56 protein-coding genes and 1 pseudogene (1 of these 57 only partly in view) are annotated in these 55,293 nt (G+C 67.9%); 33 read left to right on the forward strand and 24 right to left on the reverse strand.

Annotation, left to right across the window (positions count from 1 at the left end; translation table 11 throughout):
* Both P5W99_RS19290 and P5W99_RS19295 read right to left on the reverse strand, forming a co-directional pair.
* A protein-coding gene (locus P5W99_RS19290; RefSeq protein ID WP_421026734.1) for a universal stress protein crosses the window boundary here: on the reverse strand, positions 1-107 show its 5' portion. The gene continues 703 nt to the left of window position 1, outside the view; the window shows 107 of its 810 coding nt (coding positions 1-107); the start codon lies at positions 105-107; the stop codon falls past the left edge of the window.
* 36 nt (positions 108-143) lie between these two features.
* Entirely contained in the window at positions 144-974 is an 831-nt protein-coding gene (locus P5W99_RS19295; protein WP_421026735.1) for a universal stress protein, read from the reverse strand.
* Positions 975-1,155: 181 nt separating this feature from the next.
* Between P5W99_RS19295 and phbB the strand changes: the two genes are divergently transcribed.
* On the forward strand, positions 1,156-1,902 hold the full coding sequence (gene phbB / locus P5W99_RS19300) for an acetoacetyl-CoA reductase (RefSeq protein ID WP_421026736.1): 747 nt from the start codon (positions 1,156-1,158) through the stop codon (positions 1,900-1,902).
* Positions 1,903-2,128: 226 nt separating this feature from the next.
* Entirely contained in the window at positions 2,129-2,779 is a 651-nt protein-coding gene (locus P5W99_RS19305; RefSeq protein ID WP_421026737.1) for a BON domain-containing protein, read from the forward strand.
* A gap of 31 nt (positions 2,780-2,810) precedes the next feature.
* Here the strand turns inward: P5W99_RS19305 and P5W99_RS19310 are convergent, their stop codons facing one another.
* On the reverse strand, positions 2,811-3,038 hold the full coding sequence (locus P5W99_RS19310) for a hypothetical protein (RefSeq protein WP_421026738.1): 228 nt from the start codon (positions 3,036-3,038) through the stop codon (positions 2,811-2,813).
* Between the two features lie 166 nt (positions 3,039-3,204).
* On the opposite strand from P5W99_RS19310, the gene P5W99_RS19315 reads away from it, so the two are divergent.
* The gene (locus tag P5W99_RS19315; protein ID WP_421026739.1) at positions 3,205-4,149 is read left to right on the forward strand and encodes a 1-phosphofructokinase family hexose kinase; all 945 of its coding nucleotides are present in this window, start codon (positions 3,205-3,207) and stop codon (positions 4,147-4,149) included.
* A gap of 62 nt (positions 4,150-4,211) precedes the next feature.
* Here P5W99_RS19315 and P5W99_RS19320 read toward each other — a convergent pair whose 3' ends face one another.
* A complete protein-coding gene (locus P5W99_RS19320; protein WP_421026740.1) occupies positions 4,212-4,379 on the reverse strand; it encodes a hypothetical protein in 168 nt (55 codons plus the stop codon).
* Between the two features lie 103 nt (positions 4,380-4,482).
* Positions 4,483-5,325, reverse strand: coding sequence for a universal stress protein (locus tag P5W99_RS19325; protein WP_421026741.1), 843 nt, complete (start codon positions 5,323-5,325; stop codon positions 4,483-4,485).
* A gap of 242 nt (positions 5,326-5,567) precedes the next feature.
* Here P5W99_RS19325 and P5W99_RS19330 point away from each other — a divergent pair, with 242 nt between their 5' ends.
* The 6 genes from P5W99_RS19330 to ppsA all read left to right on the forward strand — a co-directional run bounded on the left by P5W99_RS19330 (position 5,568) and on the right by ppsA (position 13,001).
* Positions 5,568-6,704: an ABC transporter permease gene (locus tag P5W99_RS19330; RefSeq protein ID WP_421026742.1), complete on the forward strand. Its 1,137-nt coding sequence runs from the start codon at positions 5,568-5,570 to the stop codon at positions 6,702-6,704.
* Between the two features lie 4 nt (positions 6,705-6,708).
* The gene (locus P5W99_RS19335) at positions 6,709-7,410 is read left to right on the forward strand and encodes an ABC transporter ATP-binding protein (protein ID WP_421026743.1); all 702 of its coding nucleotides are present in this window, start codon (positions 6,709-6,711) and stop codon (positions 7,408-7,410) included.
* Entirely contained in the window at positions 7,407-8,492 is a 1,086-nt protein-coding gene (locus P5W99_RS19340; protein ID WP_434664318.1) for an HlyD family secretion protein, read from the forward strand. The genes P5W99_RS19335 and P5W99_RS19340 overlap by 4 nt, the downstream gene beginning before the upstream one ends.
* A complete protein-coding gene (locus P5W99_RS19345) occupies positions 8,470-9,990 on the forward strand; it encodes an efflux transporter outer membrane subunit (protein ID WP_421026745.1) in 1,521 nt (506 codons plus the stop codon). The genes P5W99_RS19340 and P5W99_RS19345 overlap by 23 nt, the downstream gene beginning before the upstream one ends.
* 129 nt (positions 9,991-10,119) lie before the next feature.
* Complete coding sequence (locus tag P5W99_RS19350) at positions 10,120-10,569, forward strand: universal stress protein (protein ID WP_421026746.1); 450 nt, start codon at positions 10,120-10,122, stop codon at positions 10,567-10,569.
* The gene (gene ppsA / locus P5W99_RS19355) at positions 10,566-13,001 is read left to right on the forward strand and encodes a phosphoenolpyruvate synthase (RefSeq protein ID WP_434664320.1); all 2,436 of its coding nucleotides are present in this window, start codon (positions 10,566-10,568) and stop codon (positions 12,999-13,001) included. Before P5W99_RS19350 ends, ppsA begins: the two co-directional genes overlap by 4 nt.
* Here the strand turns inward: ppsA and P5W99_RS19360 are convergent.
* The 3 genes and pseudogenes from P5W99_RS19360 to P5W99_RS19370 all read right to left on the reverse strand — a co-directional run bounded on the left by P5W99_RS19360 (position 12,916) and on the right by P5W99_RS19370 (position 16,201).
* Positions 12,916-15,402 (reverse strand): AMP-binding protein, encoded by a 2,487-nt coding sequence (locus P5W99_RS19360; protein WP_434664322.1) that lies wholly within the window; start codon positions 15,400-15,402, stop codon positions 12,916-12,918. The two genes, ppsA and P5W99_RS19360, sit on opposite strands and share 86 nt — an antisense overlap.
* A gap of 337 nt (positions 15,403-15,739) precedes the next feature.
* Positions 15,740-15,946, reverse strand: a pseudogene (locus tag P5W99_RS19365) (acyl carrier protein); the annotation flags it as partial.
* Between the two features lie 36 nt (positions 15,947-15,982).
* Positions 15,983-16,201 (reverse strand): ChaB family protein, encoded by a 219-nt coding sequence (locus P5W99_RS19370; RefSeq protein ID WP_421026749.1) that lies wholly within the window; start codon positions 16,199-16,201, stop codon positions 15,983-15,985.
* Positions 16,202-16,459: 258 nt separating this feature from the next.
* Between P5W99_RS19370 and P5W99_RS19375 the strand changes: the two genes are divergently transcribed.
* Complete coding sequence (locus tag P5W99_RS19375) at positions 16,460-16,951, forward strand: hypothetical protein (RefSeq protein WP_434664324.1); 492 nt, start codon at positions 16,460-16,462, stop codon at positions 16,949-16,951.
* Between the two features lie 90 nt (positions 16,952-17,041).
* On the opposite strand, the gene P5W99_RS19380 is transcribed toward P5W99_RS19375, so the two are convergent.
* A complete protein-coding gene (locus tag P5W99_RS19380; protein ID WP_421026751.1) occupies positions 17,042-17,389 on the reverse strand; it encodes a hypothetical protein in 348 nt (115 codons plus the stop codon).
* A gap of 189 nt (positions 17,390-17,578) precedes the next feature.
* Here P5W99_RS19380 and P5W99_RS19385 point away from each other — a divergent pair, with 189 nt between their 5' ends.
* Complete coding sequence (locus tag P5W99_RS19385; RefSeq protein WP_421026752.1) at positions 17,579-18,073, forward strand: BON domain-containing protein; 495 nt, start codon at positions 17,579-17,581, stop codon at positions 18,071-18,073.
* Between the two features lie 66 nt (positions 18,074-18,139).
* Positions 18,140-20,056 carry an ATP-dependent zinc metalloprotease FtsH gene (gene ftsH, locus P5W99_RS19390; protein WP_421026753.1) on the forward strand — a complete coding sequence of 639 codons (1,917 nt, stop codon included), beginning with the start codon at positions 18,140-18,142 and terminating at the stop codon, positions 20,054-20,056.
* 121 nt (positions 20,057-20,177) lie between these two features.
* Here ftsH and P5W99_RS19395 read toward each other — a convergent pair whose 3' ends face one another.
* Both P5W99_RS19395 and P5W99_RS19400 read right to left on the reverse strand, forming a co-directional pair.
* Positions 20,178-20,618 carry a hypothetical protein gene (locus tag P5W99_RS19395; RefSeq protein WP_421026754.1) on the reverse strand — a complete coding sequence of 147 codons (441 nt, stop codon included), beginning with the start codon at positions 20,616-20,618 and terminating at the stop codon, positions 20,178-20,180.
* Positions 20,619-20,665: 47 nt separating this feature from the next.
* Positions 20,666-21,316, reverse strand: a complete 651-nt coding sequence (locus P5W99_RS19400) for a nitroreductase family protein (protein ID WP_434664328.1) — start codon at positions 21,314-21,316, stop codon at positions 20,666-20,668.
* A 217-nt stretch (positions 21,317-21,533) separates the two neighbouring features.
* On the opposite strand from P5W99_RS19400, the gene P5W99_RS19405 reads away from it, so the two are divergent.
* From P5W99_RS19405 to P5W99_RS19460, 12 genes are all read left to right on the forward strand, one after another.
* The gene (locus P5W99_RS19405) at positions 21,534-22,184 is read left to right on the forward strand and encodes a BON domain-containing protein (RefSeq protein ID WP_421026756.1); all 651 of its coding nucleotides are present in this window, start codon (positions 21,534-21,536) and stop codon (positions 22,182-22,184) included.
* Positions 22,185-22,343: 159 nt separating this feature from the next.
* Positions 22,344-22,952, forward strand: a complete 609-nt coding sequence (locus tag P5W99_RS19410; RefSeq protein WP_434664331.1) for an NAD(P)H-dependent oxidoreductase — start codon at positions 22,344-22,346, stop codon at positions 22,950-22,952.
* A complete protein-coding gene (locus P5W99_RS19415; protein ID WP_434664334.1) occupies positions 22,949-23,833 on the forward strand; it encodes a TIGR00730 family Rossman fold protein in 885 nt (294 codons plus the stop codon). The genes P5W99_RS19410 and P5W99_RS19415 overlap by 4 nt, the downstream gene beginning before the upstream one ends.
* A gap of 49 nt (positions 23,834-23,882) precedes the next feature.
* Positions 23,883-24,347, forward strand: a complete 465-nt coding sequence (locus P5W99_RS19420) for a hypothetical protein (RefSeq protein WP_421026759.1) — start codon at positions 23,883-23,885, stop codon at positions 24,345-24,347.
* Positions 24,348-24,364: 17 nt separating this feature from the next.
* A complete protein-coding gene (locus tag P5W99_RS19425) occupies positions 24,365-25,015 on the forward strand; it encodes a BON domain-containing protein (protein WP_421026760.1) in 651 nt (216 codons plus the stop codon).
* Between the two features lie 23 nt (positions 25,016-25,038).
* The gene (locus P5W99_RS19430) at positions 25,039-25,269 is read left to right on the forward strand and encodes a hypothetical protein (protein ID WP_421026761.1); all 231 of its coding nucleotides are present in this window, start codon (positions 25,039-25,041) and stop codon (positions 25,267-25,269) included.
* Positions 25,266-25,733, forward strand: a complete 468-nt coding sequence (locus P5W99_RS19435) for a CBS domain-containing protein (RefSeq protein ID WP_421026762.1) — start codon at positions 25,266-25,268, stop codon at positions 25,731-25,733. Before P5W99_RS19430 ends, P5W99_RS19435 begins: the two co-directional genes overlap by 4 nt.
* Positions 25,734-25,757: 24 nt before the next feature.
* Positions 25,758-26,282, forward strand: coding sequence for a flavodoxin family protein (locus P5W99_RS19440; RefSeq protein WP_421026763.1), 525 nt, complete (start codon positions 25,758-25,760; stop codon positions 26,280-26,282).
* A 236-nt stretch (positions 26,283-26,518) separates the two neighbouring features.
* Positions 26,519-26,686 (forward strand): hypothetical protein, encoded by a 168-nt coding sequence (locus P5W99_RS19445; RefSeq protein ID WP_421073367.1) that lies wholly within the window; start codon positions 26,519-26,521, stop codon positions 26,684-26,686.
* Positions 26,687-26,842: 156 nt separating this feature from the next.
* Complete coding sequence (locus tag P5W99_RS19450; protein WP_434664338.1) at positions 26,843-28,858, forward strand: PAS domain S-box protein; 2,016 nt, start codon at positions 26,843-26,845, stop codon at positions 28,856-28,858.
* A gap of 26 nt (positions 28,859-28,884) precedes the next feature.
* The gene (locus P5W99_RS19455) at positions 28,885-29,337 is read left to right on the forward strand and encodes a response regulator (RefSeq protein WP_421026765.1); all 453 of its coding nucleotides are present in this window, start codon (positions 28,885-28,887) and stop codon (positions 29,335-29,337) included.
* Positions 29,334-30,812, forward strand: a complete 1,479-nt coding sequence (locus P5W99_RS19460) for a PAS domain-containing protein (protein ID WP_421045776.1) — start codon at positions 29,334-29,336, stop codon at positions 30,810-30,812. Before P5W99_RS19455 ends, P5W99_RS19460 begins: the two co-directional genes overlap by 4 nt.
* A 33-nt stretch (positions 30,813-30,845) precedes the next feature.
* On the opposite strand, the gene P5W99_RS19465 is transcribed toward P5W99_RS19460, so the two are convergent.
* Positions 30,846-32,060: an acetate/propionate family kinase gene (locus P5W99_RS19465; protein ID WP_434664341.1), complete on the reverse strand. Its 1,215-nt coding sequence runs from the start codon at positions 32,058-32,060 to the stop codon at positions 30,846-30,848.
* A 233-nt stretch (positions 32,061-32,293) separates the two neighbouring features.
* Here P5W99_RS19465 and P5W99_RS19470 point away from each other — a divergent pair, with 233 nt between their 5' ends.
* Complete coding sequence (locus tag P5W99_RS19470) at positions 32,294-34,183, forward strand: PHA/PHB synthase family protein (RefSeq protein ID WP_434664342.1); 1,890 nt, start codon at positions 32,294-32,296, stop codon at positions 34,181-34,183.
* Between the two features lie 56 nt (positions 34,184-34,239).
* On the opposite strand, the gene phaZ is transcribed toward P5W99_RS19470, so the two are convergent.
* From phaZ to P5W99_RS19490, 4 genes are read right to left on the reverse strand one after another with little or no spacing between them, the layout of a single operon-like run.
* Positions 34,240-35,565 carry a polyhydroxyalkanoate depolymerase gene (gene phaZ / locus P5W99_RS19475; protein WP_434664343.1) on the reverse strand — a complete coding sequence of 442 codons (1,326 nt, stop codon included), beginning with the start codon at positions 35,563-35,565 and terminating at the stop codon, positions 34,240-34,242.
* An 8-nt stretch (positions 35,566-35,573) separates the two neighbouring features.
* On the reverse strand, positions 35,574-37,403 hold the full coding sequence (polX, locus tag P5W99_RS19480) for a DNA polymerase/3'-5' exonuclease PolX (RefSeq protein WP_421026770.1): 1,830 nt from the start codon (positions 37,401-37,403) through the stop codon (positions 35,574-35,576).
* Positions 37,404-37,426: 23 nt separating this feature from the next.
* Positions 37,427-39,058, reverse strand: coding sequence for an AAA family ATPase (locus tag P5W99_RS19485; RefSeq protein ID WP_421026771.1), 1,632 nt, complete (start codon positions 39,056-39,058; stop codon positions 37,427-37,429).
* Positions 39,025-39,195: a hypothetical protein gene (locus P5W99_RS19490; protein ID WP_421026772.1), complete on the reverse strand. Its 171-nt coding sequence runs from the start codon at positions 39,193-39,195 to the stop codon at positions 39,025-39,027. Before P5W99_RS19490 ends, P5W99_RS19485 begins: the two co-directional genes overlap by 34 nt.
* A gap of 178 nt (positions 39,196-39,373) precedes the next feature.
* Between P5W99_RS19490 and P5W99_RS19495 the strand changes: the two genes are divergently transcribed.
* From P5W99_RS19495 to P5W99_RS19515, 5 genes are all read left to right on the forward strand, one after another.
* The gene (locus tag P5W99_RS19495) at positions 39,374-40,045 is read left to right on the forward strand and encodes a dienelactone hydrolase family protein (RefSeq protein ID WP_421026773.1); all 672 of its coding nucleotides are present in this window, start codon (positions 39,374-39,376) and stop codon (positions 40,043-40,045) included.
* Between the two features lie 15 nt (positions 40,046-40,060).
* Positions 40,061-40,786 (forward strand): phosphoribosyltransferase, encoded by a 726-nt coding sequence (locus tag P5W99_RS19500; RefSeq protein ID WP_421026774.1) that lies wholly within the window; start codon positions 40,061-40,063, stop codon positions 40,784-40,786.
* A 39-nt stretch (positions 40,787-40,825) separates the two neighbouring features.
* On the forward strand, positions 40,826-42,148 hold the full coding sequence (locus P5W99_RS19505; protein WP_421026775.1) for an erythromycin esterase family protein: 1,323 nt from the start codon (positions 40,826-40,828) through the stop codon (positions 42,146-42,148).
* Positions 42,149-42,337: 189 nt separating this feature from the next.
* A complete protein-coding gene (locus tag P5W99_RS19510) occupies positions 42,338-43,375 on the forward strand; it encodes a zinc-dependent alcohol dehydrogenase family protein (RefSeq protein WP_421026776.1) in 1,038 nt (345 codons plus the stop codon).
* A 52-nt stretch (positions 43,376-43,427) separates the two neighbouring features.
* On the forward strand, positions 43,428-43,862 hold the full coding sequence (locus P5W99_RS19515) for a hypothetical protein (protein ID WP_421026777.1): 435 nt from the start codon (positions 43,428-43,430) through the stop codon (positions 43,860-43,862).
* Between the two features lie 117 nt (positions 43,863-43,979).
* Here the strand turns inward: P5W99_RS19515 and P5W99_RS19520 are convergent, their stop codons facing one another.
* From P5W99_RS19520 to P5W99_RS19545, 6 genes are all read right to left on the reverse strand, one after another.
* On the reverse strand, positions 43,980-44,522 hold the full coding sequence (locus P5W99_RS19520; RefSeq protein ID WP_421026778.1) for an Hsp20/alpha crystallin family protein: 543 nt from the start codon (positions 44,520-44,522) through the stop codon (positions 43,980-43,982).
* An 84-nt stretch (positions 44,523-44,606) separates the two neighbouring features.
* The gene (locus P5W99_RS19525) at positions 44,607-45,209 is read right to left on the reverse strand and encodes a hypothetical protein (RefSeq protein WP_421026779.1); all 603 of its coding nucleotides are present in this window, start codon (positions 45,207-45,209) and stop codon (positions 44,607-44,609) included.
* A gap of 320 nt (positions 45,210-45,529) precedes the next feature.
* Positions 45,530-46,090 (reverse strand): cytochrome b, encoded by a 561-nt coding sequence (locus P5W99_RS19530; RefSeq protein WP_421026780.1) that lies wholly within the window; start codon positions 46,088-46,090, stop codon positions 45,530-45,532.
* Positions 46,091-46,127: 37 nt separating this feature from the next.
* The gene (locus tag P5W99_RS19535; protein ID WP_421026781.1) at positions 46,128-46,502 is read right to left on the reverse strand and encodes a cytochrome b562; all 375 of its coding nucleotides are present in this window, start codon (positions 46,500-46,502) and stop codon (positions 46,128-46,130) included.
* Between the two features lie 121 nt (positions 46,503-46,623).
* Entirely contained in the window at positions 46,624-47,265 is a 642-nt protein-coding gene (locus P5W99_RS19540; RefSeq protein WP_421026782.1) for a hypothetical protein, read from the reverse strand.
* A gap of 42 nt (positions 47,266-47,307) precedes the next feature.
* Complete coding sequence (locus P5W99_RS19545) at positions 47,308-47,886, reverse strand: Spy/CpxP family protein refolding chaperone (protein ID WP_421026783.1); 579 nt, start codon at positions 47,884-47,886, stop codon at positions 47,308-47,310.
* A 187-nt stretch (positions 47,887-48,073) separates the two neighbouring features.
* Here P5W99_RS19545 and P5W99_RS19550 point away from each other — a divergent pair, with 187 nt between their 5' ends.
* Positions 48,074-48,532: a carboxypeptidase regulatory-like domain-containing protein gene (locus P5W99_RS19550; protein WP_421026784.1), complete on the forward strand. Its 459-nt coding sequence runs from the start codon at positions 48,074-48,076 to the stop codon at positions 48,530-48,532.
* Positions 48,533-48,597: 65 nt separating this feature from the next.
* Entirely contained in the window at positions 48,598-49,512 is a 915-nt protein-coding gene (locus P5W99_RS19555; RefSeq protein WP_421027088.1) for a universal stress protein, read from the forward strand.
* A gap of 130 nt (positions 49,513-49,642) precedes the next feature.
* Here P5W99_RS19555 and P5W99_RS19560 read toward each other — a convergent pair whose 3' ends face one another.
* Positions 49,643-50,644, reverse strand: a complete 1,002-nt coding sequence (locus P5W99_RS19560) for a universal stress protein (protein ID WP_421026785.1) — start codon at positions 50,642-50,644, stop codon at positions 49,643-49,645.
* Positions 50,645-50,780: 136 nt separating this feature from the next.
* Between P5W99_RS19560 and P5W99_RS19565 the strand changes: the two genes are divergently transcribed.
* Positions 50,781-53,072, forward strand: a complete 2,292-nt coding sequence (locus tag P5W99_RS19565) for a heavy metal translocating P-type ATPase (protein ID WP_434664349.1) — start codon at positions 50,781-50,783, stop codon at positions 53,070-53,072.
* 8 nt (positions 53,073-53,080) lie between these two features.
* Here P5W99_RS19565 and P5W99_RS19570 read toward each other — a convergent pair whose 3' ends face one another.
* Positions 53,081-55,252: a D-(-)-3-hydroxybutyrate oligomer hydrolase gene (locus P5W99_RS19570; RefSeq protein ID WP_434664351.1), complete on the reverse strand. Its 2,172-nt coding sequence runs from the start codon at positions 55,250-55,252 to the stop codon at positions 53,081-53,083.
* Between the last annotated feature and the right edge of the window lie 41 nt (positions 55,253-55,293).

Consider the following 55,293-nt stretch of genomic DNA (forward strand, 5'->3'; position numbering starts at 1 on the left):
CCGATGAGGTGCGCGTCGAAGCGCACGGCAAGATCGAGCGCGAGTGCCAGACGCGTTTCGCGCCGCGCCGAATCGTCGAGATGGACGAGCAGAGTCTTGTAGCCCATGGCGGTTTCCCTGAATGTCAATGGCGAGCGGTCCGCTCAATGCGACATCAGCACCGGCACCGGCATCGAGCCGAGCACCGTCTGCGTCACGCCGCCGAGCAGAAGCTCTTTCCAGCGCGCGTGGCCATAGGCGCCCATCACGATCAGATCGCAGCCGGTCTTGGCGGCGTGCGCGAGCAGCGCGTCGCCCACCGTGATGGTTGGCGGCGGATGTAACTCCGTGACCCGCACCTCGAGTCCGTGACGCGCGAGAACGAGGCCGATGTCGGCGCCCGGAATGCGATCGCGGTCCTTGCGCGAGGGCGTGAAGGTCACGATCTCGGTGCGCTCGGCCAGGCGCATGAACGGCAGCGCGTCATACAGCGCGCGCGTGGCCGACTGGCCCGCGTCCCACGCGACCATGATGCGCTCGCCCACCGTGGGGCCTCCCCCCGCATAGGGCACCCACAGGACCGGCCGTCCCGCGCTCAGCGTCACGCGCGCCTGCAGCCGGTTGGCGAGCGACGCGTCGGGATCATCGGGGGCGCTCTGGCCCAGAACGATCAGGTCTGCGAAACGGGCGCGCATCAGCAGCTCGTGCTGCGCGTGATTCGCGGTGCGCCAATGGCCTTTCAACTCTTCCTCGGCGAGCCGCGCGAAGAAGTGATGCTCGAGCGAGCGGCGACATGCTTCGTGCTCTTCGCGGCATCGAGACCAATACTCGGCGTCCAGAATGAACGCGTAGGCCACCTCGTGCTCCGGCACGGCAGGCGCGAACAGCGCGCTGAGCTGGGCGCCGTGCCGCTTCGCAACGCGCAGCGCGACCTCGAGGCGCGTGCGCGCGCTATCGCTTTCGTCCAGATGAACGAGGATGTTGCGGTACTCCATGATCGGCGCTCCATGGTGGAATGCAACACCGAAGCGGTGTCTCGTGCGGCTCAGTCTAGGCGCGGAAGCCCGCCCGCAATTGATTTGAGTCAATCGTGAGCCGAAGGCGGAACCTACAGTGGGGCCTTGTTCCGGCCGCGCCGAATCGCGGCCGGTCGCCAATCTGCGAGGAGGATGGATCATGCGTAGCGAACGCGTTGCTTTTGTGAGCGGCGGGATGGGCGGTCTGGGCGAGGCGATCAGCCGGAGGCTGCACGATGCGGGCCTGACGGTCGCGGTTTCGCATTCGGAGCACAACGATCACGTGATCCGCTGGCTGGATCGCGAGCGCGCGGCGGGCCGCACGTTCCACGCTTTCGGGATCGACGTGGCGAGCTACGACTCATGCGTCGAGTGCGCGCAGCGGGTCCTGTCGCAACTGGGCGCGGTCGACGTCCTGATCAACAACGCCGGCATCACGCGCGACGCGAGCTTCATGAAGCTCACGAAGCGCGAGTGGGACGAAGTGATGCATACGAATCTCGACAGCGTCTTCAACCTCACCCGGCAGTTCCTTCCCGGCATGGTGGAGCGGCGCTTTGGCCGCGTCGTGAACATCAGCTCGGTGAACGGTTCGCGCGGCGCGTTTGGTCAGACCAATTACGCGGCGTCGAAGGCCGGCATGCACGGCTTCACGATGTCGCTGGCGCTCGAAGTCGCGAAGCACGGCGTCACGGTGAACACCGTCTCGCCCGGCTATCTCGCGACCGCGATGGTGGAGGCCGTGCCGCAGGACATCATGGAAAAGCGCATCCTCCCGCAGATTCCGGTGGGCCGGCTCGGGCGTCCGGAAGAAGTGGCGTCGCTGATCGCCTACCTCTGCTCCGACGACGGCGCATTCGCGACGGGCGCCAACTTCGCCCTCAACGGCGGCATGCACATGCATTGATCATGCATGACCCGAAACGCCGGACGGCAAGTGACGGCAAGCCGAAGTCCGATTTAGCGTCCGATTCGAAGCCCGATCCGGCGCCCGATCCGGCGCCCAATCCGGCGTCCAATCCGGCGTCCAATCCGGCGTCCCCCGCCAGTTGATGCAGATCAGCCGCGCGGCTGCGCCCCATGCGAAGCTCGCAGCGACGGTCCGTTCGGGACCGGCTTCGATGGAGACGGCGATGAAAACCGATTTGCAGCTCAAGCACGACGTGGAAGCGGAACTGGAGTGGGAGCCGGCGGTCACGGCTTCGAATATCGGCGTGGAGGTGAAGGACGGCGTCGTGACGCTTGCAGGCCATCTCGCGAGCCTGAGAGAAAAGATCGCGGCGGAGCAGGCGGCGCAGCGCGTGGGCGGCGTGCGCGCGCTGGTGGTCGAGCTGGATGTGCGCTTGCCGGGCGACGACATGCGCAGCGATGCGGACATCGCACGCATCGCGGGCTCGGTGCTGAACTGGACCGCCGGGCTGAGCGAGGGCGCGGTGCAGGTGCAGGTCGAGCGCGGCCACGTCGTGCTCAACGGCGCGGTGGACTGGACATGGCAGAGCCAGGCAGCCGCGCGCGCCGTCGCACAGTTGCGCGGGGTCGCGGGCGTGGTGAATCACATCGAAGTCCGGCATGCGGTGGCGCCGGACAAGATCAGCAAGGACATTCTCGAAGCGATGCGCCGTCATGCGGACCGCGAGGCGCGGCATATTCAGGTCACGGTCGACGAAGGCACGGTGAGGCTGTCCGGCAAGGTGCATTCGTTCGCCGAGCGCGCCGTGGCGCGAGGCGCGGCCTGGGCCGCGCCGGGCGTGCGCGCCGTGGTGGACGATCTGAGCGTGGAGTGAAGCAATGGCGGCCGCGCTGCGCGGCCGCTTCTCAGCGTGCGGTGCCGGCGCTGAGCGCGTCGCGCAGCGCGGCGGCAAAACATTGGAACGCCCGCAGCGAACCCGCGACGCTCTGGTATTTTTCGCGGCCGATCTGGCCGTCGAGCGTGACGAGCATGCCGGAGGAGCGCGCGAGCGCGAGCAGCGCATCGGCGTCGTCGATCGCAATCGCGCCGGCAAGCGGAACGGGAGATGGCGTACGGTTTTCGGCGGTGTGCATGACGGCGCTCCAGGGGCGATAAACGTTCGAGCGGATTTCGCTACGTCTTCAGTATGGACGGCATGGCCAGGCGTCCCAATGAGCCGGCGCTGAAACTGATGTAGGTGGTTTTTGGAGCCTGTAGGCGTCGGCCTACAGCGCCTGGCACCGGATCGGAGTCGATAACGTGATCGAAATCTTGACGCTGACGGCCAATCCCGCCGTCGATGTGTCGACGGCGGTGGAGCGCGTGATCGATACGCACAAGCTGCGCTGCGAGGCGGCAAGCCGCTATCCGGGCGGCGGGGGCATCAATGTCGCGCGCGTGATCCAGCGTCTCGACGGCGCGCAGGCCCGCTGCCTCGCGCTGTATCTCGCGGGCGGCGTGACGGGCGACTTGCTGGAGCAACTGCTTGCAGCCGAGTGCGTGGACAGCCGAAGGCTGCCTGTCGCGGGCGAAACGCGGGAAAACTTCTCGGTGATAGAACGCTCGACCGGGCGCGAGTTCCGTTTCGTGCTGCCCGGCGCGCCGGTGGAGGCTGGCGAATGGGCGAGCGCCATGGCGGCGTGCGAGGCGCTCGTGCCCGCGCCGCGCTACCTCGTGATGAGCGGCAGCCTGCCGCCGGGACTGCCGGCGCGGGCCTATGCGGATCTCGCGCAGCGGGCCCGTGCGCGCGGCACGCGTGTGGTGCTCGACACCTCGGGCGCGCCGCTCGCGCTGGCGCTGGAGGCGGGCGTCTATCTCGTGAAGCCGAGCCTGGGCGAACTGGCCGGGCTGGCGGGGCGGCCGCTCGCCGACGAGGCCGCGCAACTGGCCGCCGCGCGCGAGATCGTGACGCGGCGGCGCGCGGAAATCGTTGCGCTCACACTCGGCGAACACGGCGCGCTGCTGGTATCGGCTCAAGAAACGCTGCGGGTGAAGGCCCTGCCGGTATCGGTATCGAGTGCGACCGGCGCGGGCGATAGCTTTCTTGCGGGACTGGTCGTGGCGTTGCGCCGGGGCGAGGGGCTGGCGGCGGCGGCGCGTCTTGCGCAGGCGGCGGCATCGGCAACCCTGCTGACGAGCGGCACGGCGCTTTGCGACGCTGCGCAGGTGCAACGGTTCTATGAGGCCGCGAGCCCCGTGTGCTGAATGCGTGAATTGCGCAGCAGCAGTGCAGCCGCGGCAAACGTGCTTCGTGGGGTTTCCGGGTCTCAGCGCGCCGCGCCGTCGCGGGAGGGCGCGTATCTGGCATGCGGCACGGAGAAACCCGTTACGTCCGCGAGCAGCGCGCGGCCGCGAGGATGGAAGGCGAACGCCGCGATGATGAGGAACGAGCCGGGCAGCGCAAGGGCGGCAAGGAAGAGCAGGCGCTTGTACATGGTTGAATCTCGCGGGGAAGGCAGGAGTATGGATTTAGCTTAAATCCCGTCGACCTCGCTCGATTGACCTGCATCAGCCGATCGCGCGCCGCGCGCGTCGCTGTCAATGCGATAGCAGAACCGGCACGGTGGCCGATTCGAGCAGCGCGCGCGTGACGCCGCCGAGCAGGTGCTCGCGCCATTGCGGATGACTGTAGGCGCCCGCCACGACGCAGTCGCAGCCGCTCGTCGCGACCCACGAAATCAGGGTGTCGCCCGCCGTCTCGTCCGCGTCGCTGAAGCTTTGCGCAAAGTCGACATTGACCCCGTGCCTTGCCAGCATCAGGTCGATGTTCGCGATTCCGTCGTCCGCCGCCGCGGCGCGCGGCGAAGCGGGCGTGCCGATATGCAGCACCGTGACGCGCTTCGCGGCTTGCAGCAGGGGCATCGCGTCGTGCACCGCGCGCGCGGCTTCGCGGCTGCCGTCCCACCCGATCACGATCGACTCGCACGCGGCGCGCAGCGCGCCCGCGTAAGGCAGTACCAGCACCGGCCTGCCGGACGTCATGACCACGCTTTCCAGAAAGCGCGCGCGCAGCGCATGGGCATCATCGTCGGGACTCGCCTGGCCGGCGACCAGCAGATCGGCGTGGCGGCTGCGGCGGATGATCGGCTCGTCGGCGTAGTCGTCGAATGCGATCCACTCGCCTTCCATGCCGACGCGCCGCAAGTCGTGGCGAAACGATTCCTCCGCCATGGCCTGCTGGCTGCGCCGCGCGTCGCAGTATTCGCTGTAGTAGGGCGCGCAACCGGCGACGGTGAAGTACGAGCGCGCTTCGGGCGCGAACGGCGAGTAAAGGCCGATGAGATGCGCGTCGAAGCGGCCCGCGAGCGTCAGCGCGAAGTCGAGCCGCGCTTGCGCGCGCTCGCCCGGGTCGAGATAAGCGAGCAGGGTCTTGTAGTGCATGGCTGCGTCTCCTGGAGCCGTGCGTCTCGTTTTGCCGCAGGACGCGTGCGGACGGGCAATCACCCTGGCGTCGAGTGTTATCGCCGGGCTCGTGTCGATTCTTGATGCAAGTCAAACATGGGCGCTTGTTTGATACACGTCAACTGGAACAGGGCCGCGCGCCGCAGAATCGCCTCAACCGGCCCGGACCCTGCACGCGCCTCGTGCACGGCGAGCGAGGCTGGCCAAACCGGAGGGCGTCCATGCGGTGCATCCTGCGCCTCGCGTTCAAGCTGCTTGTCAACGACAGCGCCAAGTTCACGGCGCTGCTGATCGGCATCACGTTCGCGGTGTTTCTGATGGTCGAGATGACGTCCATGTTCGCGGGCATCCTCAACCGCTCGTCGTCCACCGTCATCAACGTGGGCGCGAAGGTCTGGGTGATGGACCCGGCGGTGCAGACGATCGCGAGCAGCATCGGTATGCCCGATTACGTGCTCGACGCCGTGCGCAGCATCGACGGCGTGAAGTACGCCGTGCCGCTCTACTCGGGCATGGCGCTCGTGAAGCTGCGCAACGGCACTTACCAGGCGGCCACCGTGATCGGGCTGGACGACACCACGCTCTATGGCTGGCCGAAGATGAAGACCGGGCGCATCGAAGACATTTTTGCGGAGGACGGCTTCATTGCCGTGCAGGACGCCGAGTTCTACAAGCTCGGCAGCCCCGCGCCCGGCACCGACTTCGAGCTGAACGACCACCGCGCCGTGGTGGTCGGCATTGCCGCGGTGGCGAGCAGCAGCCTGTTTGGCACCCCTACGCTTTACACGACGTACCGCCGCGCCATCCAGGACGTTCCGTCGACGCGCTACACGACCTCGTACATTCTCGTCGAGCCTAAGTCGGCAGCCGACATTGCGCACATCAAGGCGCAGGTTGCCGCGCTCGGCTATGTCGCCTACACCAAAGACGAGTTCATGCAGCACATCGCCGACTTCTACAAGTACCAGACCGGCCTCGGCACCAACATTCTCCTGATGACCGTGATCAGCTTCGTGGTCGGCCTGTCGATCTCGGGGCAGACTTTCTATACGTTCATTCTCGAAAATCTCGAAAAATTCGGCGCGCTCAAGGCCATCGGCGCGAAGCGGCGCGAGCTGGTCGCGATGATCCTGTTCCAGGCGGCCTTCACGGCGCTCACGGGCTACGGCCTCGGCGTCGGATTGTGCGCGGCGTTGATCAGCCTCGCGCGGCTGCGCATCCGCGACTACGCGGCCATGATCACCTTCGGCAACCTCGCGATCGCGTTCGCGATGGTGGTGGTGATCGCCGCGCTCTCCAGCTATCTCGGCGTGCGCCGCGTGCTGCGCATCGAGCCGTTCGACATCTTCCGGGGCTGAGGCAATGGTCGATTCGATTGCCATCGAGGCACATGCGCTCGACAAGTGGTTCGGCGAGGGCGCGGCGCGCACCCAGGCGCTGCAAGGCGTCTCCATGCAGGCGCACTACGGTGAGATGGTGCTGATCGTCGGGCCGTCGGGCAGCGGCAAGACCACGCTGCTGAGCGTCATCTCCGGGATTCTGCGGCCCGATGGCGGAACCGTGTCGGTGGACGGCGTCGATCTGTGGGCCCAGCCCGACGACCGGCTCGCGGAGTTCCGGCTCAACCGCATCGGCTTCGTCTTTCAGGACTACCATCTGTTTCCGCGCCTCACCACGGCCGAGAACGTGGCCATTCCGCTGATCCTCAAGCGCCGGCCCTGGGACGACGCGCTCGCCGAGGCGCGGCGCTATCTGGCAGTCGTGGGCCTCGAAAACCGGGCCGCCTTGCCGCCCGTGAAGCTCTCGGGCGGCGAGCAGCAGCGCGTGGCGATCGCCCGCGCGATCGTGAGCCAGCCCGACATTCTCGTGCTCGACGAGCCCACCGCCTCGCTCGACGGCGACACCGGGCGCACCATCATCGAGTTCGTCAAGCATCAGGTGCTCAACGAGCGGCGCTGCATCGTCATCGTCACCCACGACGCTCGCATCTTCGAGTACGCGGACCGCATCCTGCATATGGAGGACGGCAAGCTCAAGGACATCGTCCCAGGAGGCGCGCGATGAAGCATCGGCTGGTCTTTGCCGCGTCGCTGATCGGTTTCCTCGCGGCCGTTGCCGCGGCCTGGGTGTTCGGCATCCAGCAGCCGCCGCAGCCGCCGGTGTTCCAGCCGGCGGCCAATCCTTACGCGCACGGCGTCTATGCCACGGGAATCGTCGAAAGCGACCAGAGCGCCGGAGCGAACGTCAATCTCTACCCCGAAGTGAGCGGGACGGTCACGCGGCTGCTCGTGCACGACGGCGACCGCGTGAAGGCGGGCGACGTGCTGCTCACGATCGACGATTCAGTGCAGCGCGCGAACGCCGGGCAGCTCGCGGCCCAGGCGCTTGCCGCGCAGGCGCTGCTCGACGAGCTCGAGGCCCAGCCCAGGCCGGAAACGCGCGACGTTGCCGACGCCCAGGTGCGGGCGGCCCGGGCCAGCCTGAAGATGGCGCAGGACACCTATGCGAAGCAAAAGCAGGCATGGGACATCGACCCCAAAGCCGTGAGCCGCGACGTGCTCGACAGCGCGGAGAACGCCATGCACGTCGCGCGCGCCAACCTCGAGGTCGTCACGCGCCAGGATCGCCTCACGCGCGCGGGCGCGTGGGTCTACGAAGTGCGCAACCAGCAGGGGCAGGTGGAGGCGCTGCGCAAGGCGGCCGCGTCGGCCGAGGCGCTGCTCGCGCACTACACGCTACGCGCGCCGTCCGACGGCATCGTGCTTGCGGTGAACACGGCGCAGGGCTCGTACCTTTCGCAGCAGGGCGTCTATGACACCTACACGCGGGGCATGGCGCCCGTGATCGTGCTGGGCAGCGCGCCCGAGCGTCTCGCGGTGCGCTGTTACGTGGACGAGATCCTGATCTCGCGGCTGCCGCAGCCGGACCATCTCAAGGGGCGCATGACGGTGCGCGGCGCGAACATCGCGGCCAATCTCACCTTCGAGCGCATCCAGCCCTATGTGACGCCGAAGATCGAGCTTTCCGACCAGCGTACCGAGCGCGTGGACCTGCGCGTGCTGCCGGTGATTTTCCGCATCGAGCCGCAGGCGGGCCTGCGCCTCTATCCAGGGCAGATCGTCGATGTGTACATTGCCGCGCGCTAGGCGACCTGCTTCGAGCAGGACGCGGGGGGGACGCCATCGCGCGCGCGCGCGCAGTGCGCTGCGCGTATTCGCATGGCTCGCTGCAACCGGGCTGGCGGGCTGCGCGGTCGGGCCGGATTTCACGCGGCCGGCGCCGCCGCAGGTCGATGCGTATGTGCGCGCCGGCACGCCGGCGGCCTTCGCGGCGGCCGGCGTCTCGCAGACCCTGCGGGCCGGCGTCGCCGTGCGAGACGACTGGTGGACCCAGTTCGGCTGCCGCGCGATCGATGCGGCCGTGGACGACGCCCTCACCGGCAACGCCACGCTCGATGCGGCCGAGGCATCGCTTCGGCGTGCCGATCATCAGCTGCGCGCCGGAGCGGGCGTGTTCTATCCGCAGGCGAGCGCCGCGGCCGGCGCCTCCCGGCAGCGCTATGCCCCGCTGCACGTCGGCTCCGGCATGGCGCCCTCGATTTTCAACCTGTTCACGCTGTCGGCGTCGATCAGCTACGCCGTCGATCTCTGGGGCGGCAACCGGCGTTTCGTCGAGGCGCTCGCGGCGCAGCGCGATGCGCAGCGCTACGCGCTGGCGGCGGCCTACCTGACCATCGAATCGAACGTCGTCAACACGATGATCGCGCGCGCCGGCTGGCGCGACGAGATCGACGCCACGCGCGAGATGATCGGGCTCTTGCGCGAGCAGGTCCACATTGCCGAGGTGCGCGCGCGCGCCGGCACCGCCGCCTACGCGGCGGTGCTCACGCTGCAGAACGAGCAGGCCGCGCTCGAAGCCACCTTGCCGGTGCTGGAGCAAAAGCGCGCCCAGGCGGCGGATCTGCTGGCCACGTTGAGCGGCCTGCTGCCGGTGCAGTGGTCCGCGCCCGAGCTTTCGCTGAACGAGATCACGCTGCCGGCGGATTTGCCCGCGACCGTGCCGTCGCAGCTCGTGCGCCAACGGCCCGACGTGCTGCAGGCCGAGGCGCTGCTGCACGCGGCGAGCGCGCAGGTCGGCGTGGCCACGGCGGCGATGCTGCCGAACTTCACGCTTTCGGCCGGCGGCGGGCTTGCGGGTACATCGCTCGCGTCGATGGGCGCGCGTGCCGGCCAGTCGTGGGTGCTGGCCGCGGACGTGGCCGCGCCGCTCTTCGAGGGCGGCACGCTCTGGTACGGGCGCAAGGCCGCGCAGGACGCCTACGATGCCTCGCGCGCGCAGTACCGGCAGACCGTGCTGAGCGCCTTTGCGCAGGTCGCGGACGTGCTCTATGCGCTCGAGCACGACGCCGGCGCACTGGAGGCGCAGACGCGCGCGCTCGCGGCGGCGCGCGAGGCGCTGCGCTTGCTGCGCGCCGACTATCGCGCGGGAACGGTGGACTACGTCCAGATCCTCGTCGCCGATGCCCAACTGCATCAGGCGCAGATCGCCTGGCTCGAAGCCGACGCCCAGCGGCTGCAGGACACCGTCGCGCTCTATGCGGCGTTGGGCGGCGGCTGGGGCGACGCGGGAGGCGGCCAGCGCTGAGCGGCGGCCCGATGCGGCCACGGCGGTGTTCCGGCCGCGTTTGTCTCTTGATGCAAATCAATGGCGTGACGCTGGCCACACCGAAGATGTGGCATCAGGCAAGGGATATCCCGAGTGAGGAGGCCGACCATGTACGACAAGATTCTGGTGGCGTTCGACGGCAGCGAGACGTCGAAGCGGGCGCTCGCCGAGGCGCTGCGCGTTGCGCGGCTGACCGGCGCGCAACTCTATGTAGCGCATGTGATCGACATTCTGGCGCCGTTCGGCATGGGCCTGTCGTACGTGCCGGCGGACCTGATCGCGATGTATCGGGAAGACGCCAGAAAGCTGCTGGATGCTGCGCACGCCGAGGCAAAGGCGGCCGACGTGCACTGCGAAACGGAACTGCTGCAGCTGCAAAGCGTGACCGACAGCGTGGCGGATTGCCTGAACCGCTGCGTCGCGCGCGTGGGCGCGCAGCTCGTCGTGCTCGGCACGCATGGCCGGCGCGGCGTGAGGCGCGCGCTGCTCGGCAGCGTGGCGGAGGAATTCGTGCGCGAGACGGACTGTCCGGTGCTGCTCGTGCGGGGCCATTCATGAGCGCCGCGTCCGCTGCGGTCGTCTGGCTTTCGCAGGTCACGCGCGCCGATCTCGCGCGCGTCGGCGGCAAGAACGCCTCGCTCGGCGAGCTGATCGCGAACCTCGCGCCGCACGGCATCAAGGTGCCGCCGGGCTTCGCGACCACGGCGCAGGCCTATCGCGACTTCATCGAAGCAAACCGCCTCGATGAAACGATCGCCGCCGCGCTGGACGAACTGCACGCGAAGCGGCGCACGCTCGCCGAAACCGGCGCGTTGATCCGCGCGGCAATCCTGCGCGGCGAATGGCCCGCCGCGATTGCGGACGCCATCCACGCCGCTTACGCGGACCTGTGCCGCCAGAGCGGTCAGGAGAAGCTGAGCGTCGCCGTGCGCTCCAGCGCGACCGCCGAAGATCTGCCCGAGGCGAGCTTCGCGGGGCAGTTCGAGACCTTCCTGAACATCTCCGGCGGCCCGGCGGTGCTCGACGCCTGCCGGCGCTGCTACGCGTCGCTCTATACCGACCGCGCGATCAGCTACCGCCAGGCCAAAGGCTTCGACGCGCTGAAGGTCGCGGTGTCGGTAGGCGTGCAGCAGATGGTGCGCGCCGACCTGGGCGGCGCGGGCGTGATGTTCTCGATCGATACCGAGACCGGCTTCGAGCGCGTCGTCCTGATCGACGCGGCTTGGGGGCTCGGCGAGAACGTGGTGCAGGGCGCCGTCGACCCGGACGAATACGAGGTCTTCAAGCCGCTGCTGGACGACCCGTCGCTTGCGCCCATCGTCGGCAAGCAGCGCGGCGCCAAGACCCTCAAGATGATCTGCGTGCGCAGCCGCATGCAGCCGACCCGAAACGTGCGGACCTCGCTGGCCGAGCGCCGCGCTTACGTGCTGCAAGACGACGAAATCCTGAAGCTCGCGCGCTGGGCCTGCCGGATCGAGGCGCACTACGGCTGCGCGATGGACATGGAGTGGGCGAAGGACGGCGCGACCGGCGAGATCTTCATCGTGCAGGCGCGCCCGGAAACGGTCCAGTCGCGCCGCGATGCGGGCGCGCTCAAAACCTGGCACCTCGACAAAGCCGGGCCGAAGCTGCTCTCGGGCGTGAGCGTCGGCGAGGCGATCGGCGCGGGACCGGTCTGCGTGATCGAGCAGCCCCGCGACATGGCGCGCTTCGTGGACGGCGCCGTGCTGGTCGCGCAGACCACCGATCCGGACTGGGTGCCGGTCATGCGGCGCGCTGCGGCGATCGTCACGGATCACGGCGGCCGCACCTCGCACGCGGCGATCGTGAGCCGCGAGCTGGGCCTGCCGGCCATCGTCGGGACCGGCAATGCCACGCGCGTGCTGCGCAACCGCCAGAAGGTCACGGTGAGCTGTGCGCAGGGCGAGCAAGGCGCGGTGTACGAAGGCATCGCGGACTTTCACGCGCAGGAGATCGACTTCTCGCATCTGCCGCCCACCCGCACCGCCATCATGCTCAATCTCGCCAACCCCGCAGCCGCGTTTCGCTGGTGGCGCATGCCTGCCGACGGGGTGGGGCTCGCGCGCATGGAGTTCGTGATCGGCAGCCAGATTCGCGTGCATCCCATGGCGCTGGTCCACTACGACCAGCTGAAGGACGAGCGGGCGAAGCGCATCATTCGCGACCTGAGCGCCGGATACGCCGACAAAACCGTTTATTTCGTGGACCAGCTCTCGCGTGCGCTCGGGCGCATCGCGGCCGCGCACTTTCCGCATCCGGTGATCGTGCGCATGAGCGACTTCAAGACCAACGAGTACGCGAACCTCGTGGGCGGCGCGCAGTTCGAGCCGCACGAAGCCAATCCGATGCTCGGCTTTCGCGGGGCGTCGCGCTACTACTCGCCGCTGTACCGCGAAGGCTTCGCGCTCGAATGCCGCGCGATCCGCCGGCTGCGCGAAGAGATGGGCTTCACCAACGTCGTCGTGATGATCCCGTTCTGCCGCACGCCCGAGGAGGCCGACCGCGTGCTCGCGGTCATGCGCGAGAACGGTCTCGAGCGCGGGCGCAACGGGCTCGAAATCTACGTGATGTGCGAGATTCCCTCCAATGTCGTGCTGGCGCGCGAGTTCGCGCGGCGCTTCGACGGCTTTTCGATCGGCAGCAACGATCTCACGCAGCTCACGCTCGGCGTGGATCGCGACTCGGCGCAGCTCGCCGGGCTCTTCGACGAGCAAAGCGACGCGCTCAAGTGGATGGTGCGCACGGTGATCGCCGAGGCCCACCGCGCCGGCGCGAAGGTCGGCCTGTGCGGCGAGGCGCCCGCGCATCATCCCGAGTTTGCCGAGTTCCTGGTCGAGTGCGGCATCGACTCGATTTCGGTGAACCCCGATAGCTTCGTTGCGCTCAAGCAGCGCGTCGCGGCCAGCGAGTCGGCGCGCGAAACGCATGCCGGCATGCCGGTGACGCTTGCCGGGCGGGTGCCGTTGTGAGGGGCTGCGGTCTTTGAGCAGCGTTTTTTGAGCAGCGCAGTGCGGCGTCATGTCGAGATGGGCGCCTCCTCCGGCGCGCCCGGGACGGGTTCGGCTGGCGCGGGCTGGGCCGCCGCGTCCGGTTCGCCGCATTTCGCGAGCAGCGCCGCACGCGTGCGCTCGCGCAGGTTCGCCATGGCGCGCAAATCGCTGCCTTGCGCGTCGACCGGCGCCAGAATCTCGACCTCGATCTCGCCGCGCTCCGCAATCCAGTGCCCGTCGCGCAATGCCCCGCGCGCGCGCCGCGCAGCGCCACGGGCAACACCGGACGGCCTGCCAGCACTGCGGCGCGAAACGCGCCCAGCTTGAACGCGCGCAGCCCGGCGGCAGCCACGAAGGTTCCTTCGGGGAAGAACAGCAAGGTTTCGCCGGCGCGGGCGCACTCGACGAGCTGCGCTTCGTCGACGAGGCTCTGGCCATAGTCGTCGCGCGCGACCAAGCGCGTGCCGAGCGCGCGCAGCAGCGTGCCGACGAACGGCCGGCGCGCGAGCTCGCGCTTGGCGACGAAATGGACCGGCGCGGGCAGCGCGGCGAGCAGCGCGATCACGTCGAGATAGCTTGTGTGATTGACGGCCAGCACCGGATGCGCCGTGCGGCTGAAGTGCTGCGCTCCATGCAGCGTCGTGTGCAGGCCCGCGGCGCGCAGCACGAAGCGGCACGCGCGAGCGGCCGAGCGCCAGCGGCGCGCGGGGTTGCGATCGAGCGTGACCTGGATCCAGACGGCCGCAAATGCCAGTGCGACGAGCGACCCGCACCACAGACCGCGAGCGATGTGCCGCAGCGAGTGGCCGGCGGCCCGCGCGAGCGGGACCGCGCTGGCGGCGGCGAGCGCGAAGCTTTGGCGCCATGGCGCGAACGCACCCGAAGGTGGGGCGGCGGGCGCGCCGTGGCGCAGACGCTCGAGCGTCGCGGCGCGGCGGATCTTGCCGCCAGGCGTCTTGAGGATGCCATGCGGCGCGACCAGCACGATGCGCTCCGCGGGCGCGCCGCACAGCCGCAGCACGATGGCGTTGACGCGCGCCTGAAGATCGGCGCGTTCGGCGGCTTCGCCCAGTGCGGTCTCGACGATCATGACGAGGCGCTCGGTGCCCGCGAGCGGATCGGGCTCGCCGCAGGCGGCCACGCCGCCCGGCTCCACGCCGCCCAGTTGCCCGATCGCGTGCTCCAGTTCGTCGGGGAAGAGGTGGCGGCCCGCACGGATGATGAGGTCCTTCGCGCGCCCCGTGACGAAAAGCTCGCCGTCCGCGAGATAGCCGAGGTCGCCGCTGTCGAGCCAGCCGTCGCGCACGAGGCGCGCGGTTTGCTCAGGATTGCGAAAATAGCCTGCCGTGGCGCTCGCGCCGCGAAACTCGATATGGCCGATGTGGCGTTCGGCGAGCGCCTGGCGCTGGTCGTCGACGATGCGCAGGCGCGTATCCGCAAGCGCATAGCCGCAGGCGACGAGCGCGAGGGCGTCGTCGCCCGCGTAGGCGGGCACCGCCTCGCTGCGCGTGGCGAGCGCTTCGCGCTGCACGAGATCGACGCGCAGGCCGCGCGACGGCGCGGGGAAGGTGACGGCAAGCGTATTTTCCGCGAGGCCGTAGACCGGTGTGATGGCGCGCGCGTCGAACCCGAGCGGCGCGAAGCGCGCGGCGAAGGCTCGCAGCGTGTCCGGATTCACGGGCTCGGAGCCGCAGAACGCGAAGCGCAGCGAGGCGAGATCGAGCCCAGCGAGCGCACGCTCGGGCACGCGCCGCGCGCACCAGTCGTACGCGAAATTGGGCGCGGCCGTGATCGTCGCACGGCGTTGCGAGATCGTTTCGAGCCAGACCGCCGGGCGGGCCAGAAACGCGAGCGGCGACATGGCGACGAGCCCAAAGCCGAAATAGAGCGGAGCGAGCCACGCGCCGATGAGCCCCATGTCGTGATAGAGCGGCAGCCAGCTCACGAGCGCGTCGCCGGGCTGCACGCCCATGCGCTCGCCCATCGCGCGGATGTTCGAAAGCAGGTTCGCGTGGCTCAGCATGACGCCTTTGGGTTCGCCGGTGCTGCCGGAGGTGTACTGGAGCAAGGCGAGATCGTCCGGGCCGGCCTGGATCAGCGGCGCCTCGTCCTCGCTATGCGGCTGGGCCGCTTCGAGGGCCGTGCAGGTGAACACCTGACGCAGCGTCGGGACTTTCAGCCGGAGCAATTGCGCCACCGGGCCGAGCGGCCCTGCGGCGATCAACGCCGAGACTCCCGCATTCGCGAGGATTGGCGCGTGGCGCGCGATGTGCTCCTCGACCTGCGCGAGGCTCGTCGGCGGATAGATCGGCACCGGAACCGCGCCGCACAGCACGAGCGCCGCGAAGCCGACGAAATAATCGATGCTGGTGGGCAGCATCAGCGCCACTCGCGCGCCCGGATCGACGCCGCGCGCGCAGCGCGTTGGCCGTGCGCGAGGCGCGCTCGAACAGTGCGCCGTAACTGAGTTCCGTCGCGGCGCCTGGCTCGATGAGCGTGAGATGAAGCCGGTCCGGATGCCGGTGCGCGTGCCACTGGAGCACTTCGGCGAGTGTGCGCGCTTGTTCCGGCGCCGCCGATGCGGACACGCTGCGCGCTGCCAATGCGGCTGGCGTACCCGCCGTGCCGGCGCGGGGCGCGGCCTCCGCGCCCCGCTCGATGGCCGCGAGCAGGTCCCCCGGCGTGATGGCCGCGAACGCATCGGGCGGCAGCCGCACGCCAAAGGCTTGCTCGATCCGCTCGGCCAGTTCGGCGCGCGCGAGGCTGTCGAAGCCGAGATCGCGTTCGAGATGCGTCGTCATCGAAACGCGCCCGGGCCGGTGTCCTTCGCCGTGCAGCTCTCCGGCAAGCGTGTCGACGAGGCGCACGATGCGTGCGGCGCGGCTGTCCTCGATATCGCGGTCGTCGTGCGGCTGCGGATTCATGGCAATGCCCTCAGCAAGGAACGCACCGGAAATCGTTCAGCGCGGCACCCAATACGTGTGCCCGCGCGGGCCCTCGCGGGCGTAGAGCCGCTTGACGGCCGCCCAAGCGATCCGGCGCGCCGCTTCTTCATGACGCGGGTCCCAGGCGTGGTCGGCCCAGGCGCGATTGAATGCGGCGCGGAAAATGTCCTGCGCGTGCGGCGGCAAGTGATTGCGCACGCTCGCGGGCAAATCGTCGTTCGTTGCGTAAGGCATGGCTGCAAGGCGCGCGTCGCGCAGGAAGTCAGTCGGAATAGTCAGAAGACTCGCGCGCGCGGAGGCGGCGGCTGATACAGGTCAAGAAAAAGCCGGTGCGCGCCTCGTCCGGCCATCGGGTCTCCGGATGACGGCGATAACTGATGCAAGTCAATCATGCGAAGAACACGGCCGCTAGATTGGACGAGGAATGCGACTCCCCGCATGGACTCGTGTGCTGCGGATCTCGGCCCACAATCGAATGATCAGGAGAATGAAATGAGCGATATCCCCTTGAGCATGCCGCTTCAGCCTGTTTCCCCGTCGAGCATTGGCACGCGCATGGCGCAGATCGGCTTCGATCAACTCGCGGCCGCGCTGGCGCTGCAAGCGAAGTGCATTGAACGCGATCGTGCCGCCGCGCAGCGCGTGGGCGATGCGCTTATGCGCGCGCGCGCCGGCGATGCGGGGGCTATCGCGCAGGCCTGGCAAGCGATGACGCGCGAGTACCTTGCGGCGAGCATTGCCTTGTGGGAGCAAGGCCTGGTTTCGGCTGTGAAAAATCAGGCGGCATACGGAGCGCTGCTTCGCGACGCGGGCTTCAATGCCGGAAACGCCTGGTGGCGGGCGGCGCCGGCCCAGATGGCGCGGCGGGCCGGAACCGCGCCGCAGGCGGCGGACTGGATGTCCTGTCTTGGGCCGTTCATGGGCATGCGTCCGGACGGCGAGGCGAAACCCGCGAGTGCGCAACATCACGCGACATCCGCGTGATCGTCGCGGCGCGGGGACGCGCATCGAGTGCGCGGCTGCCGCTGCCGCCGCGCATGATGCCTCCACGGGCTGCCCGCGGCGCGCCAGCGCTCAGGATCGTGCTTGCAGCAGGAGATCGAACATCAGGACGGCTGCCGAGCAGAGCAGCCCCAAGCCGATATTCGCCAGCCTGTGACCCAGGTCGGGACGCGGCCCGGCCGCAGACGCCATCAGGAATATCGTCTGAGTAACGATCTGGATGGCGAATAAAACCAGCATGATCAAAAACTCGAATCCCGCCTGGTTGAACCCAAAGAGGTTCCAGCCATGCTGGGAGATCCACCAGGCCACACGGTAAATCTCGTAGATCGCGAGAATCGCGGGAAAGCCGTAACTCGCCAGATAGGTGGGGACGGTTGCGTGACGCAACTCCGGATGAAAGTGATGGATGTGTGCCATGGCGACCTCCTCGCATCATGAGATTTCATCGTGGTCGTCCGAACCCTATTCAGACTGATCTGCATCAAACGAATCGCCGCCTGCGGGCCGATAGTGGTCGCAGCCGCACGCGAAGCGGAAAGAAGCGCCGCCTCGGCTCGCGACCGGCTGCTTCGCGGTGTATCTGGAAAGCTGAACGGGATGTACGCCATGAAAAGCAACCCACAACCGGGGCAGGACGTACCGGACCAGCTGGCGCTCGAGCGGCCGGCTGCCAACCAGCACAGCGACGACGAGATCGCGACGATGGCGCGCGCGGTCCTGCACTGGACAGCCGGAGTGCCGCAAAACGCCGTTGAGGTCGAGGCGGTGCGCGGACATCTCTTCTTGCAGGGAACCGTCGAATGGGAATGGCAGCGCGAGCTAGCGGTCCGGACACTGACGCAGTTGCGCAGCGTGTCCGGCGTGACGAGCCGCGTGACCGCCCGCCGGCGCACCGATCCGGGCAGGATTGCCGAGCGCATCCGCAAGGCGCTGCACTACCACGTTGAAGATGAGGCGGTCCGAATCCATGCCGAGATCTGCGAGGGGGTGGTGACGCTCCGGGGCAAAGTGGGCTCGGAGGCCGAGCGCGCCGTTGTGCGCGGCGTGGCGTGGTCGCAGCCGGGCGTGCGCGCGGTCGTCGACGAACTCGTGCTCGCGTGACGCGGCACGGGTGAGCCGGGCCGCTGGGCCGCCGGCCGTCGAAATGCAACGAGGAGCGAATTCAGCATGGAGAAGAAGTTCGATTCCGGCGGCGTCGTGTTTTTTATCGGGCTCCTGTTGCTGCTGGCGCTACAGCTCTTCTGGGGCACGCCGAACGTGCCGCCGCTCGCGTACAGCGATTTTCTGCGCCTCGTCGACGCGCACGCGGTCGACAACCTCGTGATCAGCCCCACCCGCATTACCGGAGAGCTGCGCACGGAACAGGCCAAAACGATGCTGCCGGCTTCCGAGGCCGCCGCGTTCGGCACGGGGCCGGCGCCTTATTTCTTTGCGACCACGCGTGTTGCCGACGACGCGCTGCCGTCCCGTCTCGCCGCCGCCGGCGTGCGCTATAGCGGCGCGCTCGACAGCAACTGGGGCAGCACGCTGCTCGGCTGGCTCGCTCCGCTCGTGCTGCTAGTGATGGTGTGGCAGTTCATGATGCGCCGGGGCGGCGGCGCGCGCGATTTCATGGGCATCGGCAGAAGCCGTGCGCAAGTCTACGTGCAACGCGAGACGAGCGCGACGTTCAACGATATCGCCGGCATCGACGAGGCCAAAAAAGAGCTTCAGCAAATCGTCTCGTTCCTGTGCAATCCGGACCGATACCGCCGGCTCGGCGGAAAGATACCCAAAGGCATCCTGATCGTCGGCGCGCCCGGCACCGGCAAGACCCTGCTCGCGAAGGCGCTCGCGGGCGAGGCAGGGGTGCCGTTTTTCTCCATCAGCGGCTCCTCGTTCGTGGAAATGTTCGTCGGCGTGGGGGCGGCGCGCGTGCGCGACCTCTTCGATCAGGCGCAGCGCCAGGCTCCGTGCATCGTGTTCATCGACGAACTCGACGCGCTCGGCAAGGTGCGCGGCGCAAGTCCCATTTCGGGCAACGACGAACGCGAGCAGACGCTCAATCAACTGCTCGTCGAGATGGACGGCTTCGAACCCAATGCGGGCGTCATCCTGCTCGCGGCGACGAACCGGCCCGAAACGCTCGACCCGGCGCTGCTGCGTCCCGGCCGCTTCGACCGCCACATCGCGATCGACCGCCCCGACCTGGTCGGGCGCCGGCAGATTCTCGCCGTGCATACGCGCAAGGTGCCGCTCGCGCCCGATGTCGATCTGGAGGAACTGGCGGCACGCACGCCCGGCTGCGTGGGCGCGGACCTCGCGAACATCGTGAACGAGGCCGCGCTGCATGCGGCGGAAGCCGACCGCTCGAGCGTCGCCATGGCGGATTTCGACGAGGCCATCGACCGCTCGCTCGCGGGCTCCGAGCGCAAGAGCCGCGTGATGAACGCGCAGGAGAAGCAGACCATCGCCTGGCATGAGGCGGGCCATGCGCTCGTGGCGCAAAGCCGCGAGCACTGCGATCCGGTCAAGAAGGTGTCGATCATCCCGCGAGGCGTTGCCGCGCTTGGCTATACGCAGCAGGTGCCCACCGAGGACCGCTATGTGCTCAGGCGCAGCGAGCTGCTCGACCGGCTCGATGCCTTGCTCGGCGGACGGGTCGCGGAAGAGCTGGTATTCGGCGACGTCTCCACCGGCGCGCAGAACGATCTGGAGCGCGCGACCGCGATGGCGTGGCACATGGTGGCGCGATACGGCATGAGCGAGCGCATCGGTCTCGCGAACTGCGCCGACCACGACGGCATGGCGCGCGCGCTCGGCGGTGCGGATGGCCCGCGCTGCGGCGAGCACACGGCGCAGCGCATCGACGACGAAGTGCGCCGGCTGCTCAATGAGGCGCACGAACGTGTCGCGCACACGCTCGCCGAACGGCGCGAGACGCTCGACAGGATTGCCAGGCGTTTGCTCGAGCGGGAAGTGCTCGAGCATGACGAACTGGTCGCGCTGATTGCGGGCGAGTCGGTCCCGGGCGCCAGCGCCGGGCAGAGCGCGGAAAATGCTTCGGATGCCAAAGAGAACCGGAGTGTCGAACCCGCAGCGTGAGGATGAAGCGCACGGGTGCGCGCGCTTTTCTCCGTGTTTTTCTGATTCACTCCTCGCGGATCACGGATTCCTGCCCGTTCGACGCACCCGCACCGGGCGGACAGATGCAGAAGCTCCGGGTTCAGCAGGCCGCCGCCCGCTTTGACCCCCGCGCCGGCAACTGCCCCCAGCCGACCGGCGCATAGACGGTTCCGCCCGCGAGTTCGACCCGTTCGGTGAAGTGCTGGAGCGTCGCGCCCGCCATGATGTGCACGGGCGGGCCGCCGAAATAGCTGTCGGTGCGCAGCCAGGGCGCGCGTCGGTCGTTGATCTCCTGCACGCTGTAGGGGTGCGCGTGCTCGCCAGTTTCCGGCGTGAGCAGCGGCCCGTCGAAGGCGACCTTGAGGATCTGGTCGGGTTCGCCGCCATAGGGCAAGCCGGCCTCGGATGTATACGGCGAGCGCTCCCAATTGTCGCCCCATTGCTGATCGAGCGGCACGCGCGTGAAGTACGCCCACGGCGCGTGCACATAGCAGAGACGGTAGGTCTCCTGAACGGCGGTCAAGTCGACGCGCGTCGTCATCGCCAGCTTCCTGTTTCGCGGTGTTTCGCGGGCGCGGCGTGAGCCGCTTACGCTGCCGCCGGGCTGCCGACGGTCTGCGCGAGCACCGGCGTTTCGTCCTCGTTCAGGCGCAGCGCGTCGGCGAGCAAGCGATGGTTGATCCAGCCGCGCACCACGGTGGCGAGGCCCTCGGAGGCGCAGTAGAGCGAGACGTTCTGGCTGATCGCGCCGGTGGCGATAGCCGCGAACAGCTCGCGCTGCTGGCGCGGCGCGGCGAGCACCTGCGAGCCGCGCAGCACGTACACGAGATCGAGCGGCGCCTTGCCCACGAAGTCCTGGTAGCCCGTCATGTTGCGCGCGTCGACGGCGTGCTTGAGCGCAAGCCGGTTGAACTCGGGCTCATAGCGATAGACGCCGTGAGGCAGCGCGACATAGACATCGATCTCATTGAAGCCGTGCGCGGAGGGCGCGGTGTGGCCGCCGGTTTCGGCGCGGTTCACGCCGTTCGCGGCCCACAGCAGTTCGCCCAATGTGTCGAGCGTCATGGGCGTGTCCGCGTAGGCGCGGGTGCTCCTGCGCTGCGCGAGCGCTTTCATCAGCGGCGCGCCGGCGTCGAGTCGCGGGCGCGGCAGGTCGATGAAGGCGGGCGCCTCGCCGCTCGCGGGAGCGGGCGGCAGCAGCGGCACGGGCTGGTAGTCGATGCGTTGAAATTCGGTCATGGCGTTCTCCAGATGGTTCACAGCCGGCATCCGTTTGCTGCTTTAGTCTCGACGCCCGGCGCCGGTGCGCGATTGACTCAGATCAATCGGGGCGGTGCGTATGACGAGCGCGTCGCATCGTGCCGGCCAATGCACGACGAATTGACCCGGATCAGCCGCATGACGATGGGCTGCGCCATGCTCGAACCGGTAGGGATAACGAACCATGGAGCGGACCATGAAAACGGATGAAGCACTCAGGCAGGACGTGGAGCAGGAACTGGCGTGGGACATGGCGCTCGACGCCTCGGGCATCGAAGTGGCGGTGCGAGACCGCGTCGTCACGTTATCAGGGCGGGTGCCCGACTATGCGCAGAAGCTGGCGGTCGAGCGCGCCGTCGAGCGCGTGGCCGGCTGCCGGGCGATCGTGGTGGAACTGTCGACCGATCAGGCTGCGGGCAACGCGCATCCCGACGCCGATCTGGCCGCCGCGATCATGGTCGCCCTGCACTGGCAAGCGGGCTTGAGCGGCGACGCGGTGCGCGTGGAGGTCGAACGCGGCTGCGTGACCCTCATCGGCGACGTGGATTGGGGCTACCAGCGCAATATGGCCGAGAAAGTGGTGAGCCGCATGCGCGGCGTGGTGGGTGTGGCCAACCGGTTGAACGTGCGCAACAGCGACGCGGCGTTCGAGGTCGCGCAGCATATCAGCGCGGCGCTGGCGCGGCGGGCGCAACGCGATTTCGCGGGCATCCACATCGACGAGAGCCATGGCGTGGTGACGCTGAGCGGCACGGTCGCTTCGCTGCGCGAGCGGCGCGCGGCTTGCGGCGCGGCTTGGGCGACGCGAGGCGTGCGGGCCGTGGTGGATCGGCTGGTCGTGCAATGAACCGCCGCCAGGCGCGGCGCGCGCGCTCACTGCAGGCGTCCGTCGCGCGCGATCCGCATCGTTGATATGTGTCAATTGGATCGCGCCGATGGCGCGCACGATCGACGTGTCGGTGCAGCAAAAGTGCTGCGCGCTTCGAATGTAAAGGGAGCCCTCGCCATGCAGAAGCATCTGATCGTGGTCGCGCATCCGGTGGAAGACAGCTTCACCATGAGCCTGGCGCGGACCTATGTCGGCGAACTGATCCGCGCGGGCGACGACGTGCACGTGCACGACCTTTACCGGATGGGGTTCGATCCCGTGCTGTCCGCACGTGAACTGATCGACGGGAAAGACGTGCACATTCGCATGGTCGACGTGCTGGCGGCGCAGGAGGACCTGCTCGCGGCCGATGTCGTGACGGTTATCTATCCGCTCTGGTGGATGTCGATGCCCGCGATGATGAAGGGCTACATCGACCGCGTGTTCAGCCGCGGCTTTGCCTACGAGGTGGAGCAGGGGAACCTGCGCGGCCTGCTGTCCGGGCGCCGGGCGGCGGCGGTCACGGTGTCGGGCGCGCCGCTTGCCGCGCTGGTGCAGGACGGCCGCTGGCAGGCGATGGAGCTGCTGCAGGACACGCACATCTTCCGCGCGGCCGGATTCGAGTTCGTCGGGCATCTGCACTTTGACGAAGTCGGGCCGGCGATGGACCATTCGACTGCCGCCGCCGATCTCGCGCGCGTGCGCGAGTTCGTGCGCGAGCACTTCGCTTCGGTGCCGGCAGCATGAGCACGATCGCGAGGCGTGTGCGCCGTCCTGCCCGCAAGGCGCGGCAGGCGCTGCCGCCGCGCGTGCGCCGCCTGATCGAAAGCCCGACCTACGTTCAGGCCGACGAGGACAGCGCCTTCCTGCGCCGCCCCGAAATGTGCGGCGTGCGCCTGCAGCTCGATTACTGGAAAGCCGCCGAGAAGCTGCAGCAGTTCGGCATTTGCGACACGGTCGTGGTGTACGGAAGCACGCGCGTCGAAGCCCCCGCTCGCGCGCGCCGCATGCTGGCCGTGGCGCGCGCGCGGCTCAAGGCGGACGCCGCCGATGCGCAAGCTCAACGCGCCGTTAGCGCGGCCGAGGCGCGGGTCCGGCATAGCGTCTATTACGAAATCGCGCGCGAGTTCGGGCGGCTGGTCGGCGCCGCGGATGCGACGCCGAGGCTTGCGCGGCTCACGATCGTCACGGGCGGCGGCCCCGGCATCATGGAGGCGGCCAATCGCGGTGCGTTCGAAAGCGGCTCGCTTACCGTCGGCATGAATATCGCGTTGCCGCGCGACCAGCTTCCGAACCCGTATCTGACGCCCGAGCTGTGCTTCCGGTTTCACTACTTCGCCATCCGCAAACTGCATCTGCTGGAAAAGGCGAAAGCCGCGGTGTTCTTTCCGGGCGGCTACGGAACCTGCGACGAATTATTCGAAGTCCTGACGCTTTTGCAAACCCGCAAGATCGAGCCGATTCCGGTGGTGCTGGTGGGCGAAACCTACTGGCGCGCGCTCATGGATTTCGACTTGATGGCCGAAGAAGGAATGATCGCGCCCGGCGATCTCGCGCTATTTCGTTTTTGCGAGAGCGCGGAGCATATCTGGTCGGCCATCCGCGAGTGGTACGACGCAAGAGGATGAGCGCATGTGGACTCAGGCGCACGCGGTGTTTTCAAGGCAAGGAGGAGTGATGAACTGGCTCGCAGAATATTTTTCGCGCAGAACCCCGGTGGTCAATATGTCGATGTGGGTCTATCCGCCGCTTTTGCTCGGCCCGGAAGGGCCGGTCGCACAGCAGCCGCATTGCCTGCCGTACCCCGGCGTCGAACTGGTCTTCAGCCCCGGCGAGTCGGTGCGGCGCGGCACGCGCAGCGACGAGCTGCCGGCGCGATACGAGATGCGGGGGCCGGCCACGCGGGAAGTGCGGGAAATGGCGCAGGGCCGCGCGTTCTTCCAGTCGATCGAGATCTTTGCGCCGTCACGTTACAACAGCGACTTCCTCATCCGGGTGAACGACGCCTTCGCGTTCGTGCCGGTCTTTTCCGCCGATGGCGCGCCGGGTTTCTTCGGCACTTGCGTGGAGCAGCCGGGCGCTTCGCCCGCGCCGCAGCAGATGCCGCAGCCATGGTGCTTCCGGGGCTATATCAGCATTTAGATCAGGAGTGACCTGTAATGAAAACCGATATCGAATTGAAGCGCGACGTGGAAGCCGAATTCGCGTGGGACAAGTCGATCAATCTCGCGGAGATCGGCGTGGAAGTGTCGAACGGCGTGGTCACGCTGTCGGGGCATCCGGCCAGCTTCGCGCAGAAGCTCGCCGCGGAGCGGGCGGCGGGCAGAGTCTCGGGCGTGCGCGGGATCGTCGTCGAAATGGAGGTGCGTCTGCCGCGCCACGACATGCGCAGCGATGAGGATATCGCCAACACGGTGCGCTCGATTCTCGAATGGACCGTCGGGCTGAACAACCAGAACGTGCAGGTGCAGGTCGAGAAAGGCTGGGTCACGTTGACGGGCGATTGCGACTGGGGCTACCAGAGCCACGCCGCGCAAAGCGCGATCGCGCGCATGCGCGGTGTGACCGGAGTCACCGACAAAATCCGCATTCGTGGCGAGGCCTCGGCCGAGGACATCGCAAGCGGCATTCGCGATGCGATCCAGCGGCACGGGGATCGCGAAGCGAAGCACATCGGGATCGAGATTGACGACGGCACGGCCATCCTGACCGGCAAGGTCGCCTCGCACGCCGAGCGGCGGCTCGTGTGCGGGGCGGCGAGGGCGACGCCGGGCGTGCGGGCGATCGTCGATCTGCTGAACATCGAATGAATGGCAACGCAAGGAGCACGGTCATGTATCGCTTGTTTCGCCGATTCGAATGGCTGGCGTTCAGCTTGGTGACGGCGTCGGCCATCGCTTGTGCGGGTTTCATCGTCGTCGAGCGATGCGGCGGCGTGCCCGTGCAGCGCTTTCTCGATGCGCTCGCCGCCAATGCCGCTGCCGACAACGCGCTCGCCTGCGAGCAGGCGAGCCAGCCTGCCCCGTGCGCACAACTCGAGGCCGAATGGAAGGGGGCGCAATGAACGCTTTAGCGCTATGCACGCGCGAGGTCGCCACGTGCGGCCCGCAAGCAACCATCGTTGAAGCAGCGGCCAGAATGCGCGCGCTGCATGCGGGCGATCTCGTGGTGGTGAACGAGGAGGGCGGCGTGCGCGTGCCGGTCGGCATGCTCACCGATCGCGACATCGTGCTGGCCGTGGTGAGCCAGGATGCGTCACCGGCGACGCTTTATGCCGGAGACGTGATGTCGGCGCCCGCCGTGCTCGCGCGTGGCACCGACGACTTCTGGCTGCTCGCGAGGCGCATGCGTCTGCATGGCGTGCGCCGGCTGCCCGTGGTCGGCGACGACGGCGGGCTGGTGGGCATCGTCTCGCTCGACGACCTGATTCATGCGGCCGCGACCCTGCTCGACGAGCTGCGCCTCATCGCGGCGCGGCAGCAACATTTCGAAGCGAAACACCGCGGCGAGCCGAAGTCGTTCGAGTAGCTGCGTAGCATCGAGGAGGTCTCCATGAGCGCTTCATCACGCATTCTCGTGGTCTTCTACTCGCGCAGCGAGACCACGGCCGAGTTTGCCGGGCGGCTTGCCGCCGAGCTCGAAGGCGATTACGAACGGCTGCAGGAGGTCGAGTTCGGGCGGCGCGCGGGACCGTTCGGATTCCTGCGCTCGATTATCGACGTGATCGGCAAGCGCCCCGCGCATCTGCGGCCGATGACGCACACGCTCGCGAATTACGACATGGTGCTGGTCGGCACGCCGGTGTGGGCCGCCCGTGCCTCGACGCCAGTCGCGAGCTGGCTTGCGCAGCACGCGCACGAAGTGCGTGCCACGGCGTTCTTCTGCACGATGGGCTCGCGCGGCAGCGAAGACACATTCGCGCAGATGCAGCAGCTCGCGCACCGCGCGCCGCTGGCCACCTGCGCGATTTCCGCGCGCGACATGCGGCGCGATGTGGCGGTGGAGAAGGTGGCCCGCTTCGTGCTCGCGATCAAGGACGCGCTGGCCGCGCGCGAACACGAGGCGGTGTCCCGCTGAACATGGCGCAGGACCATGCCGCGCGCGAGCGGCGCTTCGCTTCGGTTCGAGCTTCGCTTCGGCTCGATTAAGCGCGCGTGGGCGGCGGCATCGCCAGCGAGTCCGCGGCGCGCGCGCTGCGCCACGAGGCGACGGGCGCGAGCATCGCGATCCTGTGCGGCGAGCCAGTCCTGCGGTACTAGCGTCCGCCGCTCACGATTCACCCTGCTGAGCTCTATGAAAGGCAGCACATCGCGTTGCTGCTGTTCATGAAGCATTACCTGCTGCGGGCGATGTTCTCAATCGTCATGAGGGCCGACGAAGCGTTCGCCGCCGCGGAGATGCCAGTCGTGGACCACCCCGACGAGGCGCGCAGCTGGCCTCGCATCACCCCATTCCTTGAATCCGGCAATTTCGGTGCCTAATCTTGATGAGTGCTTCACTTGAGCCACGGTGCGGACCTGCCGGCCATGCGAAACCTTTCGGGCTTGACCTGATCGCTTACTCCGTCGATTGACAACCGCGCGTACCTTCCTCCATCTGGAGCAGTCCGAAAGTCCATCGTTGGGAGAGAACAAAGCGTGGACGCCATTGCTCAATTCCTTGCGACCTCGGATTTCATCCCTCACGGCTATTGTCTGCACTGGTCGCTCCCGCTGATCTGGACCTACGTGGGATCCGACGCGGTCATCGCACTTTCGTATTATTCGATACCGGTGGTGCTGTGGTCGTTCGCGCGCCGCCGCACCGATCTTCCTTTCAGCTGGCTGTTCCTCATGTTCGCGGTGTTCATCCTCGCTTGCGGGACCACGCATTTGCTCGCCATCGTCGACATCTGGCACCCCGTCTATTGGCTGGACGCGGGCGTCAAGACCGTCACGGCGCTGGCTTCGCTGGCCACTGCCGCCGCAATGTGGCCGCTGATTCCGAAAGCGCTCGCATTGCCAAGCCCGAAGCAGCTCTACCAGACGAACCGGGATCTCGTGCGCGAGGTCGCGGCGCGCCAGGCTGCGGAAGAACGGTTGCGTTCGCTCACGCGCGAGCTCGAAGAGCGGGTCGCGCAGCGCACGGCGGAACTCGAAAGCGCCAACGAAGCGCTGCGCCGCAAGGCAGCGGAGCACGAGCGCGCGGAGCGGGAGATGCGCGATAGCCAGCAGCGGCTCCAGTCGATCGTCGATAACGCGGCCACCGTGATCACCGTCAAACAGCTGGATCGCCGTTACGCGCTCGTCAACCGGCGCTTCGAAGCGGTTTTTCACATCGAAAGGCAGCGTGCGCTGGGCAGTACGGACGAAACACTGTTTTCGGCAAAGCGCGCACTCGCCTTCCGCGAGGCGGACGAGCGGGTGCTGGCGGGAGAAGTCGTCGAGCGGGAGGAAGAGGTCTCGCTCGACGGCCAGTTGCACACCTTCCTTTCCGTGGGCTTTCCGATCCGCAACGCCGAAGGCCGCACGGTCGCGATCGGCGGCATTTCCACCGACATCAGCGAACGCAAGCGGGCGGAGGAGCGGCTCAGGCTCGTCGTGGAGGCCGCGCCCAACGCCATGATCATGGTGAACCGCGCCGGCCACATCGTGCTCGTGAATTCGCAGGCGGAGCGCGTGTTCGGCTACTCGCGCGACGAGCTGCTCGGCCTCGGCATCGACGAACTCGTGCCGGCGAGACTTCGCGCGGGTCATCCTGCCTGGCGCGCGGCCTTCTTCGGCGACCCGAAGAGCCGGCCAATGGGCACCGGGCGGCATCTTTACGGCCTGCGCCGGGACGGCAGCGAGTTTCCCGTGGAAATCGGCCTCAATCCCATCGAGACCGACGAAGGCATGTTCGTTCTGGCAGCGGTCGTCGACATTACGGAGCGCAGGCGCGCCGAAGACGCGCTGCAGGAGCGCACCGACGAACTGGCCCGCTCCAATCGCGACCTCGAGCAGTTCGCCTATGTCGCCTCGCACGACCTGCAGGAGCCGCTGCGTGCCGTCGCCGGACCGTTGCAGCTTCTGCAGCGGCGCTACGAGGGCCAACTGGACGCGCGGGCCGACGAATACATCGGCCACGCCGTTGAAGGCGCCGCGCGCATGCAGGCGCTCATCGAGGATCTTCTGACTTATTCGCGCGTGGGCCGGGCCGAAAATGTGTTCCAGCCGACTGAGTGCGAAGCCGCGCTCGACTACGCTCTGAAGAACCTGAGCACGGCCATCGAGGAAGCCGGCGCACAGGTGCATCGTGAGCCGCTTCCCGCCGTGCGCGCGATTGCGCCCCAGCTTTCGCTGCTGTTCCAGAACCTGGTGGGCAACGCGATCAAGTTCCGGCGCAAAGAGGGGCCAGTGGAGATTCGCGTGGGCGCCGAAGCGCGCGGAGCAGGTTGGCAGTTCCGCGTGGAAGACAACGGCATTGGTATCGATGCGCAGTATTTCGAACGGATCTTCCTGATTTTTCAGCGCCTGCATACCCGTCGCGATTACCCGGGCACCGGTATCGGACTCGCGCTGTGCAAGCGCATCGTGGAGCGTCACGGCGGCCGGATCTGGGTCGAATCCGAACCGGGCAAGGGCACGACGTTCTTTTTTACGCTGCCGGGGCAAGGCGGGAGCGAATCGCGATAGCAGCGCAACCCGGAAGGAGCGAGCCGATGTCACGCAACGCGTTTGACGGCCTTGTCGAAATTCTGCTCGTCGAGGACAGCCCGACGGACGTGATGATGACGCGCGAGGGGCTGGAGTACCACAAGGTGCTCAACCCGCTGCGGGTGGTGGATGACGGCGTGGCTGCGATGGCCTACCTGCGCCGCGAGGGGCCGTACCACGCCGCGCGCCGGCCAGGACTCATCATTCTGGATCTGAATCTGCCGAAGAAGAGCGGCAGAGAGGTGCTTCAGGAATTGAAGGACGATCCCGAGCTGCGCAACATTCCGGTTGTGATCCTGACAACTTCCAGGTCCGAGGAGGACGTGGTGAAATCCTATGGACTGCATGCCAACTGCTACATCGCGAAGCCGGTGGATTTCGCGAAGTTTGCAGACGTGGTGCGCAGCATCAGCGAATTCTGGTTCGGCGTGGTCACGCTGCCACCCGGTGAACAATGAGCGTTGCGCTCGAAGAGCTTCGCGTCCTGCTTGTCGAGGACAGCCCGACCGACGCGCTCCTGGTCCGCGAGGCGCTAGCGGATGTGCCGGAATTCGCGCCGGTGCTGGTGCATGCGGAGCAATTGTCGGCGGCGCTGGCGCATCTGCGGGCGACGCCCTTCGACGTGGTGCTGCTCGACCTCGGGCTGCCGGATTCGCAGGGTCTCGATACCTTCCACACGCTCCATCGTCAAAAACCGGAGACCCCCGTGCTCGTGCTGACCGGGCTCGCCGACATGTCGGCCGGCCTGCTGGCGATTCAGGACGGGGCGCAGGACTACCTCCTCAAGCGGGAAATTCAGCCCATGCTGTTGAGCCGCGCGATCCGCTACGCGATCGAGCGGCAGCGCGTGTCGACCGTGCTGGCGGCCAGCGAGGAGCGGTTTCAGTTGGCGGTCAGCGGCGCGGCTGCCGGACTCTGGGACTGGGACCCGCGTAGCAACGCGGTTTATTTCTCGCCGCACTTCTGTGAAATCCTCGGCTATGCCGAGCATGAACTGCCCCGCGACATCAGAGTGCACCGCTATGCGATTCATCCCGACGACATCGAGCGTGTGAGCTCCACCCTCGAGGCGCACCTCGCGCACCAGGGCGCCTATAGCGTGGAGTATCGGGTGCGCACGAAATCGGGTGACCTGCGCTGGATTTTGTCGCGGGGGCAGGCGCTATGGAATAGCGCAGGCGAGCCTTACCGCATGGTGGGCTGGATCGTGGACGTCACCGATCGCCGACGCGCGGAGGAGGCGCTGCGGGACTCGCGCGAGGAGCTCAAGCGTCTCTCCGCGAACATCCAGCGTGTCAGGGAAGAGGAGAAGGCGCGCATCGCGCGCGAACTGCACGACGACCTTGGGCAGCAACTCACTGCGCTCAAGCTCGAAACGGGGCTGCTCGAAAACCGGCTCAGAAGGGCCGAGCCCGGCACGGACCATGCCGAGATCGGCAGGCTCAACGCGATGATCGACCAGATCGTCGCTTCCGTGCGGCGCATCGCTTCGGACCTGCGTCCGCGCATGCTCGATGACCTTGGCCTGATTCCCGCGGTCGACTGGCTGATCGAGGAGTTCTCGACCCGGTATGGGATCGAGGTGATTGCGAACATCGACGCAGACGCGATCGCGTTCAATCGCGACAGCGCCACGGCGGTGTTTCGCATGATCCAGGAAGCGCTGACGAATATCGCGCGCCACGCGAACGCGACCGAAGTCCGCGTCGAGATCCTGCGCGGCGCAACCGACTGTAACGTGAGCATCGCGGATAACGGCCGCGGGGCCGCCAACGAAGTTCGGCCGGGCCTCAAATCGTTCGGATTGCTGGGCATGCGCGAGCGTGCCGAGCGCCTGGGCGGGAAGCTCGCTATCGAGACCGCTCCGGGCCGGGGTTTCGCGGTGAAAATCACGATGCCGCTTGCCATCGTCGAGGAAGCGGAGCCGGATTGAGGCACACGGCGCGCCGGAGAGGCGCGCCATGCTTCACGTACTCGCAACGTCCCGCTGCCGGCCATCCACCAGCCGGATCGCGTCGCGCGCGGCGATCCACGCCTCGTTGGTCGGCTCGACCACCACCGTGACCGTGCTCGACGCCCGCGAGATGACGTGCGCGTTCGCGGCATTGGCCGCCGGGTCCAGCTCGACGCCGAGCCAGCCGAGCGCCGCGCAGATCCGCTCGCGCAAAGCCGCGCAGTGCTCGCCGATGCCGGCGGTGAAAACCAGCATGTCGAGACCGCCCAGCAGTGCGGCGAGCGCGCCCGTCTCGCGCACGATCCGGTGCACGTACAGCGCGAGCGCGTCGTGCGCGCGCTCGTCGCCGCTCGCCTCGCGCTCGAGCAGCTCGCGCGGATCGGATGAGATGCCGGACACGCCCTTGAGCCCCGACTCGTGATAGAGGATCTGGCCGAGCGCTTCGTGGCTGAGGTGCTCGACGTCGAGCAGATGCAGCACCGCGCCGGGATCGAGCGTGCCGCAGCGCGTGCCCATCATCAGGCCGTCGAGCGCGGAAAACCCCATCGTCGTCGCGGCGCTTCGCAGCGCGCGCATGGCGCACAGGCTCGCGCCGCCGCCGAGGTGGGCCGCGATCACGCGGCCCCGCGCGCGCGCGCCGAAGGCCTCGTCGAGCGCGACGCTCAGGTATTCGTAGGACAAGCCGTGAAAGCCGTAGCGGCGCACGCCCTTGTCGAACCAGGCATGCGGCAGCGGCAGCAGTTGCTCACTGCGCGGCAGCGTCTGATGGAACGCCGTATCGAATACGGCAATCTGCGGGATGCCCGCAAAGGCGGTGTGCAGCAACTCGATTGCATCGAGGCTGTGCGGCTGATGCAAAGGCGCGAGCGGCGTGAGCCGGCGCAGCGCGCCGAGCACGCCGGCGTCCACGATCGCCGGCGCCGCATACTGCGTGCCGCCATGCACCACGCGATGCGCGACGGCGCCCAGTGTGAGATGCGGGAGCTGCTCGCGCGTCCATTCGACGACCTCGCGCAGGATCCGGCGAAACGGGTCCTCGCCGGGCGTTTTTTGCAGCAGGCGCGCGGGGGCCGCGTCGAAGCGGATCGCGATGCCATCGGCCGCGTCGATCGCTTCGCCTTCGTGCAGCGGCTGGCGCTGCGGGTCGCCATGCGCCGGCCAGGCGAACACGGCGAACTTGACGCTCGACGAGCCGGCGTTGATGACAAGCAGTGCAAGCGTGCGCATGGGTCTCCCCGGTGCGGGTTCAGGCGTCTGCCGGCGGCCATCGCGTGGCACGGTGTCTGCTCCGGCAGTGGGTGCAACGCAGTCTATGCCGGGAGGCACCCGCACGCTTGACTCAGATCAACGGGGCCCGCGCGCGGCGAACCCACAGTTGAGCGGTTGTGGCCGCGCGGCGTCGCCGGTTGACGCCCGACGCGCGGCCGCTCAACCGGCCGGATCAAAACTGGGGAAGGACGATGAAAGCTGCCGTGCACGATGCCGAATCACGAATCGACGAGCGCGCGCGCGCCGCCCGTGGCGCGCCCGCCAGCGCCGCCGACCGCGCCGCCGACCGCGCCGCCGACCGCGCCGCCGATTGGGTCGCCGATTGGGTCGCCGATTGCGACATCGGCTGCGCCCGGCCGCAGACGGTCAGCGCCGACGAATGGAACCGGGCGGCCCACGCGGGCCTGGCCGCCATCACCTTCGGCCTCTCGCCGATCTCGCTTGCGCTCGCCGCCATCGACTGGGGCGCGCATCTGGCGATTGCGCCCGGCAAATGCTTCGACCTCGCCACGCACGCGTGGCTCGCGGCGAGCCTCTTTCCTGCCGCCGTGCCCGCTGCCGGCGCGCACGCGGATGAGGATGAAGACGGCGTCGCGGTGCACGCCGGCGGGGCCGACCCGCGCTTCGCGGCCGCCGCGTGGTCGAACTGGCCGTTTCAGCTGTATCGCGATGCCTTTCTCGGGGTTCAGCGCTGGTGGAACGAGGCGACGCGCGGCGTGCCGGGCGTGGAGCGGCACCACGCGCAACTGGTGGGCTTCGCGGCGCGCCAGTGGCTCGATGCGTGCTCGCCCGGCAACTTCATCGCCACCAATCCGGTCGTGTTCGAGACGACGATCCGCAACGGCGGCGCAAATCTCGCGGCGGGCCTGCGCAACTGGCTCGAAGACGCCGTGGCCATGACCGGCAGCCTGGCCGGCGTGCATCCGCGCGGTGCGCAGAGCTTCGTGCCGGGCCGCGACGTCGCGCTCACGCCGGGCCGGGTCGTGTGGCGCAACGAGATCTGCGAACTGCTTCAGTACGATCCGGCGACGCCCGCCGTGGCCCGCGAGCCGATCCTGATCGTGCCGTCGTGGATCATGAAGTACTACATCCTCGACTTGCAGCCGCACGATTCGCTGATCCGCTTTCTGGTCGAAGCGGGCTTCACGGTGTTCGCGATCTCGTGGCGCAATCCGGGCGCCGAAGCGCGCGATCTCGGACTCGACGATTACCTGCGCGACGGCTTTTGCGCCGCGCTCGAAGCGGTGCGCTCGCGCTGCGGCGAGGCCGTGCACGCGATGGGCTATTGCCTCGGCGGAACGCTGCTCGCGATCGGCGCGGCGGCGCTCGCGCGCGATGGCCGGCGCGACGCGCTGCGCTCGATCACGCTGCTGGCCGCCCTGACCGATTTCAGCGAACCCGGCGAGCTCGGGCTCTTCATCGACGCGAGCGAGCTCTCGGCGCTCGATGCGCTGATGTGGCGCCAGGGCTACCTGGACGGCGCGCAGATGTCGGCGGCGTTCCAGCTGCTCAATGCCCGCGACCTGATCTGGTCGCGCATGATGAGCGAGTATCTGCTCGGGCGGCGCACCAAGCCCAACGACCTCATGTCGTGGAATGCGGATACGACCCGCATGCCGTATCGCATGCATACCGAGTACCTCACGCAGCTCTTTCTCCACAACGACCTCGCGGCGGGCCGCTATTGCGTCGGCGGCCGGCCGGTCGCGCTCTCCGATATCGAGGCGCCGATGTTCGTCGTCGGCACCGAGCGCGATCACGTCTCGCCGTGGCGCTCGGTCTACAAGCTGCATCTGCTCACCCACAACGCGCTCACCTTCGTGCTCACCGCGGGCGGCCACAATGCGGGCATCGTCTCCGAGCCCGGCCACGCGCAGCGCTACTACCGGTGCGCCACGCGCGAGGCCGGCGCGGCGTACCGCAGCGGGCGCGAATTCGTGAGGGGCGCGCCCGTGGTCGAGGGGTCCTGGTGGACCTGCTGGCGCGACTGGCTGCGCGAGCGCTCGACCGGCGAGGCGCCGGCGCGCACGCCGGCTGCGGGACTGGGCGCGGCGCCGGGCGAATACGTGCTGCAGGCCTGAATCAGGCCCAAATCAGGCCCAAATCAGGCCCAAATCAGGCCCAAATCAGGCCCAAATCAGGTTCGTTCGCCGCGGGGCGTGCGCGCGAGCGCGTGCAGCGGCGAGCGGGCGGCTTCCGCGCGAACGAAAGTCGCCTGCAGCGCCGGATGCACGTCGGCGCGCCAGCGCTCGCCCGTGAACAGCCCGTAGTGATCGCACCCGTCCACGTCGAGGCGCTGCCGCGCATCAGGCACAATGCCGCTGCACATCTCCAGCGCCGCGTGCGTCTGCCCGGCCCCGGTGACGGCATCGCGCGTGCCCTCCACGCTCAGCAGCGCGACGTCGCGCAATGCTGCCGGCTCGACGAGCGTGCCGCTTTCCGCGCTTTCCGTGCTTCCCGCGCTGGGTCCGCTCGTGCCGCTCGCCACGCGCCATGTGCCGTTCGCTAGCAGCGCGCGCTGAAACACGATATCGACAGTGTCGAGGAAGTACTCCGCCGGCATGTCGATCAGCGCGGAGTATTCGATCAATGCCCGGCGCGCGGCGGCCAGCGCGCGTGCGTCGCCGCTCGCGGCGGCATGGGTGTAGCAGTCGATCAGCGACATGTACCGCTGCGGATAGACGATCGCGATCTCGGCCCGCTGCAGCCATGTCGGGAACACCCGCCGGCCGTGCCCCGCGAACCCCGGCGGCACGACGTCGATCAGGTGGCGCTCGCACCAGTCGAGCGAATGCGACGCGGCGGCCAGACCGAGCGTGCCCGGATTGCGGCGCGCGTCGAGCGGGCCGCCTATCAGCGTGATGCTGGCGGGCGGCGCCAGCGCGCGCTGCGCACGCAGCGCAAGCGCGCCGAGCGCGGGAAACGTCGACTGGCAGACGGCGACGACATGCAACGGCCGGCCATCGCCTGCGAGCTGGCCGATGAAGCCGTCGAGCATCGCCACGTATTCGTTCAGGCCGAAGCGTCCCGCCGCGAGCGGCACGTCGCGCGCGTTGATCCAGTCGGTGACGTAGACGTCGCCGTCGGCGAGCAGCGCCTCGACGGTCTCGCGCATCATGACGGCCGCATGGCCGGCCAGCGGCGCGCACAGCAGCACGGCGCGCGCGGCGCCGGGGCGCGCGCCATGACATGCAAAGCGGCGCAGGTCGCAAAACGGCGTGCGCGCGACGATGCTTTCCTCGACGGCGCAGCGGCGGCCCGCGAGCGCGATGGCGTCGATCGCGAACGGCGGCGGGCCGTCCGCGAGGCCGAGCAGGGGCTCGCACAGATCGGCGTAGCAGGACGAAGCGGCGTGCGCGAGCGGGGGCGCGGGCCACGCCTCGCAGGCGCTGCGCATGGATTGCGACGCCGCGCGCCATGCGCGCAGCCATTGGCGCTGCTGTTCGACCAGGGCATACCACATGGTTGACCTCACTGGCTTGCGGCCTCTTGTTGGCCCGAGCGGCCTTGGCCCGCCACTTGCGAGTGAACGCGAGGCGCTCGCGCAAGGGCGGCCATGTTGTCTTCCGGCGTTTCACGCATCGTAGGCGCAATGAGCGCACGCAGCTTCGCGAGCGGCCGGGTGTTCAGCACGTCCGCCTTTTCGAGCCAGCCCCGGCGCGCCTGGTTGACGCCCAAACTCAGGTCGTCGAGCCCGGCCATGCTGTGCGCATCGGAGCCGATCGAGACCAGCACGCCGTGATCCTTCGCCATGCGGCAGGCCGTGTCGGTCAGGTCGAGGCGTTCGGGCTGGGCATTGATCTCGAGAAAGCAGCCGCGCGCCTGCGCCTTGCGCACGACGCGCAGCATGTCGATATCGCACGGTTCGCGGCTGCCGATCAGGCGGCCGCTCGGATGCGCGAGCAGGGTGAAGCAGGGGTGGTCCATCGCGCGCAGGATCCGCTCGGTCTGGCGCTCGCGCGGCAGGTCGAAATGGCTGTGAATCGCGCCGACCACGAGATCGAGGCGCGCGAGGATCGCGTCGGGCAGATCGAGGCTGCCATCTTCGAGAATGTCGACCTCGATGCCCTTGAGCAGCGTGATGCCCGTGAGCTGCGCGTTGAGCCCGTCGATCTCGTCGATCTGCGCGGCGAGCCTGGCCGCCCCGAGACCGTGCGCCATGGCGAGGCGCTTCGAGTGATCCGTGATGGCGAGGTAGGACAAGCCGCGCTCGCGCGCGGCGAGCGCCATTTCGTGCAGCGAGGCGCGGCCGTCGCTCGCCGCCGTATGGGCGTGCAGGTCGCCGCGCAGATCGGCGCGCGCGATCAATGCCGGCAGTGCGCCGGTGCGCGCGGCGTCGATCTCTCCCGCGTTTTCGCGCAGCTCCGGCGGGATCCAGCAGAGGCCGGCGGCCGCGTATACGGATTCCTCGGTCTCGCCGGCAATGCGGGTGTCCGCGCGAAAGACGCCATATTCGTTGATCTTGAGGCCGCGCTCCTGGCCGAGCCGGCGCAACGCCACGTTGTGCGCCTTCGAGCCGGTGAAGTAGACCAGCGCGGCGCCGAAGCTCGCGGGCTCGACCACGCGCAGATCGACCTGCAGACCGCCGCGCAGCACGACGCTGGCGCGGGTCGGGCCGTGCGCGAGTACCTCGATGACGTCTTCGTAACCGACGAAGCGGCCAGTGACGGCAGCCGGATCGCGCGCGCTCGCCACGATGTCGATGTCGCCCACCGTGTCGCGCAGCCGCCGCAGGCTGCCCGCCGCCTCGACGCGCTCCACCTGCGGCGAGGCGGCGAGCCAGGCCAGCAGCGGCTCTGCGCGCTGGCTCGCCTGCACGAACGGAAAGCGGCGCGCCTTGTCGAGGCGCGCCTGAATGTGCGCGAGGATCTGCGCTTCGGTCTGCTTGCCGAAGCCGGGTAGCTGGTGGATCCGGCCTTCGGCCGCGGCGCGCTCCAGCTCCTGCAGCGACTGCACGTGCAGATGCTCGTAGAGCTTGCGCACGCGCCGCGGCCCGAGGCCCGGAATGCGCAGCAGGGCCGTGACCGCCGACGGCATGCCGGTGCGCAGCTTCGCGAGCATCGCGCAGGTGCCGGTGCGCACGATCTCCTGGATCTTCAGCGCGAGGTCGTCGCCGATGGCGGGAATCGTCCTCAGGTCGGCGCCCTCGGCCACCATCGTCCGCACGTTCCGCGCGTATTCGCTCACCGAGCGGGCGGCGTTGCGGTAAGCGCGCACGCGAAAGGGATTGCTGCCCTGAATGTCGAGCAGGTCGGCTATCTCGCTGAACACTTCGGCGATATCGGCATTGTGGATCGGCATGATGTCGGCGGGTTTGCGGTGGTTTATCGGCTGACCGGATGAAGGCACGGGCGCGCGAGCGCGTCGAGCAGCGGCGTCCAGAAGGCTTCGGTTTCGTAAGCCGAGGGTTCGCCCCCGGTGTCGAAGCGCATCGCCAGCGCGCGCTCCGTGGCGCTCAGGGGCTCGGCCCGCGCGAGTTGATCGGCGAGCACGGCCGGGCCGGCGTCGGACGCATCGCGCCCCAAGGCCGCCCTCGACTCGACGCGCGCGAAGAGCGTCGCGCGATCCGCCGTGAAATCGAGCAGGACGATGCGCACGCCCAGGCGGCGCGCGAGCGCGATGAAGTCGCTGCGGTTGCGTTCGCGCAGGAAGGTCGCATCGACGATCGCCGTATAGCCGCTTTCGAGCACGGTTTGCGCATGCGCGAGGAGGCCGCCGTAGATCGCCTCGACCTGGCCCGCCGCATAGGCGCAGGCGGGCAGCCGCGCGGCGTCCGGGACGCCGGCGAGGCGCTTGCGCTCGGCATCGCTCGACAGGCGGATCGCGCCAAGCCGCTGCGCGAGCGCGCGGCTCGCGAGCGATTTGCCCGAGCCCGAGACGCCGTGGCAAAGCAGCAGCGCGGGCCGCGCATCGCTCAGGCGCGCCGCGACGTCCGCCGCCACGCGCCGATAGCGCGCGGCGTCGGCGGCATCGCCGCGCAGGTGCGCCACCAGCGCGCGCACGAGGGCGCGCAAGGCCGTGTGGAACGGCAGCACGCGCAGCGCCGCGTAATCGCCGGTTGCGGCCAGCCATGCGCCGAGCAGCCGATGCGCGCAGTCCGCGCGACCGTGGGCGGTGAAATCCATGACCGCGAACGCGAGATCGCTGGCGACGTCGATCCAGCGCAGCGCGTCGTCGAACTCGATGCAGTCGAACATCAGCAGCCGGTTGCGCCAGCGGATCAGGTTGTCCAGATGCAGATCGCCGTGGCAGGCGCGCACGAAGCCGTTCGCGCGGCGCTCGTCGAATTGCGGCGCGAGGCGCGTCAGCGCCGCCTCGCACCACGCGCGCAACGCGGCCTCGGCCGGCACGGCGGGGTCGAGCGCATCGGCGAGCGGCCGCCATTGGGCCATCACGCTGGCCGCGCTGCCGTAGCGTGCGCGCGGTGCGCGGCGGGGCGCGTGCAGGTGATAGTGCGCGAGGCGCGCCGCCAGCGCGTCGGCGTCCGCGAGACCGTCGTCGCGGCGGGCGCAGCGCGCGGAGAGCACCGCACCCGCATCGAAGCGGCGCATGCGCACCGTGTATTCCAGCGCGCCGGCAGGCGGCGCCTGGCGGCGGCCTGCAGCCGCGGTCGAGACGGCGCCGAAGACGCAGCGCCGGCCCCGCGCGACGAGCGGCCATACGCCCAGATAGAGCGGCCCGGCCAGCGCGCGGTTGAGCGTGCACTCGGCCTGCGCGCAGCGGCGGCGCCGCGCGAGCCGCGTGAGATCGGCGAAGTCGAACTTCACCGGCTTGAAAAGCTTGTAAGCGTAGCGACCAGCGAGAAATACCACCGACAGGTGCGTCTCGATGCGCCGGATGCGGCCCGCGGGATGCGGGTAGGTGCTTGCGCGGTGCAAGGCGCGATCGACGCGGCGGGCGTCGCGGCGCGCCTTGCCGCCGCTTAGCGCGAAGGGAACGTGGTGTGCGCGGGACATGGCAGAAGCACAGGAATCGGCGCATGCGCGCGTGCGGCGCACGTGCGCTCGAGCGTGATGACGCGCACGCGGCGTGCGCGGCACGGGCCGCACAGCAGGCGGTGCAGGAGGCGGTGCAGGAGGGGCGGCAGGGTCATGATCGTAGCTCCGGGTCGAGGGTGGGCGCACATGGGCAGGCGGCGCGCCGGCTAAGTGCATTCGACCCGACCCGCGCCGCATGCGATTGATCGAAGTCAACCGGCGGTGCGAAGCCGCCACGATGATGGGATCAAGCGCCCCGCGAACCATGCACGGACGCCACCCCAGGAGGGACAGATGCAAGCGCTGCAGGTGGAGATTCCAGTCGATTACGTGACCTTGGGCGGAACCCTCGAGATGCCCGATCAGGCCCGCGCCATCGTGGTGTTCGCGCACGGCAGCGGCAGCAGCCGCTTCAGCCCGCGCAACCGGCAGGTGGCGGCGGGGCTGCATGGCGCGGGCTTCGCGACGCTGCTGTTCGACCTGCTCACGGCTGAGGAGCAGCGGCACGACAGCGTCGACGCCACGTACCGCTTCAATATTTCGCTGCTGGCGCGCCGGCTCGCTGCGACCCTCGTCTGGCTGCGCGAGCGGCCCGAGATCGCGCCGCTGCCAGTGGGTCTGTTCGGCGCGAGCACGGGCGCGGCCGCCGCGCTCGTCGCGGCGGCGCAGACGGATTCGGTGAGCGCGGTGGTGTCCCGAGGCGGTCGGCCCGACCTTGCGAGGGAGGCGCTTGCCGCGGTCGCGGCGCCCACGCTGCTGATCGTGGGCGGACTCGACGAGGAGGTCATCCGCCTGAACCGCAAGGCCGCCGCGCAGATGCGCTGCGAGCATCGCATCGAGATCGTGCCCGGCGCGACGCATCTGTTCGAGGAGCCGGGCGCGCTCGAGGCGGTGACGCGTCTTGCCAGCGACTGGTTCGGACGCTGGCTCGAGGCGCGCCCGATGACCCGCGGGGTCGAGATTTGATCAGGATGCCAGATCATGCGTGACCTGTTCCAGAATCGTGTCGATGCCGGCAGGCAGCTTGCCTTGGCATTGGAGCGCTACGCGGCGCGCGACGACGTCGTGGTGCTCGCGCTGCCGCGCGGCGGCGTGCCGGTTGGCTATGAGGTGGCGAAGGCCTTGCGCTGCCCCCTCGACGTGCTGATCGTGCGCAAGCTGGGCGCGCCGCAGAATCCCGAGCTCGCCATGGGCGCCATCGCCAGCGGCGACGCGCTCTACGTGAACAACGCGGTGATGCGCGCGCTCTACGTGAGCGAGGCGCAGTTCGCGGATACCTTCGAGCGCGAACGCATCGAGCTTCATCGCCGCGAGTCGGCTTACCGGGGGCAGCGGCCGCCGGCGGCGGTGCAGGGCAAGACCGTCATCGTGGTGGACGACGGCATGGCGACAGGCGCGACCATGCATGCGGCCCTCAAGGCGCTGCGTGGCAGACGGCCGAGGGCGCTCGTGGTGGCGGTGCCGGTTTGCCCGGCTGGCGCCGAAGAGCGCTTCGCCGGAGTGGCGGACGATTTCGTTTGCGTGTTGCAGCCGTATGGGTTCATGGGCATCGGGCAGTTTTATGCCGACTTCGCCCAGACCAGCGACGAGGAGGTTCGAGCCTGCCTCGACGCCGCGCAAGGCGGGCAACCGGACCCGGCTCACGGCGCTGCGGATGGCGATGCGGGCGGCGCGCATTCTGTGCCGCCCGGCGGCGGCCCGGCTTGAGCGGCCAGTAAACCGACCCTGGCAAGGAGGGCATGGATCATGCAGCCTTCGAAGACCCCCTTTCTGGCCGTTCGCGACCTCGCGCAACGCCTCGACGGCACGCTTGCGGACTACGACGCACTGCTGGAGATGGCGCACGGCCGCGATCTGGTTCTGCTCGGCGAGGCGACTCACGGCACCGCCGAGTTCTACCGCATGCGCGCAGAAATCACGCTGCGCCTGATCGGCGAATGCGGCTTCGACACCGTGGCGATCGAAGGCGACTGGCCCGACGCCTGGCGCATCAACCGTTTCGTGCAAGGCGTGGGCGCCGACGACGCCACATCCGCGCTGGACGACTTCGAGCGATTCCCCGAATGGATGTGGCGCAATCGCGAGATGCGCGATTTCATCGCGGCGCTGCGCGAGCTGAACGCGGCGCGCCCGCGGCGGCAGCGCGCGGGCGTTTATGGTCTCGATCTATACAGCCTCTACCGCTCGGCGGACGCCGTGATCCGCTATCTCGAGGCCGTGGATCCGCACGAAGCGGCGCTGGCGCGCGAGCGCTATGCGGCGCTCGATCACGTGCGCGAGGCGCAGACCTATGGCTACGCGGTGGCGCTCGGCGCGCGGCCTGCTGCGCGCGCGGGCGCGGTGCAGCAGCTGCTGCAACTGCGCGCCGGCGAATTCGAGTACCTCTCGCGCGACGGCACCGACGCGCTCGACGCGCAGTTCTTCGCGGAGCAGAACGCTCAGGTGGTGGTCAATGCCGAGGCGTACTACCGCGGCATGTTCAGCAGCCGGCTGAACACCTGGAACCTGCGCGACGCGCACATGGCCAATACGCTGTTCGCACTGGCGCGCTATCGCGTGCGGCGCGGCGGCAGCGGCAAGGTCGTGGTCTGGGCCCACAATTCGCACCTTGGCGACGCCCGCGCGACCGAATCGCGCCGGCGCGGCGAGTGGAACCTCGGCCAGATCGTGCGCGAGAGCGCGCAGCATCGCGCCTTGCTGGTGGGCTTCACGACCTGCACCGGCCACGTGTCGGCGGCCTCGCAGTGGGACGGCGAGGTCGAGCAAAAGTGGGTGCGTCCCGCGCTGCCCGAGAGCTGGGAGCACCTGTTCCACACGACGGGCTACGACCGGTTCTTTCTGCCGCTGCGCGATGAGGCGTCCGGCCCGCTCGACGAACCCATGCTCGAGCGGGCCATCGGCGTGCTGTACCTGCCGCAGACGGAACGCCAGAGCCACTACTTCGAAGCCTCGCTCGCGTCGCAGTTCGATGCGCTGTTCCATCTCGACGAAACCAGCGCGCTCGAACCGCTCGAACCGGCGGCGGGCTGGCACCGGCGCGAGGGCAGCGCCGAGACGCCGGTGGCGTAGCCCCGCCACGCTTCCTTCTTCCTGATGCGAATCCGCGTCGGCCCCGGTGCTCTTGATCGAAGTCAAATGCGCCTGGGCTCGGCGGCGCATGATCAAAGCCGATAGCGCCGGCACGCCGTTGTGCCAAGCCGTTGCCACGCCGTTGGCATGCGCCGCGCCGGCCCATTTCCGAACGCCGATGGAGAAAACATGAAAGCACTGGTCTATAACGGTCCGGGCCGCTTCGCGGTCGAAACGCGTCCGATGCCGGAATTGCGGGAGCCCGGCGACGCCATCGTCAAGATGTCGAAGACGACGATCTGCGGCACCGATCTGCACATCCTCAAGGGCGACGTGCCGAGCTGCACGCCGGGGCGCATCCTCGGCCACGAAGGCGTGGGCGTCGTGCATGCGGTGGGCAGCGGCGTGAGCACGCTTGAACCCGGCGATCACGTGCTGGTGTCGTGCATTTCGAGCTGCGGGCAATGCGAATACTGCCGCCGCGGCATGTACTCGCACTGCAAGACGGGCGGCTGGATTCTCGGCAACCGCATCGACGGCACCCAGGCCGAATACGTGCGCACGCCGCACGCGCAGACGAGTCTTTACAAGATCCCCGCGGGCCTCGACGAAGCGGCGCTCGTGATGCTCTCGGACATCCTGCCCACGGGCTTCGAATGCGGCGTGCTCAACGGCAAGGTCGAGCCTGGCAGCGCCATCGCCATCGTGGGCGCGGGGCCGATCGGGCTGGCGGCGCTGTTGACCGCGCAGTTCTACTCGCCCGCGCAGATCATCATGATCGACATGGACGCGAACCGTCTCGAATGCGCGAAGCGCTTCGGCGCCACGGCGTGCGTCGATCCGCGCGCTGCGGACGCGGTGGAAGCGGTCATGAAGCTCACGGACGGCGTGGGCGTGGACTGCGCCATCGAGGCGGTGGGCGTGCCGGCCACCTTCGAGCTGTGCGAGCAGCTGGTGGCCCCGGGCGGCACGATTGCGAACATCGGCGTGCATGGCGTGAGCGCGTCGATCTTCCTCGACAAGCTGTGGGACCGCAACGTGTCGATCACGACGCGTCTCGTCGACACGGTGAGCACGCCCATGCTGCTCAAGACCGTGTGCGCCGGGCGCATCGATCCGGCCCGGCTCATCACGCACCGGTTTGCGTTCGACGATGTTCTCAAGGCATACGAAACGTTCTCGCACGCGGCCAGCACGCAGGCGCTGAAGGTCATCATCGAAATGTGAAATGTGAGGCGGGGGCGGCGCGCAGCGACGAAACCGCGAGAGAGGTCCGATCATGAACTTGCATTCGACCACGCACACAGGCAACAGGGCCATGCACTGTCCGGTACCGCGCGCCGATGCCCCGCGCGCGGCAATCATGGGCATGTGTGGGGGCGCGCCGCGTATTCAGCCGCCGCGGGGCGGGCAGCCGTTGGAGCAGCAGGCAAGCGCGGCGGACAAGGGCAGCCGGCGCCGTGCGAAACAGCGCGGGGCGTCGTGTACGGCGGCTTCGGGGCTGGCGAGCGTTGAGGTCGTCTTTTACAAGGAGATTCTCGACCATCGCGGATTCCCGCACCGCTGCGAGCTCATGCGCGTGCATGGCGAGTCCGTGGAACGCGACGAGGCCATCGCAGGGGCCATTTTCGAGTTCGAGCGGATACAGTGCGTGAGCCACTGGAACATTGCGGCGGACGGCTACGAGGTCCAGACGCGAGCCGCCGTTGTTTAGCGCGGAACCCTCAACTCCGGCTGCGCCGCTTTCACTTTCATTCTCCGCATGGCGCGCTTCCCGAGCCACGCCGCCCGCATGAGCCGGGGCGAGCGTGGCTTCGGCTCCAGCCTTGCGTCAGGCCGCCTTCACCGGAATCTTTTTTTCGGCTTTGCGCGCTTCCGCGGTTTTGGGCAGCGTCACGGTCAGCACGCCTTTCTTGAAGCTCGCTTCGATTTTTTCGCGATCGACGCCTTCCGGCATCTGGAAGTAGCGCTCGAACGCGCCAAAGCGGCGCTCGTGGAGGTAGTAATCCTTTTTCTTTTCCTCCTTCTCTTCCTGCTTCTTGCCCTTGATCGTGAGGCCGCCGTTGGCGAGCTTCACTTCGATGTCGTTCTCGTCGAGGCCGGGCAACTCGGCCACGATCTCATACGCCTTGTCGGTTTCTGCAATGTCCACCGCCGGCGCGGCCGCGAACGCGCGTTCGCGGCGCCAGAACGGCTCGATGCCGAGGAAAGCGCGGCGCGGCGGCTGGAGGCTGAAACCGCGGTCGAAATCGTCGAAGAGACGATCGATCTCGCGGCGCAGGTTTTCGACCGGGTGCCACGCCTGGAACACCGCGGGCCGCTGTGCGCTTTCTTCCGGCTTTTTCACGGGCAGCTTGGTCGTTTCGTCATTCATGGTGAATCCTCCTTGAAGAGAGCATTCATTGTCTGGCTGGGTGCCTGGCCGCTCTTGATTCACGTCAATTGATGCGGGACCGGCCTAGCGCAGCGGCATGCCGTTTCGCGTGATCTGGACGGCGGTTGCCTCGACGTAGTCGACCTTCACGCTGTCGCCCGGCTTGAGCCCGTCTATCAGGCTATTCGCCGTTGCCTGCAAGGTCATCGTGCGCGTGGGGCCGCGCACGGTGAGCTCGTGCTTGCCGGGGTCGACCTGCACGACGGTCGCCACCTCCTCGACCCGGTACAGCGACAGCGACGAACCGAGCGGCACGCCCGACGTGAAGCCTTTATCGATGCGTTTGCGTATCCCGTCCGAATTGGACTTGTCGGCGCGCAGCAGCAAGGCCTTGCTGAACGTGACGGCAACGGTGTCGCCGAGCTGCAGCCTGGCGACGTCGCCGAGGCGGCGGTCGACGATCACGTCCACCGGTTGGCCGTTGTCTTCGAGCAGCGTGATGCTGTTGCGCCCGGTATCGATGGCAAAGACAACCGCATTCGCATGCCTGACACTGGCGCCCGAGACCGCGTCGGCGGGCGCCGCCGGCGCGATGGTTTCGTCGGCGGCTGCCGTGCATATCGATGCCGCGCCGATGGCGAGTGCCGCTACGCCAGCAAGCATTCCACTTCGACCGATGCGTTGCATGGTGCTTTCTCCGTGGTGTGAAAACCGGATGCGTGCCCTCGAGCGCGCGCGCCGTGGCTCGAGCGCCGCGCATGACCGCCACCCAAGGAAAACATCCGTCCCGACACACAGATTTGCTTGCTTCCATGCCGTCACGATTGATATGCATCAAGCGCTGCGCGCGCGCCTGGACCAAAAGCAAAAACCCCACGCTCCGAAAAACGTGGGGTTGTCAGCAATCCGGGGGGGCTTCGTCTGAAAGCCGCCATGGAGTTGGCCGCGGGTTTCAGTGAAAGGCCAGACGTGCCGCTGCGTGCGTTATTTCAACCAGCAGCATTCGACTATTCAGGGGCATGCGCCTGACGGTCCGGCCTCCGCAGAGGCAGGGGAAGCATGCGTGGAAGGATATTTCGCGCCTTGAAAACCCGATGTGCCAGGACCCCGGCCACGTGCAGGCCGATCAACGCAGCCAGCCCGTAGGCCGTCAGCGAGTGCAGTTGCCCGAGCAGATGCGAGAGTTCGCGGTTTTTCGGTATCAGCGCAGGCAGCGAAAAGAGTCCGAAGCAACTGGCGGCGTGTCCCGCCGCATTGGTCTTCATCCACCCGATCAGCGGTATGGCCAGCATCAATGCGTAGAACAAACGATGCACGGCCGTTTCCACAAAATGTGCCGGCGTGCCCGCCCGGTTGACCGATTCCGGCACCCGGCCCCGCACACGTACACGGTTCGCCAGGCGAATCAGGACGAGGCCCAGGATCGCAATGCCGATCGACTTGTGCAGGGTGACCAGTTCCTCCCGGTCGTCGAGCAGCCAGCCGATGACGAGATTGCCGGTCAGCGCAACGGCGAGCAGCCAGTGCAGCAGGCTGACCGAGAGGGGATATCGCGAGAATTTTTCCATGGGCGGTGTTCGATTTTCGAATGAACGTGCGAATCGGTCAGCTGAGCAGGTGGTGATAATGCTTCCGTGTGTTGTTGATCTGGTGCAGCGCTTTCTTCGCGCCATTCATATCGTTCACACGGATGGCCTGATCCACCTCGGCCAACTGTTGCTGCAACGCGTGCATGCCTTCGTCGTACGTGCGCTGGTCGTCGCGATAAGTCTGACGACTCGCTTGCTGCGCGTCGCGTTCGAGTCGGGCCACATAGCCGCTTAGCTCCGGCATCGTGGTGCTGGCCATCGCGCCCTGCATGGCCAGCTTCATGTCTTTCATCAGCGCCTTGATCTCGCCCGCCTGTGCGAACGACGGGGCGGCAAGAAGCGCAGCGCACAGCAGCACGCTGGCGCGAAGGGAAAGCGGAAACCCGGACATGTTCGTTGTCGTTCCTTGAGTGTGGAAGCGGCAAGCGTAGGGGAGGCAAGGTTAACGCAGGCTTAAGGACGTGCCGGTCCGGCCGATTCTCCCGCTGCATGCCTCGGTCACGGTGGCCCGATCAGGAGTCTGTGGTGTGGCCGCGCCCTGCGTCATCGGGCCGTTTGAGCGAGCGTCGCCACGCGAGCTTGCGTTGCTCGATCAGCATTTTCCAGTCGATCTTCATGAGCAGGTAGACGAAACCGAGCAGCGCGAGCTGCGTGATCACGAACCAGACGCTGAAATAGCCGCCTTCGAGCTCGAATTCCGGATCGACATAGGTGGATGCGAGTTTTCCGAGTCGAGCCCACACCGTATAGCTGACCGTGCGGCCGATGAAGAATGCGACGCCGATGTTCCTGAGCGGCAAACCCGATAGTCCATAGGCGATGAAAAGATAGTTCGAAGGGAACGGGCTCAAGGCATAAAGAAAAAACGCGCTGACCGTCGTGGTGTTGTGCTTTTCGAGCCAGGCCTTGATCACGTCGATATTCTGCCGGTCGGCGTCTCGCATCAGTTTTCCGCGCACCAGCCATCGCGCGCAGTTTGCCAATACGAGCCGCCCGATGGTCGCCGCGCTCGCGGCGACGATGGCGAACTGCAAGGCGCTGCCTTCCGGAACGTTGAACCCGATCCATGACATGGCCATCCACGTAGGCGGTGCGAACGCGGGCATCAGGTTGATCAGCAGGACCACGGCGAAAAGAATCGCCAGCGTCGCCATGATGCCTCCTGGCAGATGGGCTTGGGGTGTTTCCTTTTTCCGCTACCAGACCATCGGCCCGCCTTCGCGCCAGTCCTCGCGCAACTTGTCCCGCTGTCCGGGGGTCAGAACGGCTTCGATCCGCTTACGCGCATCGATCGATGTGGTGTACATCTGCTGGCGCAAGTCGCGCAAAGTCTTATAACTCCGGTCGATCGCGTTCTGGTCGCGCGTGGGCGCGATATACAAATCGCGGAGGCTGGCCTGCTGGTCGAGCATCTTGCCCATCAGCACCCAATGCGCCTTGCGCGTTTGATCGACGATCGCGTTGATGCGGCTGCGTTGATCGCGGGAGAGGTCGAGACCGCCCATTGCGCTGCCGTAACCCGGGCCGCAACCGTAACCGCCCATCATGCCGCCGCCCATCATGCCTCGTCCTGGCATGCCAAAGCCCATCATGCCGGGGCCCATGTAGCTGCCGTCGTACTCGCCCATCATGCCCGGACCGTAGCTGGCGCTGTTGGCAGTGTTGGCGTTGTTCGGGGCGTTGCGTTCGTCGGCGAACGACAGGGAGACGCCGAGACCGATTAGCAGCGCAATGCTGGCTTTTCCTATTGTTCTGGATAACGAAAGATTGTTCATGGCGGGCCTCTGCTGTGTGACAGGAAGAGAACTTTGACGGTTACCGTGGGATGCAGCTTACGTCGCGAGGGTCTGGCGCGATTGATCTGTATCAACGGCCGTTTGCCGCCCACTCCTATTCTTGCTTCATCGATGCCGCGCGGCGCTAGACACGCCGTCGCCAGGATTACGTCAATGGGTGCCCGTCATGTCTGCTCTATTCCGCCTCCCCGCCATCGTTTTCATTGCCGGACTTTGCGTCTTTGCCGGGGCAGGTGACGCGCAGACGGCCCATATGCCCGCCGGGCGAAACGGCGTTCCCTACATCACGGGCGGCATCGGGCAAACCGAAGTCGAGGCGTTCAGGGCGCAGGCGAGCCAATACAACCTGCGCATGACCTTCGCGACGAAAACGGGCTCTTACCTGTCCGATGTCGACGTGAGCATCTGGACCGAACCGCATCATCGCCTGCTGCGCGTGCGTACGCGCGGGCCATTCCTGTTCGTCCGCGTGCCCGCGGGCCGCTACGAGATCGAAGTTCATCTTCGGTCGCAAAGCGTGACGCAGACGGTGCAGGTGCCGGCGCGTGGCGGTGCGGAAACGGTTATCCGCCTCGAGGATCCTGACGAATGCGGTGTGATCATCCTGTGCCGAAAGGCGCGGTGACCCGCTTGCGGGCCGTGCGGAGTCATGGGGCGAATTCGACAATGAACGCACGCGTGCCGCTCAGAATGTTCGTCGCCATAGATACATCAGACGTTTCGCGCGACGTGCTGAGATTTGTTCGCGACGTGGCGCCAATCGATAGCGTGGTGCGCGTCGTCAACGTGGCGCCGGGCGAAGCGTCGGCTTTGCTGCCCGGCGATGCGGCCATACCGGTTGCGGAGCCGTCGCGCAACGGCCGGGTGCGGGCGAGGCGGAGCAGGCACGATGCAAGGGATGCGCTCGCGGACGCGGCGGACTTTTTTGCGAACGCCGGCATCCGCGCGGACACGCAGACGATCGAGATGTCCTGGCATGACGCCGATATCGGACACGCCATCGTCGCTGCTGCTGCGGCGTGGCACGCGGAGCTTGTGGTCGTGGGGGCGCGGCAGCACCGGCAGTGGCTGCGCTGGCTCGAGGCAAGCGTCTCCGGCGCATTGACACGGCTGTGCCCCTGCCCGCTGATGATCGTCCCGCATGGCTGGCACGGCGGCGAAGGTGATTGGCCGGCACGGATGCTCTTCGCGGTCGACTCCGCGGAAGATGCGCGACATTGCGCAATGTATGGGTTGCGCTTCGCGGCGCCGGACTCGCTTTTGCGCGCGGTATGCGTTGCCGCGCCTGCCCCGGTATGGCCGGTCGAGCACCGTGCAATGGGCTTCGATCGCGGCGCGAAGGCGCTTGCCGCAGCCAGGCAGGTCCTCGAGCGCGCCTCGATCAACGTGACGACGGCCACCATCGGCGCCGCCGAAACGAGCGACGACATTGCACGCGTCCTGGTTCGTGAGGCAGCCGAATGGCATGCGGATCTGCTGGTCATGGGCATGCACAGCAGCCAGGGGCTGAAGCGTCTCGTGGTGGGCAGCGTCGCCAGCCAGGTCGCCCATCTCACGCGCACGCCGCTGCTGCTGGTCGACGTCCCGGATGCGCTGGATGCTTGACGCCGCTTTGTGGCCGCTTTGTGGCCGCTTCGTAGTCGCTTCGTAGTCGCTTCGTAGTCGCTTCGTAGTCGCTTTGTGGCCGCTACCTGGCGCGACCCGCCGCCCCGAAGGGGGCGGCGCCCACTCCCTCTCACTCCATTGCCGGCGGCACGAGCAGCAGGGGAACGGAGGCGAGCCTCGTGGCCCGCTCCGCGACACTGCCAAGCAGCCAGCGCGTCAGGCCACGCCGCCCGTGCGTGCCGAGCACGAGCAGTTGCGCATTCCAGCGCTTCGCCTCGCGATCGAGCGTGTGCGGGACGTCGTCAAATGAATTCGCGGTTTTGACTATCGCGGTTTCGACGTTCCATCCTTCCTGCCCGCACGCAGCGAGGTCGGCGCGTGCTTTCGCGACAGCCACGCCACCGGCTTCGCTCAGCGCTTCCTCCAGCTTGCGTTCGAAAAATCCGGTGCCCGGCGCCAGCAACCGGTCGACCACATAGATCGCACACCAGTGCGCGTCGGGCGTGGCGAGCGCCGTGGCCGTCCGCAAGGCGGTGAAAGAGGCATCGCTGCCATCGGTCGCGAACAGGATACGCGACGCAGCCTCGTCCTCAGGCGCCTCGTAGCCCGCGGGCACGAGCAAAACCGGCCAGCGGAGCAGACGCGCGAACGGCGCGGCAACCTCGCCTTCCACCCAGCGCATGAGGCCTCGATGGTGGCTCGTGCCGAGAACGACCAGGTCGGCCGGCCAGCGCGACGCGGCGGCGGCGATCGCGTCCACCACATCGCCCCCTTCCTTGCAAAGATCGACGACCTCTGCGTCGATGCGCAATCCGCAGCCATGCAATGCATCGAGCGCCAGCTGGGCGGCTTTTTCGGCGTCGCGGTGAATTTCGTCTCTCGCGGCGTCGAGCTGCTCGGCCGCCCAAGTCCCGAGCGGCACGAGGGATCGCGGGTTCTCCGCGACGCTCACGATGCGCACCGCAGCATCAGGGCGCGATGCAGGGCCCAATGCGGAGCGCAACAGCTGGCCTAGATAGCGAAGCGCGGCCGTCGACGCGGGCGACGCGTCGACGGCGACCAGAATGCGCGTAACAGGCGTAACAGGCGTAATGGACGCGGGCGCGCTGGAGTCGTTTGAAGGAGTCGTCATCGCTGTCTCGATCGGTAGTGAGGGCTGGCACGCTTACCGTGAACGCAAATCCGTCTGCGCGATTGATGAAGATCAATCGTGTGCGGTTCCGGGCGCGCATGATTCGAGTTCGACTAAACAGGACGCATAGCGGGCCATGCGGGACGTCATCCATTCGCTGAATTTTGTCTGGCTTGCCGCGTGCGTGACCGGCTTGTTCGCCGGGCTTGCGCTCGATGGGGCCGGTTTTCCCGACGCCGCGCGCCTGTCGTGGATGGCCGGCGCTTTGCCGGTTCTGGCGGCGCTCGGCGTCTCGACGGCCAGGGCGTTGCGTCGCCGCGAGGGCGGCGTCGACATGCTTTCGGTGCTCGCCATCGCCTTCGCGCTGCTGCTGGGCGAATGGCTGACCGCTGCGGTGATCGCCCTGATGCTCGCGAGCGGCCGGGCCCTGGAGGCCTATGCGGACAATCGCGCCCGCGCTGAAATGACCGCGCTGCTGAGCCATGCGCCACGAAACGCGACCCGGCTGGAAGCGGGACAGTGGAACCGGGTGTCGCTGGAGCAGATTGGCGTCGGCGACCGCTTGATGGTGCGTCACGCGGACATCGTGCCGGTCGACGGAACGCTGGCTGGAAATGCCGAGCTCGACGAGTCGACGCTGACGGGAGAGTCGCGTCTGTGCACGCGCGAATCCGGCGCGGCGGTGCGAAGCGGCGCGATCAATGCGGGGCCGACGTTCGAGATGATCGCGTCGGCCACAGCGGCGGACAGCACCTTTGCCGGCATCGTGCGCATGGTGGAAATGGCGCAGCGCGACCGCAGTCCGGCCGCGCGGCTCGCGGACCGCTACGCCTGGTGGTTCGTCGCCTGCACGCTCGTGATGGCGGGGGGGAGCTGGATCGGCACCGGCGAAATCGAGCGGGCGCTCGCCGTGCTCGTGGTCGCCACGCCTTGCCCCCTGATCCTCGCCGTGCCGGTCGCCATTGTTTCGGGAATCTCGCGATGTGCGCGTCGCGGCGTGCTGATCAAGGGCGGCGCCGCGCTCGAACAGCTGGCAACGGCGCAAACGCTCTTCTTCGACAAGACCGGAACGCTGACCGGCGGCGCCGCGCGCGTCGTCGCTATCGAGACGGGGCCCGGCGGTACGCCGGAGCGCGTGCTGCGTGTGGCGGCTTCGCTGGCGCAGGCCTCGAACCACGCCATCTCCGACGCGCTCGCGGCGGAGGCACGCACGCGCCAATTGTTGCTGAGCGCGCCCCTCGACGTGCGCGAGACGGCCGGAGCCGGGATGCGCGGCAACATCGACGGGCACGCCGTGGCGATAGGAAGCTTCGATTTCGTGAGCTCGGCATCGGCCGTCGCGCCGTGGGCCGGCCGGTTCCTTCGCCGCATTGCCTATGAAGGCGCATCGTCGGTCTTCGTCAGTGAGGACGGCGTCATGACCGGCGCTATCCAGATGGCCGACAGCATTCGCATGGAGACGCCGCGCGCATTGCGTTTGCTGCGGCGCGAAGGCATCGCGCGCATCGAGATGTTGACGGGCGACCACGCCGATGTCGCCCAAACCGTGGGGGCCGTCCTGCAAGTCGATGCGGTGCGGGCGGGCCAGACGCCCGCCGGCAAGCTCGCTGCGATTCAGGAGGCCAAGCGGCAGGGCCCGGTCATCATGGTCGGCGACGGCGTGAACGATGCGCCCGCACTGGCGGCCGCCGACGTGGGCGTTGCAATGGGCGCGCGCGGCGCCGCCGCATCGTCCGAAGCGGCCGATGTCGTGCTGCTCGTCGACCGGCTCGACCGGCTGGTCGACGCACGCCGCGTCGCTCGCCGGACGCGTCGCATTGCGATCGAAAGCGTGTTTGTCGGCATGGGACTTTCTCTGGTCGCGATGATTGTTGCCGCGCTCGGCTTCCTGCCGCCACTGGCGGGCGCGATCCTTCAGGAGGTGATCGACGTGGCGGCCATCGCGAACGCGCTGCGGGCGCTGGGAGGTGCGCCTCGACGCGCGGCCGGCGTGCTGGCGCCCGACGACGTCGCGCGCCTGAGCGGCGAGCATGCGCAACTCGAACCGGTGATGGAGCAGATACGCCGGCTCGCCGACGAGCTGCCGCGCTTGTCCTCCGCGGCAGTCAAGGACCGGCTCGCGCACCTCAACGACTCGCTGAGACGGATACTCGTACCGCACGAGGTGAGCGACGACACCCATCTATATCCGCGAATCGCCGGACTGCTCGAAGGCGAGGACCCGTTGTCAACCATGAGCGCGATGCATCGGGAAATATTTCGCCTCGCACAGGCCCTGGACCGCATGGCCAAGGACCTGTCCGAAGATTGCGCGGGCGCCGACTGGCGGCGCGAAGCCCAGCGACTGCTGTACGGGCTCGATGCGATCATCCGGCTGCACTGTGCACAGGAAGACGAACTGTTTCATGCACTTGCTCAGGATGGCTGAAACTGCGGTCAATGCGGCACGTTCACCAGCCCGTCGCGCGCGCTGATCGCATTGCTGCCGGGATTCGCAACGATCGCCGGCAGGTTGGTCAGCGCCAGCGCCGGCGCGGCGCCCGGGTTGCCGCCGCGCGGCAGGGTGCGGATGACCTGCGAAGGCGGCAGCGGCGTGCCGTTCTTCAGGTGATCCCACATCAGATTGAGCGCTGCGATGTTGTAGTAATGCACCGGCACGTAACGATTGTCGAAACCCGGCACGCCCAGGAACGCGTCGAAGTGCTGTCCGTTCATCACCTCGTAAAGCGATAACTGGCTGCGCGAGCCTTCGCGCACGCTATTGGCCGCGAGATACGCGCGCGACGCATGATTGATCGGCACCAGTGCGTCGCTGCGGCCTTGAACGATGATCGCGGGCTTGCCGTGCAAATTCGCATTCACGCTGATCGCCTGCACGCTCTGGCGCATGCGCGGGTCGCCGTTGGTCCACAACGCGCGCATGCATACGGCGCCTGCAAAACTGGCATCGGGGGTGGCGAGCCGATGGTCGGCCCCGCCCGGCGGCGTGACGTTGTAGACGAGATTCACGCCATTGGTGGGCGGCACGCCATTGCCGAGCCCGAACACGGTCAACATGGGCGAGAGCGCGGGCGGCACGCCCGCTGCGCCCGTCGATGCGCTGGTCGTGCCGAAGCTGAAACCGCACAGGTTGTCGACCACGCTCGAGCGCGTGTACGCGTTGGCGTAAGTCACCGCCACGGCCGGCACGGCCTGCGAGTCCCACATGGGCGCTTGCAGCAGGTCGGAATCGCCTTCATAGCCCGCTTCGTGCAAACGCGCGAGCGCATCGTTTGCCTGCGTATGCGTGTCGCTGCCGTGCACGTAGCCCGCCGACGCCAGCGAGGCGCAGCGCGCCTGGCGGATGGCCGCCGTCGTGGCGGCGGGCAGCGCGGTGAGATAAGGCGCGCCAGCGGCGCTATCCGCGAGCGCGGCGCACGGCTGCAGCAGGTTGGCGAGCGTCATGTAGTCGGCGAGCGGCTTGCCCGCCGCCGCGATGCGCTGGCCGCCTTCCCTGACCTGGGCGTTGCCGGGCATGCGCACGTTGATCTGCGGTTCGCCGACCACCACGGCCGTAATCCACTTTCCGGGGTCCTGCTCGGCGGCCGCGAGCGATGCGCCGCCGCCGTTGCTCACCGAAGCCGCAATCGTCGTGATGTCGCCTGGCGCGAAGCGCACGCCGTGGTTCGGCGCTGCATTTGTCGCTGCATTCGACACATCAGCGCGCGGCGCGAACTGCTGGTTCAGCACCCAATACGCAAACTGCACCGCCTCGAGCGTGTCCTTGCCCCAGTCCGCTTCCGGATTCTGCTGCGAATGCGCGTGCTTGAACGCATAACGATTCGGGTATTGCTGGTTGTACGCGGCCAGCGCAGCGGCGGGCAGGTTCGCGGTGAAGAGACTGTTGCGGCCGGCCGTGGCGGCATCGGCAAGGAGACCGTCGATCAGCGTGACTGTGCCGGTCATCAGTTCGTGCGCGCCGTTGCCCGAGCCCTTGTCGGTATAGGCCACCGCGCAGCCGCGCTTGAGGCCCCACTCGCCGGCTGCCGAGATCGCGCCGTACACGCCGCGCGAGCCCGACGAGGTTGCCGTCACGATGCAGGGGTTCGTCGGGTTGAAGCTTGCCGGCACCTGAACGAGGAGGCTGACGTTCTGCCGGCCCGAGCCGTCGTCGGCATACGCGAGATATTCGGTGCCGGCAATTTTCCCTTCGCCCAGCGTGTCGTTGCCGTACACGTCCACGTTAGGTCCCCAGAAGCGCCCATAGCCGCCGTTTGCGCTCATGTCGACGAGCGCGCGGTAGTTCGACCAGATGGCAAGCCGGCGCAACTCCGCTGCGGTTGGCGCCGCCGGGTTCGCAATCGACGGCGCCGCGCCCGCCAGACCGGTCTTGCCTAGACCGGCCGTGAGCAGATCGTCGCTCACGCCGTCGTAGCTCGTCGACTTCAGGCTGCCCGCCACCACGAACGACGGCAGCCGGTTCAGCGCGGCGTGGCCGCCGTTGCCGCCGTTGCGTTCCCCGGCTTGATTGTCTGCATGAGCGCCGGGCACGAGCGCCGCGCCGGCTAGCGCCAGTGCCGCGCCGAGCAGCGCGAATTTATGTCGGACTGCAAACGGGGTATCTCTCATCGATGTCTCCATGATTGTTGTTCAGGCAACGGGCAATGCTT

Source organism: Paraburkholderia sp. A3BS-1L, from assembly GCF_051125215.1.
GTDB lineage: Bacteria > Pseudomonadota > Gammaproteobacteria > Burkholderiales > Burkholderiaceae > Paraburkholderia.

Coding starts and splice junctions, on each gene's coding strand:
- P5W99_RS19295 (WP_421026735.1), bottom strand. CDS start 974: ATGGAGTACCGCAACATCCTCGTTCATCTGGACGAAAGCGATAGCGCG.
- phbB (WP_421026736.1), top strand. CDS start 1,156: ATGCGTAGCGAACGCGTTGCTTTTGTGAGCGGCGGGATGGGCGGTCTG.
- P5W99_RS19305 (WP_421026737.1), top strand. CDS start 2,129: ATGAAAACCGATTTGCAGCTCAAGCACGACGTGGAAGCGGAACTGGAG.
- P5W99_RS19310 (WP_421026738.1), bottom strand. CDS start 3,038: ATGCACACCGCCGAAAACCGTACGCCATCTCCCGTTCCGCTTGCCGGC.
- P5W99_RS19320 (WP_421026740.1), bottom strand. CDS start 4,379: ATGTACAAGCGCCTGCTCTTCCTTGCCGCCCTTGCGCTGCCCGGCTCG.
- P5W99_RS19325 (WP_421026741.1), bottom strand. CDS start 5,325: ATGCACTACAAGACCCTGCTCGCTTATCTCGACCCGGGCGAGCGCGCG.
- P5W99_RS19330 (WP_421026742.1), top strand. CDS start 5,568: ATGCGGTGCATCCTGCGCCTCGCGTTCAAGCTGCTTGTCAACGACAGC.
- P5W99_RS19335 (WP_421026743.1), top strand. CDS start 6,709: ATGGTCGATTCGATTGCCATCGAGGCACATGCGCTCGACAAGTGGTTC.
- P5W99_RS19340 (WP_434664318.1), top strand. CDS start 7,407: ATGAAGCATCGGCTGGTCTTTGCCGCGTCGCTGATCGGTTTCCTCGCG.
- P5W99_RS19345 (WP_421026745.1), top strand. CDS start 8,470: ATGTGTACATTGCCGCGCGCTAGGCGACCTGCTTCGAGCAGGACGCGG.
- P5W99_RS19350 (WP_421026746.1), top strand. CDS start 10,120: ATGTACGACAAGATTCTGGTGGCGTTCGACGGCAGCGAGACGTCGAAG.
- ppsA (WP_434664320.1), top strand. CDS start 10,566: ATGAGCGCCGCGTCCGCTGCGGTCGTCTGGCTTTCGCAGGTCACGCGC.
- P5W99_RS19360 (WP_434664322.1), bottom strand. CDS start 15,402: ATGCTGCCCACCAGCATCGATTATTTCGTCGGCTTCGCGGCGCTCGTG.
- P5W99_RS19370 (WP_421026749.1), bottom strand. CDS start 16,201: ATGCCTTACGCAACGAACGACGATTTGCCCGCGAGCGTGCGCAATCAC.
- P5W99_RS19375 (WP_434664324.1), top strand. CDS start 16,460: ATGAGCGATATCCCCTTGAGCATGCCGCTTCAGCCTGTTTCCCCGTCG.
- P5W99_RS19380 (WP_421026751.1), bottom strand. CDS start 17,389: ATGGCACACATCCATCACTTTCATCCGGAGTTGCGTCACGCAACCGTC.
- P5W99_RS19385 (WP_421026752.1), top strand. CDS start 17,579: ATGAAAAGCAACCCACAACCGGGGCAGGACGTACCGGACCAGCTGGCG.
- ftsH (WP_421026753.1), top strand. CDS start 18,140: ATGGAGAAGAAGTTCGATTCCGGCGGCGTCGTGTTTTTTATCGGGCTC.
- P5W99_RS19395 (WP_421026754.1), bottom strand. CDS start 20,618: ATGACGACGCGCGTCGACTTGACCGCCGTTCAGGAGACCTACCGTCTC.
- P5W99_RS19400 (WP_434664328.1), bottom strand. CDS start 21,316: ATGACCGAATTTCAACGCATCGACTACCAGCCCGTGCCGCTGCTGCCG.
- P5W99_RS19405 (WP_421026756.1), top strand. CDS start 21,534: ATGAAAACGGATGAAGCACTCAGGCAGGACGTGGAGCAGGAACTGGCG.
- P5W99_RS19410 (WP_434664331.1), top strand. CDS start 22,344: ATGCAGAAGCATCTGATCGTGGTCGCGCATCCGGTGGAAGACAGCTTC.
- P5W99_RS19415 (WP_434664334.1), top strand. CDS start 22,949: ATGAGCACGATCGCGAGGCGTGTGCGCCGTCCTGCCCGCAAGGCGCGG.
- P5W99_RS19420 (WP_421026759.1), top strand. CDS start 23,883: ATGAACTGGCTCGCAGAATATTTTTCGCGCAGAACCCCGGTGGTCAAT.
- P5W99_RS19425 (WP_421026760.1), top strand. CDS start 24,365: ATGAAAACCGATATCGAATTGAAGCGCGACGTGGAAGCCGAATTCGCG.
- P5W99_RS19430 (WP_421026761.1), top strand. CDS start 25,039: ATGTATCGCTTGTTTCGCCGATTCGAATGGCTGGCGTTCAGCTTGGTG.
- P5W99_RS19435 (WP_421026762.1), top strand. CDS start 25,266: ATGAACGCTTTAGCGCTATGCACGCGCGAGGTCGCCACGTGCGGCCCG.
- P5W99_RS19440 (WP_421026763.1), top strand. CDS start 25,758: ATGAGCGCTTCATCACGCATTCTCGTGGTCTTCTACTCGCGCAGCGAG.
- P5W99_RS19455 (WP_421026765.1), top strand. CDS start 28,885: ATGTCACGCAACGCGTTTGACGGCCTTGTCGAAATTCTGCTCGTCGAG.
- P5W99_RS19460 (WP_421045776.1), top strand. CDS start 29,334: ATGAGCGTTGCGCTCGAAGAGCTTCGCGTCCTGCTTGTCGAGGACAGC.
- P5W99_RS19465 (WP_434664341.1), bottom strand. CDS start 32,060: ATGCGCACGCTTGCACTGCTTGTCATCAACGCCGGCTCGTCGAGCGTC.
- P5W99_RS19470 (WP_434664342.1), top strand. CDS start 32,294: ATGAAAGCTGCCGTGCACGATGCCGAATCACGAATCGACGAGCGCGCG.
- phaZ (WP_434664343.1), bottom strand. CDS start 35,565: ATGTGGTATGCCCTGGTCGAACAGCAGCGCCAATGGCTGCGCGCATGG.
- polX (WP_421026770.1), bottom strand. CDS start 37,403: ATGCCGATCCACAATGCCGATATCGCCGAAGTGTTCAGCGAGATAGCC.
- P5W99_RS19485 (WP_421026771.1), bottom strand. CDS start 39,058: ATGTCCCGCGCACACCACGTTCCCTTCGCGCTAAGCGGCGGCAAGGCG.
- P5W99_RS19490 (WP_421026772.1), bottom strand. CDS start 39,195: ATGACCCTGCCGCCCCTCCTGCACCGCCTCCTGCACCGCCTGCTGTGC.
- P5W99_RS19495 (WP_421026773.1), top strand. CDS start 39,374: ATGCAAGCGCTGCAGGTGGAGATTCCAGTCGATTACGTGACCTTGGGC.
- P5W99_RS19500 (WP_421026774.1), top strand. CDS start 40,061: ATGCGTGACCTGTTCCAGAATCGTGTCGATGCCGGCAGGCAGCTTGCC.
- P5W99_RS19505 (WP_421026775.1), top strand. CDS start 40,826: ATGCAGCCTTCGAAGACCCCCTTTCTGGCCGTTCGCGACCTCGCGCAA.
- P5W99_RS19510 (WP_421026776.1), top strand. CDS start 42,338: ATGAAAGCACTGGTCTATAACGGTCCGGGCCGCTTCGCGGTCGAAACG.
- P5W99_RS19515 (WP_421026777.1), top strand. CDS start 43,428: ATGAACTTGCATTCGACCACGCACACAGGCAACAGGGCCATGCACTGT.
- P5W99_RS19520 (WP_421026778.1), bottom strand. CDS start 44,522: ATGAATGACGAAACGACCAAGCTGCCCGTGAAAAAGCCGGAAGAAAGC.
- P5W99_RS19525 (WP_421026779.1), bottom strand. CDS start 45,209: ATGCAACGCATCGGTCGAAGTGGAATGCTTGCTGGCGTAGCGGCACTC.
- P5W99_RS19530 (WP_421026780.1), bottom strand. CDS start 46,090: ATGGAAAAATTCTCGCGATATCCCCTCTCGGTCAGCCTGCTGCACTGG.
- P5W99_RS19535 (WP_421026781.1), bottom strand. CDS start 46,502: ATGTCCGGGTTTCCGCTTTCCCTTCGCGCCAGCGTGCTGCTGTGCGCT.
- P5W99_RS19540 (WP_421026782.1), bottom strand. CDS start 47,265: ATGGCGACGCTGGCGATTCTTTTCGCCGTGGTCCTGCTGATCAACCTG.
- P5W99_RS19545 (WP_421026783.1), bottom strand. CDS start 47,886: ATGAACAATCTTTCGTTATCCAGAACAATAGGAAAAGCCAGCATTGCG.
- P5W99_RS19550 (WP_421026784.1), top strand. CDS start 48,074: ATGTCTGCTCTATTCCGCCTCCCCGCCATCGTTTTCATTGCCGGACTT.
- P5W99_RS19555 (WP_421027088.1), top strand. CDS start 48,598: ATGTTCGTCGCCATAGATACATCAGACGTTTCGCGCGACGTGCTGAGA.
- P5W99_RS19560 (WP_421026785.1), bottom strand. CDS start 50,644: ATGACGACTCCTTCAAACGACTCCAGCGCGCCCGCGTCCATTACGCCT.
- P5W99_RS19565 (WP_434664349.1), top strand. CDS start 50,781: ATGCGGGACGTCATCCATTCGCTGAATTTTGTCTGGCTTGCCGCGTGC.
- P5W99_RS19570 (WP_434664351.1), bottom strand. CDS start 55,252: ATGAGAGATACCCCGTTTGCAGTCCGACATAAATTCGCGCTGCTCGGC.